The following is a 57,671-nucleotide window of genomic DNA, read 5'->3' on the forward strand; positions in this document are numbered from 1 at the left end:
CCAGGCCGACGGCCAGTTGTGCTTCGACCAGGCCTTGCTCGATGCCGCCGGGTTGCAACTGCCGGAGAAAACCTCCGGCAACGATGCGGCGACCTGTCAGGATTTCGTGGGCGCCTATGAGCAAACCCGGGTCAACCTGGACCCGCAAGCCGCTGAAGTGGCACTGGTCGTGCCGACCCAGGCCCTGAAGGCGCCGGAGCACCAGCAGGACTTGTCCGCTTACCATACCGGCGGCATGGCGGGCATCTTCAATTACGAGTTGCTGGGTTTGCGCAACCAGTTCGATGGGCAAAACAGTGACTATTGGTCGGCCAATACCGAAGCGGGCTTCAACGCCGGTGACTGGATCGTGCGCAGCCACCAGATTCATACCTCGGTCGATGGCGTTGGCCGCACCGAACATCTGGAAGCTTACGCACAGCGTACCTTTGCCGAACTGGGCACGGTGCTGCAGGCCGGGCAGATCGGCCTGGGCAACCCGGTGTTGGCCGGCGCCCGCATTACCGGCCTGCAATTGACCTCCGAGCAGGCGCTGATGGTGCCCACCCGTCGTGCGGCAATCGAAGGTATCGCCCATAGCCAGGCGCGAGTGGAAGTGCGCCAGGCCGGCGCCTTGATCTATTCGACAGTGGTACCGGCCGGGCCCTTCGCCTTGGCCAATCTGCCGCGCCTGGACCGGCGCACCGATCTGGAAGTCACGGTGATCGAGGCCGATGGCGAGCAGCGCAGTTTCACCGTGCCGGCCGCGATGGTGGCCCTGGACCTGCCGGCGCCCGGGTTTGTGCTGGGTGCAGGCCAGGTGCGCGATGGTGGCGGCGTAGCCCGTGAGCCTTGGGTGGTCAGTGGCGGCTGGACCCAGGCCATCAACGGAACCTCCACGCTGAGCACCGGCTTGATGGCGGCCGAGGACTACTATGCCGGCGGCCTCGGCATTGGCGTGCAACCTTGGGCAGACGCCCAGGCGCAGTGGTTGGTGCAATCATCGCAAGCGTCCCGCGAGGGTGTTCGTGGCGTACAGACCCAGCTGTCGCTCTCGCAGCGCCTGGGTGAGAGCTGGTCGGTCAACGCCGCTGCCGCCCGGCAAACCAGCGGCTACCGCGACCTTATCGATACCCAGCTGGACTTCGATCAGTCGACCCAGCGCGGACGCTACCGCGATCAGTACAGCGCCGGCGTGTCGTGGTCACAGCCTTGGCTGGGTAGTTTGAGCGCCGGCTATGCGCGCTCGGCGCTGTTTGACGGGCGCCAGACCAGCCGCTCCTATGCCTCGTGGGGGCAGCGTTTTGGCCAGGTGTCGGTTTCGGCCAGCGCCGAGTGGAACCTGGGAGGGGACGACGGTCTCGACAACGCAGTGTACCTGAGCGTGAGCGTGCCCTTGGGCGAGCGCCGTCGCTTGCGCACGTCGCTGCGCAACAGCGGCGGGGAGAACCGGGTCGGTGTTTCGCTGCAGGAGCAACTCAGCGATACGGCCAGCTACCGGTTGGGCGCCGAGCGCGACAGCCGTGATGGTGAAGTGGACTTGAATGCAGGTGTATCGCTGCTGCCGCGTTATGCCCAGCTTGAATTGGGCTATGCCGGCTACGGCAATGGCAATCGCGGCTACAGCGCGGGCCTGCGCGGCGGCATGGCCGTGCATGAGGGGGGCATTACCTTGTCACCTTATCCGGTGCAGGACACCTTTGCGGTGTTGTCCGTGGGTGAGGTTTCCGGGGTCAAGGTGTCGACGCCGGACGGTCCGGTCTGGACGGACGGCAACGGCCAGGCCGTGGTCGCGCAATTGTCGCCTTACGGCAACAGCCCGGTGGAAGTGCAGACCAGGACCTTGCCCCGCAACATCGACATCAACAATGGCGCAACAGTGGTCCAGGCCGGTCGCGGTGCGGTGGCGCGGGTCGACTTCGGCGTGGTCGCCACGCGCCGGGCGCTGCTGCAGGCGACCACCGTGGACGGCAGTGCATTGCCTGCTGGTGCGATGGTTACCGATGGCAGGGGCGAGTTCGTCACGCTGGTGCAGGAAGGCGGGCTGGTGTTTGCCCCCAATCTTGAACTCAGCCCACGGCTGTGGGTGAAGGCGCCGGACCAGCCGGCCTGTGAGTTGCAGTTCGCCCTGCCGGACGAGCCCGACCTGCGGGCCTATTACGAAACCACGTCGGCCGTGTGCCGGATGCCATGAGAGAAGCCCCAGTGACCTGTTTACCGTCTGTACCCCGTGCCCCTATGGCTGCTCTCGCTGCGGGCCTGGCGCTGGCCGCGTCGATCTTCGCACCCACTGTCCAGGCCATGGGGGAGGGCTGCGAAGTCTCGATCAGCCAGACGCAGATCGATTACGGTCTGTTCAATCGCACAACCCTCAAACCGCAGGGCGGCGAATTGCCATTGGGTGCGCGCAGCCTTCGGGTGAACGTGAATTGCGCGCAACCTGACGCCATGACGTTGTTCTATCGCGCCGTGCCGGCCGGTGCCGAACGTTTCCGTTTTGGCGAGCAGGGGAGCTATGCCCTGCGCCTGCGTGACGCACTGCTTGATGGCGAGCAAGTCGATCTGGCGCAAGTGGCCGCGGCCGGGCAGGCTGGCGCGGCAATCGCGTGGTTACCGGACAAGGGACTGACGCCCGTCAAAGCGGGCAACATCGCCCGGGGGCGATCCTTCAGTGCGCGCCTGGACGTCAGCGCCTGGGGCGATGAGGCCGCGTTGGGTCGTGGCGATGCCGTGACCTGGAACAACAGCGGGCTAGTGGAGGCAGGCGGTTCGCAACGCGAACTTGGGTTGCAAGTAAGCTTCGCACCGGCCGCCTGCACGCCGCGCTTGGCCAATGGTGGCGTGGTCGACTTCGGTCGTATCAATGCGCAGCAGCTGGCCCGCGACAGCGCCACGAAATTACAACGAACGCTGGCATTGAGCGTCCTGTGCGACGCGCCCACCCGCTTTGCCTTCACGGCCAGGGATAACCGGCCCAAAGCTGTGCGGGCGCCTTCGGTCGAGGTCGACGCCGGCGCGCTGTTCGGCATCGGCAAGACCCGCGCCGGCCAGACGCTGGGCAGCTACGTCACCTGGATAGACCGCAACGCCAGCGGCGACGGTAACGCACTGAACGCCATGCATGGCCAACCCGGCGGCCAGGGTTGGCTGGCGACAACCGCTGCCGCGTTTCTGTACACCGATGGTCGATTGCTGGGGTTCGGCATGCCCGCCGACATGGCCGCGGGGCCAACGGCTATTACCCAATTGAGCGGCACCCTGGGCGTGGATTTGTATCTGGCCCCGGCCAGCACCCTGACGCTGACCGAAGAGGCCGTCATCGATGGCGCAGCGACGATCGAGATCATTTACCTGTAAGGCATGGAGGCTTCTGGATTGCAGGGTACGGGCACTCACAAGAAAAGGAAGGAGGCGCAGCAGATGAAATATCACACTGGTTTCAAGGGAGGGGTGCTTGCCTTGTTGCTCGCACCCATGGTGCAGGCTCAATCCACTACGGAGCTGATCGTGCAGGGCAACATCACCCCTGCATCCTGTACGCCGGCACTCTCGGGTGGCGGGGTGGTCAACTTCGGCAGGATTTCCGTGCAAGACCTCAGCAAGACCAACCGTACCCGGCTCAAGGCGCGGCCCATAGGCCTGACGCTCACCTGTGAAGCGGCTACGCGCTATGCGCTGCGCATGAAGGACAATCGTGACGGCACGGCATTGGTCAACGCCGGTATCTACTATGGTCTGGGGCTCGACAAAAGCGGGAACAAGATCGGCCTGTATGAAGTGCAGTTCGATCCGATGCGCACGCAAGCCGACGGCATCGCGCAAATCTACAACACCGATTCGACCTCCGGTGGGCAAGGCTGGGACACTGCCGATCTCAAGGTCGATCGTATCGGTTCGAACGCGCTGCTGGGGTTTTCCGATACCCTGGGCAGTGATGCTGGCCCGGTGCCGATTCGCGATCTGACCGCGACATTGATGGTTGAAGTGGTGCTGGCACCTACCCAGGAACTGGATACCAGCGATGAAATCGAGTTCGACGGGGAGGGCACACTTGAGGTGGTGTATCTCTAACGGGCGGTAGCTTCTTGCGCTCAAACAAAAATACCCGAATCTTTCGATTCGGGTATTTTTTTGCTGCCTGGAAATGTTTAGCCAGCGGTTGCAGGTGCTGGCGCATCCACAGGTTTTGGCAACGACGACAACAACGCCATGATCAGCGCCGCCAGGTATGGCAGCGACTGCACCAGCAGCATGGCCACCCAGAAGCGAACGTCCGCGCTCGGCATGCCCTGGACCAGGCAAATACCCGCGGCAGCGCCCCACAACAGCAGCATGATGAACAACTCTTCACGCGCCTCCGACAAGGCCACCAGTACGCCGTGGCTGTCGGCGTTCTTCGGAGTGCGGAAGAACGGAATGCTGGTGGTGAAGAAGCCGTACAGCACTGCTTTTGCGATGGTATGCGACAACGCCAGGCCCGCCAGCGCGGCAGCGAAGGCGTCCTTGAGGTTGACCCCCACGGCGCGGCGATAGAGGAAGATGATCTTGCCGACCTTGAACACGAACAACGCCAAAGGCGGAATGGCGAAGATCAGCAGCGGCGGGTCGACCCGGTGCGGCACGATGATCATCGCCGCCGACCAGAGCAGCGCGCCGATGGTGAAGAAGATATTCATGCCATCGGCCACCCACGGCAGCCAGCCGGCGAGGAAGTGATAGCGCTGGCCACGGGTCAGCTCGGTGTCCGTGCCGCGCAGCAGGCTGGCGGCGTGACGCTTGATGATCTGGATCGCACCATAGGCCCAGCGGAAGCGCTGCTTCTTGAAGTCGATGAAGGTGTCGGGCATCAGGCCCTTGCCATAGCTGTTGTGCGCATAGGCGGCCGAGTAACCCTTCTCGAACACGCGCAGGCCCAGTTCGGCGTCTTCGCAGATGCACCAGTCGGCCCAGCCCAGCTCTTCGAGCACCGAGCGCCGGGTCATGGTCATGGTGCCGTGCTGGATGATCGCATCACGGTCGTTGCGGGTGACCATGCCGATATGGAAGAAGCCCTTGTATTCTGAATAGCAGAGCTTCTTGAAGGTGCTTTCGTTCTGGTCGCGATAATCCTGCGGCGACTGCACCACGGCAATCTTCGGGTCGGCGAAGTGCGGCACCATGTGCTTGAGCCAGTTGCGGTCCACGCAGTAGTCCGAGTCGATCACGGCGATCACTTCGGCGTCGGGCGCGGTATGCGGAATCAGGTAGTTCAGTGCGCCGCCCTTGAAACCGGCCAGGGGCGAGACGTGGAAGAACTTGAAGCGCTCGCCGAGCATCTCGCAGTGCGCCTTGATCGGCTCCCAGACGGCCGGGTCCTTGGTGTTGTTGTCGATGATCAGGACTTCGAAGTCCGGGTAATCGAGGTTGGCCAGGGCGTTGAGGGTCTGTTTGACCATCTCCGGCGGCTCGTTGTAGCAGGGCACGTGCACCGAGACTTTCGGCCGGTAGGCTGTGTCCGTCTGCACCGGCAGGAACTCGCGGCGCCGCTTGTGAATCCACACCGCTTCGGCCAGTTCATGGGCTTCGGTGAGCAGTACGATGAACACCCCGAGCGCACCGAGGGCGAGCAAAAAGCCCACGGTCAGGCTGAACCAGGTGCTGTATTGCTGGCTGTAGTCGTAACCGATCCAGACCAGTACCGAACCGCACAGGAAGGCGATGAAGGTCAGGAACGTCCGCCCGCGCTGGCGCAGGGCCGAGCCGTCGATCAGCAGCAGCGTCAGCGAAAGCATCGCCAGCACCACTGAACCCACGGCCAGCACGCGCCATTGCGGAATGGCCACGACCGGGCCTTCGAAGTTGAATTTCTGCTGTCGGGCAGCGTTGAACACGCCCCAGTAGGCGCCCACCGAGCCTTCGTCACTGACTTTCCAGGGCTGGTCGTAGGCTTCGATGACGAAGTAGTTGTAGCCCTGGCGGTTGAGTTTGTTGACCAGGGTGCGCAGGTAGATGGCCTGGTCGGCCTGGGTGGCCTCGGCACCACCGCGCATGCGGCCGTTGCTCGGCCAGCCGACCTCGGACAGCAGCAGGGGTTTGCGCGGGAACAGGTGTTTGAGATCGCGGGCACGGTCGAGCACGAACTGGCCAGCGTCCTTCATCGGGATGAATTCCCAGTACGGCAGGATATGCGCCGCCACCAGGTCGACGTGCTTGGCCAGCTCCGGGTTTTCCTTCCAGATGTGCCACTGTTCGCTGGTGGTGACCGGAACCTTGACCGCTGCGCGCACCCGATCCAGGTACTGGATCAGGGCTTCGGGAGTGATTTCCTTGCGGAACAGCGCTTCGTTGCCGACCATGACCCGCACGACGCTGCGCGAAGTGTTGGCCAGTTCGATGGCTTTCTGGATTTCCCGTTCATTACGCTCCAGATCCGGGCTGATCCACACGCCAAGGGTCACCCGCAGGCCGAACTCTTCGGCCAGGCGGGGGATTTCCGCCTGGGTGCCTTCGACGGTGTAGATCCGGATGCTGTCGGTCAGCTTGCTCAGCTGTTCGAGGTCTTCGCGCAGTTCGTCCTCGCTGGGGTACTGGGCCTTCTGCGGGGTTTGCCCGAGACGGAACGGCGAATAGGAGAAGCCGGAAATCTGCTCCGGCCAGTCAGGGGCGGAAACCGGGCGGTTGATCAGCGCCCAGAACCCAGTGAATAGCGCGGCAATGGCCATGACTATCACCAGATTGATACCAAATTTACGCGATGACATAGATAGTTCGGGTTCCGAAGGGTGGAACGGGCATGGTTGGCAAACACCGCAAGGGGCGCGCATCCTACTTTTTGCCGGACATGACTGTGTAAGACAACGTGCCGGCATGATGTTGGATGTTCTTCAGGCTACGAAGTTCTGTTGCCCGTGCTTTTGTCGTCCAGGACTGGGGAATAGCCTGAACTATTAAAGCAGGAATACAGGTCGTATTGTTAATTGCCTACAAGAGGTGGGTATTTCTCAGCGCTCGGTCGGGATCTCAAGACCAGGGGTGCCCTGCAACCCCGTCCGGCCTATAATGCGCGCCGGTTTTTTCGGGTGTTGCTCATGAGTACAGAAGATCCACGTTTCGCCGGTGTCGCGCGCTTGTATGGCCTTGAGGGCATGCAACGCCTGCGTGATGCCCATGTGGCCATCGTCGGCATCGGTGGGGTCGGTTCCTGGGCGGCGGAAGCCATTGCCCGCTGCGGGGTCGGCGAGATCTCGCTGTTCGACCTGGACGATGTTTGCGTCAGCAACACCAATCGTCAGTTGCATGCCCTGGACGGCAACGTCGGGCGGGCCAAGGTCGAGGTCATGGCCGAGCGCCTGCGGGGCATCAACCAGGACTGCAAGGTGCAGGCGGTGGCCGATTTCGTCACTCGCGAAACCATGGCCGAGTACATCACCCCGGATATCGATTGCGTGATCGACTGCATCGACAGCGTCAACGCCAAGGCGGCGCTGATCGCCTGGTGCAAGCGGCGCAAGATCCAGATCATCACCACCGGTGGCGCGGGCGGGCAGATCGACCCGACCCTGATCCAGGTTTGCGACCTGAACCGCACCTTCAATGATCCGCTGGCCTCCAAGGTGCGTTCGACGTTGCGCCGCGACTACGGTTTTTCCCGCACTGTGACCCGCCATTACAGCGTGCCTTGCGTGTTCTCGACTGAGCAACTGCGCTATCCCAAGCCCGATGGCAGCATCTGCCTGCAGAAGAGTTTTGTCGGCGAGGGGGTCAAGCTCGACTGTGCCGGCGGTTTCGGCGCGGTGATGATGGTGACGGCGACTTTCGGTATGGTCGCTGCGACCAAGGCGGTGGACAAGATCGTCGCCGGCATGCGCCGCCCTTCGGACCGGCAAAAGCCCGCTCAGGCGCCCGTAGCCAACTGACGCATGCGCTGCAGCACGGCATTGAGGCCGTTGCTGCGCGAGGGCGAGAGCTGGCGGCCCAGCCCCAGTTGATTGAACCAGTCGGGCAGGTCCAGGTGCTCGAGTTCGTCGCCGGCCACGCCGTTGACGCGCACCAGCAAGAGTGCCAGCAGGCCTCGCAGCAAGCGTGCATCGCTGCTGGCGGCAAATTGCCAGTGACCGTCCTGTTTGCGGGCCGTGAGCCAGACCTGGCTTTCACAGCCGTGTACCAGGTTGTCGGCAGTTTTCTCGGCTTCGCTCAGGGGCGCCAGTCGTTCTCCCATTTGCATCAGCAGGCGTGCGCGCTGTTCCCAGCCTGCGGCCTGTTGGAAGGCCTCCAGTGCGCTCTGGGCTTCGACGGACAGGCTCATCGCAGCAGCTCCAACGACTGGTCTAGGGCGGTGAAGAAGTGCTGCAGGTCGTCGCTGTCGTTGTACAGCCCCAAGGAGACACGGATCGCGCCGGCCAGACCGAGGCTTTTCATCAACGGCATTGCACAGTGATGCCCGGCACGGACCGCGATGCCTTGCTCGGTCAACAAGTGCGCCAGATCCGCGTTATGTACGCCTTCAACGGTGAAACTGGCCAGCGCCAGCTCGGGCCTGCCCAGCAGGCGCACGCCTTCGCGATCATTCAAGCCGCGCAGCAGATGGCCATGCAGCGCCGCCTCGTGGGCTTGTATCGCTACCTGATCCAGGCTGCCCAGGTAGTCCAGCGTTGCGCCCAGCCCGATCACACTGGCGATCGGTGGCGTGCCGGCTTCGAAACCCAGCGGTGCCGGGCGGAAGGTCGCCGTCTGATAGTCGGCCACCTGGACCATCTCGCCACCGAACTGCCAGTGAGCAAGGAGGGCCAAGGCTTCGCTGCGGCCATAGAGAACGCCGAGGCCGTCCGGGCCGTAGAGCTTGTGGCTGGAGAAGACATAGAAGTCGCAATCCAGTTGCTGGACGTCATGGCGCCCGTGAACCACGCCCTGGGCGCCATCGACCACAGTCAGGGCGCCCTGGGCCTTGGCCAGGGCGATCAAGGGCTGCAGCGGTTGCCAGGCCCCCAGCACGTTGGACAGCTGGCTCACCGCCAGCAGGCGCGTGCGTGGGCCGATCAGTTGGCTGGCGGCGTCAAGATCGATCAGGCCATGCGGGTCCAGTGGCAGCACCACCAGCTTGAGGCCCTGGCGCAGGGCCAGTTGTTGCCAGGGCAGCAGGTTGGCGTGGTGTTCCAGGGCGCTGATGACGATTTCATCGCCCGTTTTGAACTGTGCTTGCAGGCCATTGGCCAGAAGGTTCAGCGCGGAGGTTGCACCATGGGTGAAGACGATCTGGCTGGGGCTGGCTGCGTTGAGCCAATGGGCGACTTTACCCCGGCTGTTTTCGAAGGCCTGGGTAGCCAGCGCGCCGGGCAAGTGTTGGGCACGGTGCACATTGGCGGCGCCGTGGCTGTAATAGTGGGTCAAGGCATCAAGCAACGCTTGAGGCTTCTGCGTCGTGGCAGCGCTGTCCAGGTAGGTCTGGTGCTGTCGTTGCAGGGCGGCGATCGCGGGAAAGTCCGCACGCCAGGGGGAAGGCTGGAACATGATATTGAGGCTCTGGGCATCAGGCCCGGACGCATCCGGGCCTGACTACGCCACTTAGTTGTGAGCGTGCAGTGCTTCGTTCAGCTCGATGGCCGACTTGTGGGTCTTGCATTCCACAGCGCCGGTGACCGAGTTGCGGCGGAACAGCAGGTCGGTCTGGCCGGCCAGATCACGGGCCTTGACCACCTTGACCAGCTGGTTCTGTTCATCGAGCAGGGCCACTTTGGTCCCGGCGGTGATGTACAGGCCGGCTTCGATGGTGTTGCGGTCGCCCAGCGGAATGCCGATACCGGCGTTGGCACCGATCAGGCAGCCTTCGCCGACCTTGATGACGATGTTGCCGCCACCGGACAGGGTGCCCATGGTCGAGCAGCCGCCGCCCAGGTCCGAACCCTTGCCGACGAACACGCCCGCCGAGACGCGACCTTCGATCATGCCCGGGCCTTCGGTGCCGGCGTTAAAGTTGACGAAGCCTTCGTGCATGATGGTGGTGCCTTCGCCGATGTAGGCGCCCAGGCGCACACGGGCGCTGTCGGCGATACGCACGCCGCTCGGTACCACGTAGTCGGTCATTTTCGGGAACTTGTCCACCGAGAACACTTCCAGCAGCTCGCCCTTGAGGCGTGCTTCAAGCTGGAACTCGGCAAGTTCGGCCAGGTCGACCGCGCCCTGGCTGGTCCAGGCCACGTTTGGCAGCAGCGGGAAAATGCCGGTCAGGTTCAGGCCGTGTGGCTTGGCCAGGCGGTGCGACAGCAGGTGCAGCTTGAGGTAGGCCTCAGGCGTGGAAGTCAGCGGCGCGTCTTCGGCCAGCAGGGTGGCGACCAGCGGCTTCTGGCTTTCGGCCAGGCGGGTCAGCAGCGCGGCCTGTGCGGCATCGATGCCCTTGACGGCTTCGGCCAACTGAGCAGCCACGCTGGTGTTGAAAGCGATGGCCTGGTTGCCGTCGGTGTAACCCAGCACTGGCGCGATGGCGGCTACCAGCTCGGCCGAAGGAAAGACCTGCGGTTGTGCATAGAAAACTTCCAACCAGGTGCCTTGACGGTTCTGGGTGCCGACGCCGAAGGCCAGGCTGAACAGGGTAGTGGACATGCAGTTACCTCTTGCGAAATGAGTGGGGCCAGGAATGCCAGACGTTACTGGACGGCCGCCGCATAAATATCGGGTTTGAAGCCAATCACGGTCTTGTCGCCAAGCTCGAGCACCGGACGCTTGATCATCGATGGCTGCGCGAGCATCAGCTCGATCGCCTTGGCCTGGTCGAGATCGGCCTTCTGGTCATCTTCGAGCTTGCGGAACGTGGTGCCTGCACGATTGAGGACAACCTGCCAACCATGCTCGTCGCACCAGCGGGTCAGATGCTCACGGTCGATGCCGAGCGTCTTGTAGTCATGGAAGCGGTAGTCGATGGCCTTTTCATCCAGCCAGGTACGCGCTTTCTTCATGGTATCGCACGCCTTGATCCCATAAAGGTGCAACGAATTGCTGTTATCAGTCACGGATGCCCCCTTGGAAAAAACGGTGACGAATTATGCCATGACTGAGGCGTTCCGGCTGTGGCGGGTTAGGGTCTTTGTTGCATTGTGTTACAGGTTAGCCCGGATTCTGCGACTTTTATGCAACGTTCCGCCAGCAGGGTAAACCGTGAATATGTCGCTTCAGGTATTGGGCGAGCTGGATTTGAGTGAAGCGAACCTGGGGCAGGTCAAATGAAGCTGCGTGATCTGCTTTGAGATGTAGCGCCAGTCCTCATGACGCAAGGCGCCATGAGGACTGCTGAAGGTCAAGCCTTGAGGAAATCGCGAATCCGCTCGGCGGCTTCGACGCATTCGGCCAACGGCGCGACCAGTGCCATGCGCACGCGATTGGCGCCCGGGTTGAGGCCATCGACCTCGCGCGACAGGTAGGAGCCAGGCACTACGGTGACGTGCTGCTGCTCGAACAGATCACGGCAGAATTGCGCGTCATCCATCGGCACTTTCGGCCACAGGTAGAAGCCGCCGTCCGGTTTTTGCACGTCCAGCACCGGCGCGAGAATCTCCAGCACGGCATCGAACTTCTCGCGGTACAGGGCGCGGTTGGCGCGCACGTGCACTTCGTCGTTCCAGGCGGCGATGCTGGCCAGTTGGGTCTGAACCGGCATGGCGCAGCCGTGGTAGGTGCGATAGAGCAGGAAGGCCTTGAGAATGTCGGCGTCGCCGGCCACAAAGCCTGAGCGCAGGCCCGGCAGGTTGGAGCGCTTGGACAGGCTGTGGAACACCACGCAACGCTTGAAGTCGCTGCGGCCCAGGGCGGCGCAGGCGCTGAGCAGGCCGGCTGGCGGGGTTTGCTCGTCGAAGTAGAGCTCGCTGTAGCATTCGTCCGCGGCAATCACGAAGTCATGCTCGTCGGCCAGGGCGATCAGCTTCTTCAGGGTTTCCAGCGGGATCAAAGCGCCCGTCGGGTTGCCGGGCGAGCACAGGAAGAGGATCTGGCAGCGTTGCCAGATCTCTGCCGGCACGGCATCGAAGTCCGGGTTGAAGCCGTTTTCGTCCAGGCATGGCAGGTAATGCGGCTGCGCTCCGGCAAGGAACGCGGCGCCTTCATAGATCTGGTAGAAAGGGTTGGGGCTGACCACCAGGGCATCGTCGCTGCGATTAACCACCGCCTGGGTGAAGGAGAACAGCGCTTCGCGGGTGCCGTTGACCGGCAGCACATGGCGCGCAGGGTCCAGCCAGCCTGCCGGCACGCCGAAGCGGCGCTCGCACCAGTGGGCGATGGCTTCTCGCAAGGCCGGGATGCCCAGGGTGGTCGGGTAGACCGCCATCTGGTCGAGATTGGTCGACAGCGCCTCGGCGACAAAGCTTGGCGAACGGTGCTTCGGCTCGCCGATCGACAGGGCGATGGCGCGCTTTTCGGCGTTCGGTTTGACGCTGCCAAGCAAGGCGCGGAGTTTCTCGAACGGGTAGGGCTGGAGCTGGTTCAAAGCTTTGTTCATGGAGGGCGGGTCTCGAACTAGATGGTCAGGCGCGTCATTTCGATGCCGGGCGCCTGATTGGCGCTCAGTTGTTCGACGATGGCGTCCTGCAGCCGACTGCACAGCTGTGGGTCGGAGAGCGGTTGATTATTGGCGTCGGTGATGAAGAACACGTCCTCCACCCGTTCGCCCAGGGTGGCGATCTTGGCATTTTGCAGCGACAGGTCGAATTCCAGGAAGATCTTGCCGATCCTCGCCAGCAGGCCGGGGCGATCCGGGGCGCTGAGCTCGAGAATGGTCACCGGGCGCTGCGCATCGTTGTGGATGGTCACCTGCGGCGCGAAGGTGAAGTGCTTGAGCTGGCGCGGGACCCGACGCTGGATGATGGTCGGGTAATCGTCCGGATTGCGCAGGGCTTCGGTCAGGCCCTGGCGAATCTCCTTGACCCGCTGCGGGTTGTCGCCGATCGAGCCGCCGTCGTTGTCGAGCACGATGTAGGTGTCGAGGGTGAACTGGCTGCTGGAGGTGATAACCCGGGCGTCGTGAATGTTCAGGTTGAGCTGGTCCATCGCCGCTACCGTCACGGCAAAGAAGTCATGCTGGTCGGGGGCGTAGATGAAGATCTGGGTGCCGCCTTCGAATTCGCGCTGGGTGGTTTCCTTGATCAACACCAGCGGGCCGCCGTCGGCCGGCTGCTGGAGGATCGCGTCGCTGTGCCAGGCAACATCGCCGGCGGTATGGCGCAGGAAATAGTCGTCACCCAGTTGCGCCCAGAGTTGTTCGACGTCGTCCGGGTCGGTGCCGCTGCGCACCAGGATGTCGAGGGCGGCGCTTTGGGTCTGGCGGATCTGTTCTTCGCGGTCGAGCGGGTTCTCCAGGCCGCGGCGCAGGGCGCGCTTGGTCTCGGTGTAGAGCTGGCGCAGCAGGCTGGCACGCCAGGAGTTCCACAGGCTCGGGTTGGTGGCGTTGATGTCGGCCACGGTCAGCACATAGAGATAATCCAGGTGGATCTGGTCGCCGACCCGGTGGGCGAAATCATGGATGACCTGCGGGTCGGAGAGGTCTTTGCGTTGTGCGGTGGTCGACATTACCAGATGGTTCTGCACCAGCCAGACGACCAGGCGACTGTCCCAGATCGGCAGGTGATGACGCCTGCAGAACGCTTCGGCATCGACGGCGCCGAGGTCCGAATGGTCGCCCTGGCGACCCTTGCCGATGTCGTGATAGAGCCCGGCCAGGTAGATCAGTTCGGGCTTGGGCAGCTTGCCCATGAGCTTGCTGGCCAGCGGGAATTTCTCGGAAACCGGGGTGTACTGCAGCTTGCGCAGGTGCTTGATCAGGTTGAGGGTGTGCGCATCGACCGTGTAAATGTGGAACAGGTCATGCTGCATCTGCCCGATGATGTCGCCGAATTCGGGCAGGTAGCGACCGAGAATGCCGTAGCGGTTCATGCGGCGCAGGTTGCGGTGGATGCCGATTTCGCACTTGAACAGCTCGATGAACAGGCTGGTGTTGCGGATATCGTTGCGGAAATCGTCGTCGATCAGGTGGCGATGTTCGCGTAGCAGACGAATGGTGTCGGCACGCACGCCCTTGATTTCCGGGTGTTGCGCCATCAGCACGAAGATTTCCAGCATGGCGAACGGTGTGCGCTTGAACACGTTCGTGTGGGTTGCCTCGATGTAGCCGTCGTGCAGCTGAAATCGCGAATTGAGCGGCTGGGTGCTGCTGCTGGCATCGTCGGCGAGAATGACCTCTTCGAAATGCTGGATGATCAGGTCGCTGAGTTCAGCGATGCTCATGACCACCCGGTAGTACTTCTGCATGAACCGCTCGATGGCGCGTTTCGCATCGTCGTCCTTGAAGCCCAGCAGGCCGGCGATGGTGCGTTGGTGATCGAACAGCAGGCGGTCTTCGGCGCGCCCGGCGAGCATGTGCAGGGCATAGCGGACCTTCCACAGGAACTCCTGGGAGGAGGCCAGCAGGTTGTTTTCGCTCTCCAGCAAAAAGCCTTCGCCCGCCAACGCGTGCAAGTTCAGGGTGCCATATTGGCGGCGGGCCACCCAGAGGATGGTTTGAATGTCGCGCAGGCCGCCTGGCGAGCCCTTCACGTTGGGCTCCAGGTTGTATTCGGTATCGTTGTACTTGTGGTGCCGGGCCTTCTGCTCGGCACGCTTGCTCAGGAAAAATTCCTTGCTCGGCCACATCTGCTCGGTGCTGGTCACCTCGAGCATGCGCAGGCGCAGGCGCTCCGGGCCAGCAATGGTGCGGCTTTCCATCAGGTTGGTGATGATCGTGAGGTCGCCACGGGCCTGTTCGGCGCACTCTTTGATCGAGCGCACGCTCTGGCCGACCTCTAGCCCGATGTCCCACAGCAGGGTCAGAAAGCGCTCGATGGAGTCGCGGAAAATTTCGTGGTCGGCACTGTCGAGCAGTATCAACAGGTCGATGTCGGAATAGGGGTGCAGTTCGCCCCGTCCGTAGCCACCGACAGCCACCAGGGCGATGTCGGCGTCCTCGCTCCAGTCGAACTGGTTCCACGCCTGTTGCAGGATGTTATCGACGAACCAGGCGCGGTCTTCGATAAGGCGGCGGATCTCGCGCCCGCTGCGAAAGCGCGCGTCGAGCACTTCGCGGGCCTGGCGGATAGCTTTCTTGAAGGCGGCGATAGGGCTCGCTTTCAAGGCCAGTTCAGCCTGGAACTGGCCGCGGTCGAACAGCTCCGGGTCAACCTGGGGCATCGAGATTGCCTTCCTTAGTCAGGTTCATTCAGGCGGAAGTGCGCGTTATGGTGTCATCGCTGCGCAGGGTGAAGATCTCGTAGCCTGTCGCGGTGACCACCAGTGTATGTTCCCATTGGGCCGAAAGCTTGCGGTCCTTGGTGATCGCGGTCCAGCCGTCACCCAGTACCTTGGTCTCGGCGCGGCCCTGGTTGATCATGGGCTCGATGGTGAAGGCCATGCCTTCCTTGAGCTCCATACCGGTACCGGCGCGGCCGTAGTGCAGGATTTGCGGCTCTTCGTGGAACACCTTGCCGATGCCGTGCCCGCAGAATTCGCGTACCACCGAGAATCCGTTCTTCTCGGCGTGCTTCTGGATCACCTCGCCGATGTCGCCCAGGCGGCAACCTGGCTTGACCAGTTGAATGGCCTTGTACATGCATTCCTGGGTGACCTGGGACAGACGCTCGGCCCAGACCGGCACGGTGCCGACGTGGAACATGCGGCTGGTGTCGCCGTGGTAGCCGTCCTTGATCACGGTGACGTCGATATTCAGGGTGTCGCCATCCTTCAACGGTTTTTCGTTGGGGATACCGTGGCAGACCACATGGTTGATCGAGGTGCAGATGGACTTGGGAAAGCCCTTGTAGTTCAGCGGCGCAGGGATGGCCTTCTGCTCGTTGACGATATAATCATGGCAGATGCGGTCCAGCTCTTCGGTGGTGACGCCGGGCTTGACATATTCACCGATCATTTCCAGCACCTCGGCAGCCAGACGGCCGGCGATGCGCATCTTCTCGATGTCTTCGGGGGTTTTGATGGTGACAGTCATACAGGCTCTCTCGGCGCTCGCTGGCGCATGGAAACACGGGTAAGTCGCAATTCTAACAGACGTGCGGTCGTTGCATGCGCAGTCCGCGATTGCATCTCTATATAGAGGTCATGCGGGCCATTGTTGCGCGAATCAAGTCCGTGCGCAAAAGTCGTTGTTCGGTAAAGTGATTTCGGGTTTCTCTGTGCCCGATTTTGTGATATAAAATGCGCCGCTTTACGGGGATAGCCCCCGAAAGCCTAAACCCACACACGTGTCGACACGATGACCTGGGTGCCCGGAGCTCGAAGCTGCTGGTTGGTCATTGGGATACGTGGAGGCCTAACCCGACTTATCAAGGAACTATCATGTCCCAAGTCAATATGCGCGATATGCTGAAGGCCGGTGTGCACTTCGGTCACCAAACCCGTTACTGGAATCCGAAAATGGGCAAGTACATTTTCGGCGCGCGTAACAAGATTCACATCATCAACCTTGAAAAAACCCTGCCGATGTTCAACGAAGCCCTGACTTTCGTTGAGCGCCTGGCCCAGGGCAAAAACAAGATCCTGTTCGTCGGCACCAAGCGTTCCGCTGGCAAGATCGTCGCTGAAGAAGCAGCACGTTGCGGCTCGCCGTACGTCGATCACCGCTGGTTGGGCGGCATGCTGACCAACTTCAAAACCATCCGTGCTTCGATCAAGCGTCTGCGCGACCTGGAAACCCAGGCCGAAGATGGCACCTTCGCCAAGCTGACCAAGAAAGAAGCCCTGATGCGCACCCGTGATCTGGAAAAACTGGATCGCAGCCTGGGTGGTATCAAGGACATGGGCGGTCTGCCTGACGCGCTGTTCGTGATCGACGTTGACCACGAGCGCATCGCAATCACCGAAGCCAACAAGCTGGGCATCCCGGTCATCGGCGTTGTCGATACCAACAGCAGCCCGGAAGGCGTTGACTACATCATCCCAGGCAACGATGACGCAATCCGCGCTATCCAGCTGTACATGGGTTCGATGGCTGACGCTGTTATCCGTGGCCGCAACTACGTCGCTGGCGGTACCGAAGAGTACATCCAGGACGCTCCAGCTGCAGCGGTAGAAGGCTGAGTCATTAACGCCTGGCGTTGACTCAGTACGCAAAAAGGGGGCTTTGCCCCCTTTTTGCCACCTCGAAATCCCTTTACCGGCGTAGTCATTGCATTCTTGTTTTTGCGCAGTAACTGGTAACGGGTTTCAAGAATTGATCGCCCGTAAGCATCGGGTGGAATGGTTAAAAACCTATCCAAGAGGAATTTGAAATGGCAGAAATTACTGCAGCTTTGGTCAAGGAACTGCGCGAGCGTACTGGCGAAGGCATGATGGACTGCAAAAAGGCCCTCACCAAGGCCGGCGGCGACATCGAAAAAGCCATTGATGACATGCGTGCCTCGGGCGCCATCAAAGCCGCCAAGAAAGCAGGCAACGTTGCGGCTGAAGGCGCTATCGCCCTTAAAGTCGCTGAAGACGGCAAATCTGCCGTGATCCTGGAAATCAACTCGCAGACCGACTTCCTGGCTCTGCAGGACGACTTCAAGAACTTCGTTGCTGCCAGCATCGAAAAAGCCTTCGCTGACAAGCTGACCGACGCAGCTCCGCTGATCGCCGCTCAAGAACCTGCTCGTGAAGCGCTGGTTGCCAAGGTTGGTGAGAACGTCAACATTCGTCGTCTGACTCGCGTTGAAGGCGACGTGGTTGATGGCTACCTGCACGGTAACAAGATCGGTGTTGTCGTTGCCCTCAAAGGCGGCAACGCCGAGCTGGCCAAAGACATCGCCATGCACGTGGCTGCCAGCAACCCTGAGTTCCTGCTGCCTTCGGAAGTCTCGGCTGAAGCCATCGAACGCGAAAAAGGCGTGTTCCTGACCCTCAACGAAGACAAGATCAAGGGCAAGCCAGCCGACATCGTCGAGAAAATGGTTGCCGGTCGTATCAGCAAGTTCCTGGCTGAAGCCAGCCTGGTCGAGCAGGCGTTCGTCAAGAACCCTGAGATCAAGGTCGGTGAGCTGGCCAAGAAAGGCGGCGCTGAAATCGTTTCGTTCACCTACTTCAAAGTGGGTGAGGGCATCGAGAAGCCAGTCGACAACTTCGCAGAAGAAGTTGCCGCACAAGTGGCTGCTGCCAGCAAGCAATAAGACGGATTAATCTCTGTCGCCCCGAAGAGGCTGCCCGCTCACGCGCGCAGCCTCTTTGTCAAAGGGCAGGGGATCGAGGCTTACAAGGCCGGGACCCCATGGCGCAGTCGCTGCGCCACGCTAGAGTTAGCCCAGGCTGTAAACAGCCGGCTCAGAATTTTTTGAAAACGCCGCAGGAGAGAACTCGCAATGGCTCAGCAGGTTAGTGGTCGTCAACCTCGCTATAAACGCATTTTGCTCAAACTTAGCGGCGAGGCCCTGATGGGCTCGGAAGAGTTCGGGATCGACCCGAAAGTACTGGATCGCATGGCACTGGAAGTCGGTCAGTTGGTCGGCATCGGTGTCCAGGTAGGCCTGGTCATCGGCGGCGGCAACCTGTTCCGGGGTGCGGCCCTCAGCGCCGCAGGCATGGATCGCGTCACCGGCGACCATATGGGTATGCTGGCAACCGTAATGAACGCCTTGGCCATGCGCGACGCGCTGGAGCGTTCGAATATCCCGGCTATCGTCATGTCGGCGATTTCCATGGTCGGCGTTACCGATCACTATGATCGTCGCAAGGGTATTCGCCACCTCAATTCCGGCGATGTGGTGATTTTCGCCGCCGGTACCGGCAACCCCTTCTTTACCACCGACTCGGCCGCTTGCCTGCGCGCCATCGAGATCGATGCCGACGTGGTCCTGAAGGCGACCAAGGTCGATGGCGTGTACACTGCCGATCCGTTCAAGGATCCGCATGCTGAGAAATTTGACCGTCTGACGTACGATGAAGTGCTCGATCGCAAACTCGGCGTGATGGACCTGACCGCTATCTGCCTGTGCCGCGATCACAAGATGCCGTTGCGTGTGTTTAACATGAATAAGCCTGGTGCTCTGCTGAACATCGTAGTGGGCGGCGCTGAAGGAACTCTGATCGAGGAAGGCGAAGAATGATCAACGAAATCAAGAAAGACGCTCAAGAGCGCATGAGGAAGTCCCTGGAGTCCCTGGCGCATGCATTTGGCCGTATTCGTACCGGCCAGGCTCACCCAAGCATTCTTGAGGGTGTGATGGTGCCGTATTACGGCGCCGATACACCCATCAAGCAGGTGGCTAACATCTCGGTCAAAGACGCCCGTACCCTGCAAGTCGTGGCGTTCGAGCGCAACATGCTGGGGGCCGTCGACAAGGCTATCCAGAGCGCCGGCCTGAACCTGAACCCGACAAACCTGGGTGAGCTGCTGCTGATCAGCATGCCGGCCCTGACTGAAGAAACCCGCAAGGGCTTCACCAAGCAGGCCCGCGAAGCAGCCGAAGATGCTCGCGTAGCCGTGCGCAACATCCGTCGCGATGCGCTGGGTCAGTTCAAGGATCTGGTCAAAGAGAAAGAAGTCAGCGAAGACGAAGAGCGTCGCGCAGCTGACGACATTCAGAAGCTGACCGACAAGTTCGTGGCCGAGATCGAGGCTGCTGTGAAGCAGAAAGAAGCGGACTTGATGGTCGTATAAGGGTTTAGGCGCTTTCATGGAAAAGACTAAGCAGGCTGTGCCGTCTACGGTACCGCGCCACGTCGCGATCATCATGGATGGGAATAATCGCTGGGCGAAGAAGCGCCTGCTGCCCGGCGTAGCCGGGCACAAGGCCGGCGTGGATGCGGTGCGCGCGGTCATCGAGGTGTGCGCCGACGCCAAGGTTGAGGTGCTCACGCTGTTCGCCTTCTCGAGCGAGAACTGGCAGCGCCCGGCCGAAGAGGTCGGGGCCTTGATGGAGCTGTTCTTCTCGGCGCTGCGGCGTGAAGCCAAGCGCTTGAACGAGAACAATATCAGCCTGCGGATCATCGGTGATCGCTCGCGCTTCCATCCGGAATTGCAGACGGCCATGCGCGAGGCTGAAGCGCTGACGGCCGGCAACAAGGGCTTCATTCTGCAGATCGCCGCCAATTACGGCGGTCAGTGGGATATCGCCCAGGCTGCCCAGCGGCTCGCCCGGGAAGTGCAGGCCGGTCATCTGAGGCCGGAAGACATTACCCCGGAGCTGCTGCAGACCTGTCTGGCAACCGGTGATCTGCCGTTGCCCGATCTGTGTATCCGCACCGGTGGCGAGCATCGCATCAGCAACTTCCTGCTGTGGCAGCTGGCCTATGCCGAGTTGTACTTCAGTGATCTGTACTGGCCGGACTTCAAACACGAGGCCATGCGCAAGGCGCTGGCCGATTTCGCTTCGCGTCAGCGTCGTTTCGGTAAAACGAGCGAACAGGTCGAATCTGGAGCTCGTGCTTAATGCTTAAACAACGAATCATCACCGCGTTGATTCTGCTGCCGATCGCCCTGGGCGGTTTTTTCCTTCTGGAAGGCGCAGGGTTTGCCCTGTTCATTGGTCTGGTGGTGAGTCTTGGCGCCTGGGAATGGGCGCGTCTGGCCGGATTCGAAGCGCAGTCGTATCGAGTCGGTTATGCCGGGATCGTCGCGGTTTCGCTGTTGCTGCTCTATCTGGTGCCTGGTCTGGCCCCCTGGATATTGGGCGCTTCGGTTCTCTGGTGGCTGTTGGCGACCTTTCTGGTGCTGACCTATCCAAAAACCAGTGAAAACTGGTCCAGCGCGGCCTGCAAGCTGCTGTTCGGCTTCCTGATTCTGCTGCCGGCCTGGCAAGGGCTGGTGCTGCTCAAGCAATGGCCGCTGGGCAACTGGTTGATCCTGTCGGTGATGGTGCTGGTTTGGGCTGCCGATATTGGCGCCTATTTTTCCGGCAAGGCTTTCGGCAAGCGCAAGCTGGCGCCTCAGGTCAGCCCGGGCAAGAGCTGGGAAGGCCTGTATGGCGGGTTGCTGCTCAGCCTGATCATCACTACCGTGGTTGCCGTTTCCCGCGAGTGGACCGCTGGCGAGCTGATCCTGGGCTTGCTGGGTGCTGCCGTGGTTGTGTTGGTATCGGTGGTGGGTGATTTGACCGAAAGCATGTTCAAGCGCCGCTCGGGTATCAAGGACAGCAGCAATCTGCTGCCTGGCCATGGCGGGGTGCTTGATCGCATCGATAGTCTGACGGCTGCCATTCCGGTATTCGCGGTGTTGCTGTGGGCTGCGAACTGGGGTGTGATGTGAGCCGCCCTCAACAGATCACCGTACTGGGTGCCACCGGTTCCATTGGCCTGAGTACCCTGGACGTCATCGCCCGTCACCCCGATCGTTACCAGGTGTTCGCCCTGAGTGGCTACTCGCGCCTGAGCGAGCTGCTGGCGTTGTGCGTGCGCCATGCGCCGGCCTACGCCGTCGTGCCTCAAGCGGCTGCAGCGCAGGGTTTGCAGGCGGATTTGCGTGCGGCCGGTGTCCGCACTCAGGTGCTGGTGGGCGAAGAGGGGTTGTGTCAGGTCGCCGCTGCGCCCGAGGTCGACGCCGTGATGGCGGCGATCGTCGGTGCGGCGGGCTTGCGGCCAACCCTGGCGGCCGTTGAAGCCGGCAAGAAAGTATTGTTGGCCAACAAAGAGGCGCTGGTGATGTCCGGCGCTCTGTTCATGCAGGCGGTTCGCCGCAGCGGTGCGGTATTGCTGCCGATCGACAGCGAGCACAATGCGATTTTCCAGTGTCTGCCAGGGGATTTCTCGCGCGGGCTGGGCAAGGTCGGTGTTCGGCGTATTCTGCTCACAGCCTCCGGTGGCCCCTTTCGGGAGACGCCGCTGGCCGAGCTGGCGGACGTTACGCCGGAACAGGCATGTGCCCATCCGAACTGGTCCATGGGTCGCAAGATCTCGGTCGACTCGGCGAGCATGATGAACAAGGGGCTGGAGCTGATCGAGGCCTGTTGGCTGTTCGATGCCCGGCCGTCCCAGATCGAAGTGGTGGTACACCCGCAAAGCGTGATTCATTCGCTGGTCGATTACGTCGATGGCTCGGTGCTGGCGCAGTTGGGCAACCCTGATATGCGTACACCGATCGCCCATGCCCTGGCTTGGCCGGAACGGATCGACTCCGGCGTGGCTCCGCTGGATCTGTTCGCCATTGCCCGGCTGGATTTCCAGGCACCCGACGAGCAGCGTTTCCCGTGCCTGCGCCTGGCGCGCCAGGCAGCCGAGGCTGGCAACAATGCACCGGCAATGCTCAACGCCGCCAATGAGGTGGCCGTGTCGGCATTTCTCGAGCGGCGCATCCGCTATCCCGAGATCGCGAGTATTATCGAACACGTACTAAACCTTGAGCCGGTCGTCGCGGTCCAGGCGCTGGATGCGGTATTTGCCGCCGATGCGAAGGCGCGCCAATTGGCAGAACTCTGGTTGCGTGATCACGGTCGATAGGGGCGTGTATGCCAGCGTTGCAGGCCCCGGCCCGGTAGAAGTTATTCGGAGAAAGACATGAGTGCGCTCTACATGATTATCGGCACCCTGGTGGCATTGGGTGTGCTGGTCACCTTTCACGAATTCGGTCACTTTTGGGTGGCGCGCCGGTGCGGCGTCAAGGTCCTGCGTTTTTCCGTGGGCTTCGGCACGCCCTTGCTGCGCTGGCGTGACCGTCAGGGTACGGAATATGTCGTGGCGGCAATTCCCCTGGGCGGCTACGTCAAGATGCTCGACGAGCGTGAGGGCGAAGTGCCGGCCGATCAGCTCGACCAGTCGTTCAACCGCAAGTCGGTGCGCCAGCGCATTGCAATAGTGGCGGCCGGCCCTGTCGCCAACTTTCTGCTGGCCCTGGTGTTCTTCTGGGTGCTGGCCATGCTCGGCACTCAGCAGGTGCGTCCGGTCATCGGTGCGGTCGAAAGCGGCAGTATCGCGGCCGTTGCCGGGCTCAGTGCCGGTCAGGAAATTGTTTCGGTCGATGGCGAGCCGACGACGGGGTGGTCTGAGGTCAATCTGCAACTGATCCACCGTCTGGGCGAGAGTGGCTCGCTGCAAATTGTGGTTCGCGACGAGGGTTCGAGCGCAGAAGAGCCACGCGTGCTGGCCCTGAACAACTGGCTCAAGGGTGCTGACGAGCCGGATCCGATTCGCTCGCTGGGCATTCGCCCCTGGCGTCCGGCGCTGGCGCCGGTGCTTGCCGAACTGGATCCGAAAGGCCCGGCAAAGGCCGCCGGGCTCAAGACCGGCGATCGGTTGCTGACCCTCGACGGCGTGGCCTTGACCGACTGGCAACAGGTGGTAGATACGGTTCGCGCGCATCCGGGCGGCAAGGTTGCCTTCAAGGTCGAGCGTGACGGTGCGCCGTTCGATGTTTCGCTGACCCTCGCCAGCCGTGGCGAAGGCAAGGCGGCAAGTGGCTATCTCGGGGCCGGGGTAAAAGCTGTCGAATGGCCATCAACCATGCTCCGCGAAGTGAGTTACGGGCCTGTCGCGGCCATCGGCGAAGGGTTCGAGCGGACCTGGACCATGAGTGTCCTGACCCTCGACTCACTGAAGAAAATGCTCTTCGGCGAGCTCTCGGTAAAAAACTTGAGCGGACCGATAACCATTGCTAAAGTGGCGGGCGCTTCGGCCCAGTCCGGCGTGGGTGATTTTCTGAATTTCCTCGCCTACCTGAGCATTAGCCTGGGGGTTCTTAATTTGCTGCCCATTCCTGTATTGGATGGGGGGCATTTGCTGTTTTACCTGATCGAATGGGCGCGTGGTCGTCCCTTGTCGGATCGGGTGCAGGGTTGGGGGGTCCAGATCGGTATCAGTTTGGTAGTAGGGGTCATGCTGCTTGCCCTGATAAACGATTTGGGTCGACTGTAAAGCTTCGCTCAATTGCGAACCTGCCGCATTTTGCGGCAGTTTGTTTATTGCCAGTTGGAATAAGAAAGGACTTCATGAAACGTCTGCTGCTAACTGCGGTTCTCGCCGTACTGATGATCGCTGAAGTTCACGCTGAGTCCTTCACCATCTCCGATATTCGCGTCAATGGCCTGCAACGGGTATCCGCCGGCAGTGTCTTTGGCGCCTTGCCATTGAACGTCGGGGATGAAGCGGATGATCGACGCCTGGTGGATTCCACGCGTGCGTTGTTCAAAACCGGTTTCTTCCAGGATATCCAACTGAGTCGCGACGGCAACGTCCTGATCATTACTGTAGTCGAACGTCCTTCGGTCTCAAGTATTGAAATCGAAGGCAACAAGGCGATCACCACCGAAGACCTGATGAAAGGGCTGAAACAGTCCGGCCTGGCCGAAGGTGAAATCTTCCAGCGCGCCACCCTCGAAGGTGTTCGCAACGAGCTGCATCGCCAGTATGTCGCCCAGGGTCGCTACTCGGCCAGCGTGGATACCGAAGTGGTCCCGCAGCCGCGCAACCGTGTTGCGTTGAAGGTCAAGATCAACGAAGGCACCGTTGCGGCCATCCAGCACATCAACATTGTGGGCAACACCGTCTTCCCGGACGAAGACCTGATCGACCTGTTCGAACTCAAGACCAGCAACTGGCTGTCGTTCTTCAAGAACGACGACAAGTATGCGCGTGAAAAACTCTCCGGTGACCTGGAGCGTCTGCGTTCCTACTACCTGGACCGCGGCTATATCAACATGGATATCGCCTCCACCCAGGTATCGATCACGCCAGACAAGAAAAACGTCTATATCACGGTCAACGTCAACGAAGGCGAGAAGTACAGCGTTCGTGAAGTGAAGCTCTCCGGCGACCTGAAGGTCCCTGAAGACCAGATCCGCTCGCTGTTGCTGGTCCAGCCGGGCCAGGTATTCTCGCGCAAGGTCATGACCACCACCTCCGAGCTGATCACCCGTCGCCTGGGTAACGAAGGCTACACCTTCGCCAACGTCAACGGCGTGCCGCAGCCTCACGATGAAGACCACACCGTCGACATCACCTTCGTGGTCGATCCGGGCAAGCGCGCCTACGTGAACCGCATCAACTTCCGTGGCAACACCAAGACCGAAGACGAAGTGCTGCGTCGTGAAATGCGCCAGATGGAAGGTGGCTGGGCTTCGACCTACCTGATCGACCAGTCCAAGACCCGTCTGGAACGCCTGGGCTTCTTCAAGGAAGTGAACGTCGAGACCCCGGCCGTTCCGGGCACCGACGACCAGGTCGACGTGAACTACAGCGTTGAAGAGCAGGCATCGGGTTCGATTACCGCCAGCGTCGGTTTCGCCCAGAGCGCCGGCCTGATCCTGGGTGGTTCGATCAGCCAGAACAACTTCCTCGGTACCGGTAACAAGGTATCGGTCGGCCTGACCCGCAGTGAATACCAGAGCCGCTACAACTTCGGCTTCGTGGACCCCTACTGGACTGCCGACGGCGTGAGCCTGGGTTACAACGCCTTCTACCGCACCACCGACTACGATGACCTCGACGTCGATGTGGCGAGCTACTCGGTGGACAGCCTGGGTGCAGGTGTCAACGTCGGTTACCCGATCAGCGAAACCTCGCGCCTGACCTTTGGTCTGACTGCTCAGCAGGACGAAATCAAGACCGGTGTCTTCACTGTTGACGAGATTTTCGACTTCGTTGAGCAGGAAGGCGACAAATACCTGAACTTCAAGGCATCGGCCGGTTGGTCCGAGTCGACCCTGAACAAGGGCGTACTGGCAACCCGCGGTCACTCGCAAAGCCTGGTGCTGGAAAGCACCACGCCGGGTAGCGACCTGTCCTTCTTCAAGCTCGACTACCGTGGCCAGCTGTTCCAGCCATTGAGCGAAAAGTACACCATGCGCCTGCATACCCAGTTGGGCTATGGTGATGGTTACGGTTCGACCTCGGGCCTGCCATTCTACGAAAACTACTTTGCCGGTGGTTTCAACTCGGTACGTGGCTTCAAGGACAGCAGCCTTGGCCCGCGCAGTACGCCAAGTAAAGGCACCCGTCCGGGTACCCGGGAAGACCCGGACCAGGATCCGCTGCCGTTCGGTGGCAACGTGTTGATCCAAGGTGGTGCAGAGCTGTTGTTCCCGCTGCCGTTCGTCAAGGATCAGCGCTCGCTGCGTACCTCGGTATTCTGGGACGTGGGTAATGTATTCGACACCAACTGTGGCTCCAAGCCTTCGTGCGAAGACATCGGCGTGGGCGGCCTGGCAAGTTCCGTGGGTCTGGGCGTGACCTGGATCACGGCGCTGGGTCCATTGAGCTTCAGCCTGGCGATGCCGGTCAAGAAACCGGACGACGCCGATACCCAGGTGTTCCAATTCTCTCTCGGTCAGACCTTCTAAGCGTCTGACCCTAGCTAACGACAACGGATTCTGTAGGAGTGCATCGTGCGTAAGTTGACTCAACTGGTTCTTCTGACTGCGGCCCTGGTCGCGACTCCGGCCTTCGCGGAGATGAAAATTGCTGTTCTGAACTATCAAATGGCCCTGCTCGAATCGGACGCGGCGAAGAAGTACGCAGTGGATGCCGAGAAGAAGTTCGGCCCGCAACTGACCAAGCTCAAGTCGCTGGAAAGCAGCGCCAAGGGTATCCAGGATCGTCTGGTCAGCGGTGGCGACAAGATGGCTCAGCCTGAGCGCGAGCGTCTGGAGCTTGAATTCAAGCAAAAGGCGCGTGACTTCCAGTTCCAGTCCAAGGAACTGAACGAAGCCAAGGCCGTAGCTGACCGCGAAATGCTCAAGCAGCTCAAGCCGAAACTCGATGGCGCCGTGGAAGCAGTCATCAAGAAAGGTGGTTACGACCTGGTCTTCGAGCGCGGTGCAGTGATTGATGTCAAGCCTCAGTACGACATCACTCGCCAAGTCATCGAGCGCATGAACCAGTCGCGCTGATCATGACGGCGACCATGAAGCTCGGCCAGTTGGCCGAGTACCTCGGGGCCACGTTGCGTGGCCCGGTGGACAAGGACATCACTGGGCTGGCCACGCTTCAAGAGGCCGGCCCGACTCAGCTGAGCTTTCTGGCCAACCCCCAGTACCGCAAGTTCCTGGCTGACAGCAAGGCAGCGGCCGTGCTGCTCAAGGCGGCTGACGCCGAGGGTTTTGCCGGGGATGCGCTGATCGTTGCCGATCCCTACCTGGCCTATGCCCGCATTTCCCATCTGTTCGATCCCAAGCCCAGGGCTGTGGCGGGTATTCACCCCAGCGCCGTAGTGGCCCAGGACGCAGTGGTCGATGCCAGCGCCAGTATCGGCGCGTTTGCCGTGATCGAAAGCGCTGCGCAGATTGGCCCGGGTGTGACCGTGGGCGCGCATTGCTATGTCGGCGCGCGTAGCGTGATCGGTGAAGGCGGCTGGTTGGCGCCTCGGGTAACCCTGTACCACGATGTTCGCATCGGCAAGCGGGTGGTCATCCAGTCCGGTGCCGTGCTCGGCGGAGAAGGCTTCGGCTTTGCCAACGAGAAAGGCGTGTGGCAGAAGATTGCCCAGATTGGCGGCGTGACCGTCGGCGACGATGTCGAAATCGGCGTGAATACCGCTATTGATCGCGGCGCCCTGGCCGATACCGTGATTGGCAACGGCGTCAAACTGGATAACCAGATCCAGATCGCACATAACGTGCAGGTCGGGGATCACACCGCCATGGCGGCCTGTGTCGGTATTTCCGGCAGCACCCGCATCGGCAAGCATTGCACCATCGCCGGCGGCGTCGGCATGGTTGGTCATATCGATGTCTGTGATGGTGTATTCGTCACTGGCATGACCATGGTTACCCACTCGATTACCGAGCCGGGTGCCTATTCTTCCGGTACGGCCATGCAGCCAGCGGCACAATGGCGCAAGAGTGCGGCGAGGATTCGCAAGTTGGACGACATGTCGAAACGCCTGCAACAGCTGGAAAAGCGCGTCGAGGCCGTGACCCCAGGCGGTAAAGCTTCATCAGAAGGCTGATACCATTTTCCATATCAAGTGTGCTCAGCCGCTAAACTGCCTCCTTGATTTGCAATAGGAGTGCTGCGCGAAAGTGCGCGCTCCCTATCTTTACTACAGGCTTCCCCCCGAAATGATGGACATCAACGAGATTCGCGAATACCTGCCCCACCGTTATCCGTTCCTGCTGGTGGACCGGGTAGTGGAACTGGATGTCGAGGCGCAGCGTATTCGTGCCTATAAGAATGTCAGCATCAACGAGCCGTTCTTCAATGGCCATTTCCCTCAGCATCCGATCATGCCGGGCGTACTGATCATCGAAGCCATGGCCCAGGCCGCCGGTATCCTTGGTTTCAAGATGCTCGACGTCAAGCCTGCCGACGGTACGCTCTACTACTTCGTAGGCTCGGACAAGCTGCGCTTCCGTCAGCCCGTGACGCCCGGCGATCAGTTGATCCTCGAGGCCAGGTTCATCAGCAGCAAGCGCCAGATCTGGAAGTTCGAATGCCAGGCGTCGGTGGATGGCAAGCCGGTATGCTCGGCCGAAATCATCTGTGCGGAACGCAAGCTATGAGTTTGATTGACCCTCGCGCAATCATCGATCCGACGGCCGTGCTGGCCGCGGGCGTCGAGGTCGGCCCCTGGTCGATCGTTGGCGCGGGTGTGGAAATCGGCGAGGGTTCGGTCATCGGGCCACACGTAATACTCAAAGGCCCGACCCGGATCGGCAAGCACAACCGCATCTATCAGTTTTCCTCGATAGGTGAGGACACGCCTGACCTGAAGTACAAGGGTGAAGTCACCCGTTTGGTCGTCGGTGACCATAACGTCATCCGCGAAGGCGTGACCATTCACCGTGGCACCGTCCAGGACCGCTCGGAAACCACCCTTGGCGACCATAACCTGATCATGGCCTATGCCCATATCGGGCATGACAGCGTCATCGGCAACCATTGCATCCTGGTCAACAATACCGCCCTGGCCGGTCACGTCCACGTGGATGACTGGGCGATCCTGTCCGGCTATACCCTGGTGCACCAGTTCTGCCATATCGGCGCCCACAGCTTCTCCGGCATGGGCACCGCGATCGGCAAGGACGTGCCGGCCTTCGTCACCGTATTCGGCAACCCCGCCGAAGCGCGCAGCATGAACTTCGAGGGCATGCGCCGTCGTGGCTTCAGCGACGATGCCATCCATGCCCTGCGTCGCGCCTACAAGGTGGTCTATCGCCAGGGGCTCACGGTCGAGCAGGCGATCGCCGAGCTGGCAGAGCCGGCGACCCAGTTTCCGGAAGTCGACGTGTTTCTCAAGTCGATCCAGAACTCGACCCGCGGCATCACGCGCTGACCATGGCGGGTCTATGCGTAGCGCTGGTGGCGGGTGAGGCCAGCGGCGATATTCTCGGCGCGGGCTTGATGCGTGCGCTCAAGGATCGGCACCCGGATGTCGAGTTCATTGGAGTCGGCGGGCCGCTCATGCAGGCCCAGGGGCTGAGTTCCTACTTCCCGATGGAGCGCCTGGCGGTGATGGGCCTGGTCGAAGTATTGGGCCGGCTGCGCGAATTGCTCAAACGGCGCAAGCTGCTCGTCCAGACGCTGATCGAGCGCAAGCCCGATGTCTTTATCGGCATCGATGCCCCGGATTTCAACCTCAATATCGAACTCCAGCTGCGTCGGGCCGGCATCAAGACCGTGCACTACGTCAGCCCGTCGGTCTGGGCCTGGCGCCAGAAACGGGTGCTGAAGATCCGCGAAGGCTGCGACCTGATGCTGACGCTGTTTCCCTTCGAGGCTCGTTTTTACGAAGAGAAGGGTGTGCCGGTTCGCTTTGTCGGCCATCCGTTGGCCGATACCATCGCGCTGGATGCCGATCGCAGTGCAGCCCGTGCCGAACTGAACCTGCCGCAAGGCTCGCTAGTGGCATTGATGCCCGGAAGCCGGGGCGGTGAGGTCGGTCGCCTGGGTGGCCTGTTTCTCGATGCTGCCGAACGCCTGCGGGCGCTGGTGCCGGGCGTGCACTTTGTCGTGCCCTGCGCCAATGCCGAGCGCCGTGCTCAACTGGAACAGATGCTGCCCGGGCGCGACCTGCCGCTGACCCTGCTCGACGGTCGTTCGCACCAGGCCCTGGCGGCCTGTGATGCGGTGCTGATCGCTTCGGGGACAGCGACCCTGGAAGCCCTGCTGTTCAAGCGCCCCATGGTAGTGGCCTACCGGATGGCGCCTTTGACTTACTGGATTCTCAAGCGTCTGGTAAAAAGCCCTTACGTCTCCTTGCCAAACCTGTTGGCGCAAAGGTTGCTGGTGCCAGAATTATTGCAAGAGGCCGCCACGCCCGATGCCCTGGCCCAGACCCTGGCACCGTTGATCCGGGCGGGGGTGGAGCAGACCGAAGGGTTTGACCAGATACACCGTACCTTGCGTCGCGATGCCTCGAACCAGGCTGCCGAGGCGGTCCTGGCCCTAATACGTTGAGTAACCGATAGATGCAAATGGGATTGGACTTCAACCTGGTCGAGGACCTGGTCGCCGGTGTCGATGAAGTGGGCCGTGGCCCGCTCTGCGGTGCGGTAGTGACTGCTGCGGTGATTCTCGACCCGCGCCGGCCGATTCTCGGGCTGAACGACTCGAAAAAACTCACCGAGGCGCGGCGTGAGCTGCTGTTCGAGGAAATCTGTGAAAAGGCCCTGAGCTGGTGCATCGCCCGTGCCGAGGTCGAGGAAATCGACAAGCTCAATATCCTTCACGCGACCATGCTGGCCATGCAGCGTGCGGTGGAAGGCCTCGGCGTGACGCCGAAACTGGCGTTGATCGATGGCAACCGCTGCCCGAAGCTGGCGGTGCCGTCGGCGCCGGTGATCAAGGGCGACAGCCAGGTCCCGGCGATCGCTGCCGCTTCGATCCTGGCCAAGGTCAGTCGTGATCGTGAAATGGCTGCTTTCGAATTGATCTACCCGGGCTACGGGATCGGCGGGCACAAGGGTTATCCGACGCCCGTTCATCTGGAAGCCTTGGCCCGCCTGGGCCCGACGCCCATTCACCGGCGCTCGTTCGGCCCCGTCCGGGCAGCGTATGAGGCGCGCGAACAGTTGGATTCCGGATTCACGCTAGCCTGAGCTGGCTGATGTTTTTATCAAGGCCCGGTACAATCCGGGCCTTGTTGTTTTTGGCACCTATAGGATCACCATGTCGGCTTCTTTCGTTCATCTACGCCTGCACACCGAATATTCGCTGGTCGATGGTCTGGTGCGGATCAAGCCGCTGGTCAAGGCCCTGGCCGGGATGAACATGCCCGCCGTGGCGGTCACCGACCAGAACAACATGTGCTCGCTGGTCAAGTTCTACAAGACTGCCATGGGCGCCGGTATCAAGCCGATCTGCGGCGCCGACCTGTGGCTGGCCAATCGCGACCCCGAAGCGCCGTTGAGCCGTATCAGCTTCCTGGCGATGAACGCCCAGGGCTACCGCAACCTGACCGAGCTGATTTCCCGTGGTTTCATCGAAGGCCAGCGCAATGGCCAGGTGATCATCGACAAGGACTGGATCCCGCCTGCCAGCGAAGGTCTGATCGCGTTGTCCGCGGCCAAGGAGGGCGATATCGGCATGACCCTGCTGGGCGGCAACCCGGATGATGCCGAAGCGCTCTTGCGCGAATGGATGGCGATTTTTCCCGACCGTTTCTATGTCGAGGTCCAGCGCACCAACCGCACCAACGACGAAGAATACCTGCATGCGGCCGTGGCCCTGGCCAGCAAGGTCGGTGCGCCGCTGGTCGCCACCAACGATGTGCGTTTCATCAAGCAGGAAGACTTCGAGGCGCACGAAACGCGCGTCTGCATCGGTGAGGGCCGCGCCCTCGACGACCCGCGCCGGTCGAAGAACTACAGCGACCAGCAATACCTGAAAAGCCCGGCCGAGATGGCCGAGCTGTTCAGTGACCTGCCCGAGGCCCTGGAAAACACCGTCGAGATCGCCAAGCGCTGCAACATCGACGTCAAGCTGGGCAAGCACTTCCTGCCCGACTATCCGATTCCCGATGGCATGACCATTGATGAGTATTTCCGCAAGGTGTCTTTCGATGGCCTGGAAGAGCGCCTCAGCGTGCTGCTGCCCAGGGACACCACCGAAGACTACGAAGCCAAGCGCCAGGTGTACGTCGACCGGCTGAATTTCGAGCTGGATATCATCATCCAGATGGGCTTTCCCGGTTACTTCCTGATCGTTATGGACTTCATCCAGTGGGCGAAGAGCAACGGCGTGCCGGTCGGTCCGGGCCGGGGGTCGGGTGCCGGTTCCCTGGTGGCCTATGTGCAAAAGATCACCGACCTCGACCCGTTGGAGTACGACCTGCTGTTCGAGCGGTTCCTGAACCCGGAACGGGTCTCGATGCCCGACTTCGACGTCGACTTCTGCATGGACGGTCGCGACCGGGTCATCGACTATGTGGCCGAGAAGTACGGCCGCAATGCCGTGAGCCAGATCATCACCTTCGGTTCCATGGCGGCCAAGGCCGTGGTGCGCGACGTGGCGCGGGTCCAGGGCAAGTCCTACGGCCTGGCCGACCGTCTGTCGAAGATGATCCCTTTTGAAGTGGGCATGACCCTGGAAAAAGCCTACGAGCAAGAGGAGATCCTGCGCGATTTCCTCAAGGTCGATGAAGAGGCCGCGGAAATCTGGGAGATGGCGCGCAAGCTCGAAGGCATCACCCGTAACGTCGGCAAGCACGCCGGTGGCGTGGTGATCGCGCCGACCAAGCTGACAGACTTCTCGCCGATCTATTGCGACGAGGAGGGCGGCGGCCTGGTGACCCAGTTCGATAAGGACGACGTTGAGGCTGCAGGCCTGGTGAAGTTCGACTTCCTCGGCCTGCGTACCCTGACGATCATCGACTGGGCCTTGAAAACCATCAACCGCGACCGGGCCAAGGTCGGCGAAGAACCGCTGGATATCGCCTTCATCCCGTTGGACGACAAGCCGACCTATACCCTGCTGCAAAAAGCCGAAACCACGGCGGTGTTCCAGCTTGAATCGCGCGGCATGAAGGAGCTGATCAAAAAGCTCAAGCCCGACTGCCTGGAAGACTTGATCGCACTGGTGGCACTGTTCCGCCCCGGCCCGCTGCAATCGGGCATGGTGGACGACTTCATCAACCGCAAGCACGGGCGTGCGGAGCTGGCGTACCCGCACTCGGACTACCAGTACGAAGGCCTCAAGCCGGTTCTGGCGCCGACCTACGGCATCATCCTGTACCAGGAACAGGTGATGCAGATCGCCCAGGTCATGGCCGGCTACACCCTCGGTGGCGCGGACATGCTGCGCCGCGCCATGGGTAAGAAAAAGCCCGAGGAAATGGCCAAGCAGCGTGGCGGTTTCATCGAGGGTTGCGCGACCAACAATATCGACCCGGATCTTGCGGGCAACATTTTCGACCTGGTGGAAAAATTCGCCGGTTACGGCTTCAATAAATCCCACTCGGCCGCCTACGGCCTGGTTTCGTACCAGACCGCCTGGCTGAAAGCGCACTACCCGGCGCCGTTCATGGCTGCGGTACTGTCGGCCGATATGCACAACACCGACAAGGTCGTGACCTTGATCGAAGAAGTGCGCACCATGAAGTTGCGCCTCGATGCGCCAGACGTGAACACCTCCGAGTTCAAGTTCACGGTGAACGAGGAGGGCCGCATCGTTTATGGCCTTGGCGCGATCAAGGGGGTGGGCGAGGGGCCGGTCGAGGCGATCACCGAGGCCCGGCAGGCAGGTCCCTTCAAGGATCTGTTCGACTTCTGTGAGCGTGTCGACCTCAAGCGCATCAACAAGCGTACCCTCGATGGCTTGATTCGCAGCGGTGCCCTGGACCGCCTCGGGCCGCACTTCCATGATGAGCCCAAGGCCTACCAGGCCAACATCGACCAGAACCGGGCGGTATTACTGGCGGCGATGGAAGAGGCGATCAAGGCGGCGGAGCAGACCGCCCGCACCCACGACAGCGGCCACGACGACCTGTTCGGCGGCTTGTTCGTCGAAGCCGATGCCGATGTCTATGCCAGCCATCGCAAGGCCAAGGAGCTGACCCTCAAGGAGCGTCTGCGCGGCGAGAAGGAAACCCTGGGCCTGTACCTGACCGGACACCCGATCGACGAATACGAGGGCGAGATTCGCCGTTTCGCTCGTCAGCGCATCATCGACCTCAAGCCGGCCCGCGATACCCAGACCGTGGCGGGGATGATCATTGCCCTGCGGGTGATGAAGAACAAGAAGGGTGACAAGATGGGCTTCATCACCCTCGATGACCGCTCGGCAAGGATCGAGGCTTCGCTGTTCGCCGATGCATTCCACTCGGCGCAATCCTTGCTGCAAACCGATGCCATGGTGGTGGTCGAGGGTGAGGTCAGCAATGACGACTTCTCCGGTGGTCTGCGCCTGCGGGTCAAGCGCGTGATGAGCATGGAAGATGCCCGCACCAATCTGGCCGAGAGCTTGCGCCTGAAGGTACGTACCGAGGCGCTCAAGGGCGACCGGTTGTCCTGGCTGGGCGAATTGTTCAAGCGCCATCGGGGTGCCTGCCCGATTACCATGGAGTACACCGGCCCCGACGCCAAGGCGCTCTTGCAGTTCGGCGAGGGGTGGCGAATCGACCCGGCCGACAGCTTGATTCAAGCGCTGCGTGACCAGTTCGGCCGTGAGAACGTCTTTCTGCAATATCGTTGAGCCAGACCCCTGGCCAAAATGCCGTCGAAGACGGCTTTTACAGGGGTGGGGTCTTGACCCGGAATTTATTAATCTCGACCTGAATGCGCCTGATCCCTTAAGGTAGGGCGCCAAACGGATCAACCGGCCGGCCGCTTGGCCGTCGACCCAAGACGGATGCCTATGAACCCGAATTTTCTTGATTTCGAACAGCCGATTGCTGACCTGCAAGCCAAGATCGAAGAGCTGCGCCTGGTCGGTAACGATAACTCGCTGAACATTGGCGATGAGATCGCTCGTCTGCAAGACAAGAGCAGCACGCTGACCGAGAGTATTTTCGGCAGCCTGACCAGCTGGCAGATTGCGCGCCTGGCGCGTCATCCACGTCGTCCCTATACCCTGGACTACATCAGCCACATCTTCACCGAGTTCGATGAGCTGCACGGTGACCGGCACTTTTCCGATGATGCCGCCATCGTCGGTGGCGTCGCACGTCTGGACGACCAGCCGGTGATGGTGATCGGCCACCAGAAAGGCCGTGAAGTGCGCGAGAAGGTCCGTCGCAACTTCGGCATGCCGCGCCCTGAAGGCTACCGCAAGGCTTGCCGCCTGATGGAAATGGCCGAGCGCTTCAATATGCCGATCCTGACCTTCATCGACACCCCGGGCGCCTATCCCGGCATCGACGCCGAAGAGCGCAACCAGAGCGAGGCGATTGCCTGGAACCTGCGCGTCATGGCTCGCCTGAAAACCCCGATCATCGCGACCGTCATCGGTGAAGGCGGTTCCGGCGGTGCGCTGGCGATCGGCGTGTGCGATCAGTTGAACATGCTGCAATACTCCACCTATGCGGTGATCTCGCCGGAAGGCTGCGCGTCGATCCTGTGGAAAACCGCCGAGAAGGCCTCCGATGCGGCCGAAGCCATGGGCATCACGGCCGAGCGCCTGAAGCACCTGGGTATCGTCGACAAGGTCATCAACGAACCATTGGGTGGCGCACATCGCGATCCGGCAGCTGCGGCCGCTTCGATTCGTCAGGAGCTGACTTCCCAGCTGTCCATGCTCAAGAATTTCGATAGCGACGCACTGCTGGCGCGCCGTTACGAGCGCCTGATGAGCTATGGCCTCTGATTTGATGTATTAAGCGGAAGGTCCTACGGACCTTATCGCTGGCAAGCCAGCTCCCACAGGGGCCAGTGCAACCACAAAATGTGGTGCCGCCGCGGATTACTGTGGGAGCTGGCTTGCCAGCGATCGAGCGCAAAGCGCTCGCAACGAGTGCCAGTTCCATGAATACCCTCCAGAGTCGACTGCTAACCAATCTGGCCCCCTGGCGCAACGCCCCCGCCTGGCACATCGCCCTCTCGGGCGGCCTGGACTCCACCGTCCTGCTCCACCTCCTGGCCGACCTGGCCCAACAGCACGCCTTGCCCCCTTTGAGCGTCATCCATGTTCATCATGGTTTGCAGATCGCGGCCGATCCCTGGCCGGAACACTGCCGACGGCTCTGCAAGGCCCTGAATCTGCCCTTGCAGGTCATCGAGGTGCAGGTGCAGCCTGGAGCGAGTCTGGAGCAGCAAGCCCGTGAAGCGCGTTACACGGCCTTCGAGCAGGTGCTGCAGGCCGGTGAAGTGCTGTTGACGGCGCAACACCGTGAAGATCAGGCCGAAACCCTGCTGTTTCGCTTGTTGCGCGGTGCCGGGCTGCGTGGTCTGACGGCGATCCCCACGCACCGGCCCTTGGGCCTTGGTGAGCTGGTGCGGCCAATGCTCGAATGCTCGCGCAGTCAATTGCTGGCGTACGCCCAGGCGCATTCGCTGCAGTGGATCGAAGATCCTTCCAACACCGACAGTCGCTTCTCACGCAACTTTCTACGTCACCAGGTATTTCCTTCGCTTGCCCTGCGCTGGCCCCAAGCGGCTGCGAACATGGCCCGTAGCGCCGTACATCTGAGCGAAGCCCAGGGCCTGCTCGACGAAGTAGCCGAGCAGGACTTGAGTGCTGCCTCGGCGCCGAGTGATTTCGACTGGCTGGGCCTGCCGTCGCTGGTACTGGAGCCTCTGCGACGGCTGTCACCGGCGCGCCAGCGCAATGCATTGCAATATTGGCTGGTGGCCTGCACGCGCCTGCCCGACAGCCGGCACTGGGCCGGCTGGGACAGTTTGCGCGATGCCGGTGACGACGCCCGGCCGATCTGGCGCCTGACCGACGGCGAAATGCACAGGGCGGTCGGGCGCCTGTGGTGGTTGTCGGGTAGCTGGTTGCAGCCACCGGGAGAGTCGATTGCCTGGGACGATCCGGGCCGGGCCCTGGCGTTGCCGGGTAATGGCACCGTGCATCTGAGCGGCATCTTGCCGCAGGGTCGCTATGAAGTTCGCTATCGCCAGGGCGGCGAAGTGCTGGAGCAAATGCCGCGCGGGGCGCGCGATCTCAAGCGGCTGCTCAACGAGTGGGGCCTGCCCCTGTTCGCCCGCGGCCGATTGCCGCTGCTGTACCGCGATGGTCAGTTGCTGGCGGCGGCAAACCTGCCTGGAGCAGGGGCCCGGGGCTGGCAATTGCACTGGGTGCCACCGACGAACGCGCAACGTTTGAGATGAAAGGCCGTTTCCGGTAGACTACGCTCCCTTCTTGATACAACTTCTGTGGATTCTTCTGAATCGCAGCAGTTGCCGATTACCAAGCAGTCTTTGCTGGGCGATTCTAAAAATGTGTAGCGAGCGCCGTACCGGGTCGTTTTATCCCGGTCTGTACAAACGCAGCTGTTTTTCGACGTGCACCGTGAATAATGCAGGTGATCGGGGGCTTCGGCCTTCCTTCGCTTTCCCCGGCGGCTCTGACCGCTTTAACGCAGACTTCTAGGGTTTTTCATGACGCGCTACATCTTCGTCACGGGCGGTGTTGTTTCTTCATTGGGGAAAGGCATTGCATCGGCATCATTGGCGGCCATCCTGGAGGCGCGGGGACTTAAGGTCACCATGCTCAAGCTGGACCCGTACATCAACGTCGACCCGGGTACCATGAGCCCGTTCCAGCACGGTGAAGTGTTCGTCACCCATGACGGTGCTGAGACCGACCTGGACCTGGGCCACTACGAGCGGTTCATCCGCACGACCATGACCCAGAACAACAACTTCACCACGGGCCGTGTCTACGAGCACGTGTTGCGCAAGGAGCGCCGTGGTGACTACCTGGGCGCCACCATCCAGGTGATTCCGCACATCACCGACGAAATCAAGCGCCGCATCATCAAGGGTGCCGGCGACGCCGACGTGGCAATGGTCGAGATCGGTGGCACCGTGGGTGACATCGAGTCGCAACCGTTCCTCGAGGCGATCCGTCAGCTGCGTGTCGAAGTCGGCGCCAAGCGCGCGATGCTGATGCACCTGACGCTGGTTCCGTACATCGCCACCGCTGGCGAGACCAAGACCAAGCCGACGCAACACTCGGTCAAGGAGCTGCGCTCCATCGGTCTGCAGCCGGACGTGCTGATTTGCCGTTCCGACCATCCGGTCGACGTTTCCTCGCGCCGCAAGATCGCGCTGTTCACCAACGTTGAAGAGCGTGCGGTGATCTCCCTGGAAGACGTCGATACCATCTACAAGATCCCGGCCGTGCTGCACGCCCAGGGCCTGGACGACTTCGTCGTCGAGCGCTTCGGCCTGCAATGTGGCGGTGCTGACCTTTCCGAGTGGGAAAAAGTGGTCGACGCCAAGCTCAATCCCGAGCATGAAGTCACCATCGCCATGGTCGGCAAATACATGGAGCTGCTGGACGCTTACAAGTCGCTGATCGAAGCGATGAGCCACGCCGGCATCCAGAACCGCACCAAGGTCAACCTGCGCTATATCGATTCCGAAGACATCGAGAACCAGGGTACCGAGTTGCTCGAAGGCGTCGACGCCATTCTGGTACCGGGCGGCTTCGGTCTGCGTGGGGTCGAAGGCAAGATCACCGCGGTGCAGTACGCTCGTGAGAACAAGGTTCCGTACCTGGGCATCTGCCTGGGGATGCAGGTCGCCGTGATCGAGTTCGCCCGCAACGTCATGGGCTGGAAGGACGCCAACTCCACCGAGTTCGATCGCACCTGCGGTCACCCGGTCGTGGGCCTGATCACCGAGTGGGAAGATGCCACCGGCGCAGTCGAAACCCGTACCGAAGCCTCCGACCTGGGCGGCACCATGCGCCTGGGTGCCCAGGAGTGCCAGCTGGAAAACGGCACCAAGGTCCATGACTGCTATGCCAAGGACGTGATCGTCGAGCGTCATCGTCACCGCTATGAAGTGAACAACAAGCTGCTGCCTCAGTTGATGGAAGCCGGCCTGAAAATTTCCGGGCGTTCCGGTGATGGCGCGCTGGTCGAAGTGGTTGAAGCCAACGACCATCCATGGTTCGTCGCTTGCCAGTTCCACCCGGAATTCACATCGACCCCACGTGACGGCCACCCGCTGTTCAGTGGCTTCGTCAAGGCCGCTTTGGCTCAATATCAGAAGAAAGCCTGATCCGGGGACTGAAAAGCATGGCGCAGAAGATCATCCGCGTAGGCAACATCGAAATCGCCAACGACAAGCCCATGGTGCTGTTTGGCGGCATGAACGTGCTGGAAAGCCGCGACATGGCGATGCAGGTCTGTGAAGAGTACGTACGGGTCACCGAGAAACTCGGTATCCCTTACGTGTTCAAGGCCAGCTTCGACAAGGCCAATCGCTCGTCGATAAGCTCCTATCGTGGCCCGGGCCTGGAAGAGGGCATGCGGATTTTCGAAGAGGTCAAAAGCACCTTCGGCGTGCCGCTGATCACTGACGTTCATGAGCCGGAGCAGGCTGCCGTTGTCGCCGAAGTCTGCGACATCATCCAGTTGCCGGCCTTCCTGTCGCGCCAGACCGATCTGGTCGTGGCCATGGCCAAAACCGGTGCGGTCATCAACATCAAGAAGGCCCAGTTCCTCGCGCCTCAGGAAATGAAGCACATCCTGACCAAATGCGAAGAAGCCGGAAATGACCAGTTGATCCTCTGTGAGCGTGGTTCGAGCTTCGGTTACAACAACCTGGTCGTGGATATGCTCGGCTTCGGCATCATGAAGCAGTTCGAATACCCGGTGTTCTTCGACGTGACCCACTCCCTACAGATGCCGGGTGGTCGCGCCGATTCCGCCGGTGGTCGCCGTGCCCAGGTCACTGACCTGGCCAAGGCCGGCCTGAGCCAGGGTCTTGCCGGGCTGTTCCTCGAGGCGCATCCGGACCCGGATAACGCCAAGTGTGACGGTCCTTGTGCCTTGCGCCTGGACAAGCTCGAGCCGTTCCTGGCTCAGCTCAAGGCATTGGATGAACTTGTTAAAAGTTTTCCGACGGTAGAAACCGCGTAATCCTCGATTCTCCGGTAAAGTATCGCACGATTATTTCTCTGGCCCTCGGGCCAGAGCCTTGTCGTCTTCAGACCTGCCCGTTGGTCAGCGCCTGACGATGGCAACAGATTTCTCTCAGCTGCGTCGTTTTCGTCAATCTTGGAGTACTTACAACAATGGCTAAAATCGTCGACATCAAAGGTCGTGAAGTTCTCGACTCCCGTGGCAATCCCACTGTGGAAGCGGACGTGCTTCTCGACAACGGCATCATCGGCAGTGCCTGCGCGCCGTCCGGTGCTTCCACCGGCTCGCGTGAGGCACTTGAGCTGCGTGATGGCGACAAGAGCCGTTACATGGGCAAGGGCGTACTCAAGGCCGTGGCCAACATCAACGGCCCGATCCGCGCTGCGCTGCTGGGCAAGGACCCGCTTGACCAGAAAGCCCTCGACCGCACCATGATCGAGCTCGATGGCACCGAGAACAAGGGCAGCCTGGGCGCCAACGCGATCCTCGCCGTGTCCCTGGCCGCTGCAAAGGCTGCCGCCCACGACCAGGACCTGCCGCTGTACGCACACATCGCCAACCTCAACGGTACCCCGGGCGTGTACTCCATGCCGGTGCCGATGATGAACATCATCAACGGTGGCGAGCACGCCGATAACAACGTCGACATCCAGGAGTTCATGGTTCAGCCGGTTGGCGCCAAGACCTTCTCGGAAGGTCTGCGCATGGGCACCGAGATTTTCCATCACCTCAAGGCTGTGCTGAAGGCCCGTGGCCTGAACACCGCTGTCGGTGACGAAGGTGGTTTCGCCCCTAACCTGGCGTCCAACGAAGACGCGCTGTCGGCAATCGCCGAAGCCGTGGCCAATGCCGGTTACAAGCTGGGCACCGACGTGACCCTGGCCCTGGACTGCGCTGCCAGCGAATTCTACAAGGACGGCAAGTACGATCTGGCTGGCGAAGGCAAGGCGTTCGACGCTGCTGGTTTTGCCGACTACCTCAAAGGCCTGACCGAGCGTTACCCGATCATCTCCATCGAAGATGGCCTGGACGAGTCCGACTGGGCTGGCTGGAAAATCCTCACCGACAAGATCGGCGACAAGGTGCAGCTGGTCGGTGACGACCTGTTCGTAACCAACACCAAGATCCTGAAAGAAGGCATCGACAAGAAGATCGCCAACTCGATCCTGATCAAGTTCAACCAGATCGGCACCCTGACCGAAACCCTGGAAGCCATCCAGATGGCCAAGGCCGCCGGTTACACCGCGGTGATCTCCCACCGTTCGGGCGAAACCGAAGACTCGACCATTGCCGACCTGGCGGTGGGTACTGCTGCTGGCCAGATCAAGACCGGTTCGCTGTGCCGTTCCGACCGCGTTTCCAAGTACAACCAATTGCTGCGTATCGAAGAGCAACTGGGCGCCAAGGCGAAGTACAACGGCCGTGCCGAGTTTCGCGGCTAAGCAATAGATGGTAAAAAGACACTAGTTTGCGTCTGAAATGTCACGCAATGGTCCTTCAGATGCTTCCTACTGTGAGCGCTACACAGCACAAAGCCTGGCCGATGCCGGGCTTCGTGCCTTCAGTCGTTTCATGGATGCGGCTGTCTTTTTCCACTGGATACCTTGATGCGCAGTCCCTACTGGTTGTTCCTCGTCTTGCTTCTACTGCTCGGTGGCCTGCAGTATCGCCTCTGGGTGGGTAATGGAAGCCTGGCGCAGGTGGCCGACCTGAAGCAGCAAATCGCTGACCAGCACGCCGAGAACGAGCGTCTGCTGGAGCGCAACCGTGTCCTGGATGCGGAAGTGCTGGAGTTGAAAAAAGGCATGGAGACCGTTGAAGAACGTGCTCGCCATGAACTGGGCATGGTCAAGGAGGGTGAAACCCTCTACCAGTTGGCCCAATGATGTCGTCTCTGCCTGCCTTCTGGGCAGTGATTCCGGCCGCGGGCATCGGTGCCCGTATGGCTGCCGACCGTCCCAAGCAATACCTGCAACTGGGCGCGCGGACCATCCTCGAGCATAGCCTCGACTGTTTTCTCGACCACCCCTGCCTGAAGGGGCTGGTAGTCAGCCTGGCGGTTGACGATCCTTTCTGGCCGACGCTGCAAAGCGCCAGCGACCCGCGTATCCAGCGCGCCGCCGGGGGCCGCGAGCGGGCCGATTCCGTACTCAATGCCTTGTTGTTGTTGCATGCCCAGGGGGCTGCCGATGACGATTGGGTGTTGGTCCATGACGCCGCACGACCGAACCTGGCCCGTTCCGATCTGGACAAGCTGCTGGCAGAACTGGCCGATGACCCGGTCGGGGGCCTGCTGGCGGTGCCGGCGCGCGATACCCTCAAGCGGGCCGATGCCAACGGGCGGGTCAGTGCCACGGTTGACCGCAGCACGATCTGGCAGGCCTATACGCCGCAGATGTTTCGCCTGGGTGCGTTGCATCGGGCGCTGGCTGACAGCCTGGTGGCCGATGTGGCGATTACCGATGAGGCTTCGGCCATTGAATGGGCGGGGCAGGCGCCGCGGCTGATCGAAGGGCGTTCGGACAATATCAAGGTTACCCGGCCTGAAGACCTGGAGTGGTTGCGCCAGCGGTGGGCGATGCGTCGCTGATGGCCTCATCGCTGGCAAGCCAGCTCCCACAAGAGACTGGTGTCAGGCCAATATTTTGTGAACGACTTCAATCCCTGTGGGAGCTGGCTTGCCAGCGATGGGGCCTGAAAGCCTGTCCACTATGGCGCTGAGTACTCCGGCCTGCCAGCCAACCCCTCCCTTAAATAATCCACCAACTTGCGCACCTTGGGCGACAGATGCCGCTGCTGCGGGTACAGCGCCCAAACCGCCGTGTTCGGCGGCTGATGGGCTTCAAGCAAGGAAACCAGCGCACCACTGTGCAAATGCTCGAGCACATAGTAGTCAGGCAGCTGGCACAACCCCACCCCCCTAAGCGCCGCGTCGAGCACCGCCTGGCCACTGTTGCAGCGCCAGTTGCCCTGGACCCGCTGGGAAAACTCGCGCCCGTTCTGCTGCAATTGCCAGAGGTCCGAGCTGCCGATCAGGCAATTGTGCCGACCAAGCTCCGAAAGGCTGTGCGGGCGACCGTAACGTTCAAGGTAGGAGGGCGATGCGCACAAGTACATGCGCCGCGGAGCCAGGCGTGCCGCTACCAGTCGCGACTCCTGCAGGCGCCCCAGGCGTATCGCCAGGTCCAGGCCCTCGTGAACCAGGTCCAGGGTCCGGTTACTCAACTCGATGTCCACCCGCAACTGCGGGTAAAGCCCCATGAACTGAGTCACCAGCGGCACGATGAAGCGCTCGCCATAGGCCACCGCACAGGTCATGCGCAACAACCCCTTCGGTTCGCTGGTGAGATCGCCTACTGCGCGCAGGGCTTCCTCGCGCCCGTCCTGCAGGCGCTGACAATGCTGCAGGAACGTCTGGCCGGCTTCGGTCAGCGCCACCCGGCGCGTACTGCGGTAGAGAAGGCGCGTCTGCAATCGCTCTTCCAGGCGGGCGATCTGCCGGCTGATGTGCGAGGACGATACACCCAGCCGCTCGGCGGCCGCCGTGAATTGACTGCACTCGGCCACGGCGACGAACTCATCGATCCCTTCCCAGCGATTCTCGCTCATTGATTATCCCTGCATGGCAATAATGTTTTGCATTTGCCTGGATTATTCATCATTCGAGGCTCAATTACACTGGCAGACTACTGTCCCCCCTGCTGGAGAAGATGATGATCAAGTCCCGTGCTGCCGTAGCCTTCGAGGCCAAGAAACCGCTGGAGATCGTTGAAGTCGACGTGGCGATGCCCAAGGCCGGTGAAGTGCTGCTGCGCGTTGTCGCCTCCGGCGTCTGCCATACCGATGCATACACGTTGTCCGGCGCGGATCCGGAAGGCATCTTCCCGTCGATTCTCGGTCACGAAGGTGGCGCCATTGTCGAGGCCATCGGCGAGGGCGTGACCTCGGTGGCTATCGGTGATCACGTAATCCCGCTCTACACGCCTGAGTGTGGCAAGTGCAAATTCTGCCTGTCGGGCAAGACCAACCTGTGCCAGGCCATTCGCGCGACCCAGGGCAAGGGCCTGATGCCTGATGGCACCACGCGCTTTTCCTACAAGGGCCAGCAACTGTTCCACTACATGGGAACTTCGACTTTCTCCGAGTACACCGTGCTGCCGGAAATCTCCGTGGCCAAGATTCAAAAAGAAGCGCCGCTGGAAAAGGTCTGCCTGCTCGGTTGCGGCGTGACCACCGGCATTGGCGCGGTGCTCAACACGGCGAAGGTCAAGCCGGGCGATACCGTGGCTATTTTCGGTCTCGGCGGGATCGGCCTGTCGGCGGTCATCGGTGCGGTCAAGGCCAAGGCCAGCCGCATCATCGCCATCGACATCAACCCGGCCAAGTTTGAAATCGCCCGTCAACTGGGCGCCACCGATTGCGTCAACCCGAAAGACTACGATCGTCCGATCCAGGAAGTGATTGTCGACCTCACCGATGGTGGCGTCGACTTCTCCTTCGAGTGCATCGGTAACGTCCAGTTGATGCGTGCGGCGCTGGAATGCTGCCACAAGGGCTGGGGCGAGTCGGTGATCATCGGGGTGGCCGGTGCCGGCCAGGAAATCTCTACCCGTCCGTTCCAGCTGGTGACCGGTCGCGTCTGGCGCGGTTCGGCCTTTGGTGGCGTGCGTGGCCGCAGCGAGCTGCCGAGCTATGTGGAAATGGCCGAGAAGGGCGAAATCCCGCTGGACACCTTCATCACCCATACCATGGGCCTGGAAGACATCAACAAGGCTTTTGACCTGATGCATGAAGGCAAGAGCATTCGTAGCGTCATCCATTTCTGAGGTCCGCCATGAGCCTGGAAAACCTTTCCTGCCAGAAAAGCTTCGGCGGCTGGCACAAGCGTTACAAGCACCATTCCACGGTGCTGGGCTGTGACATGGTGTTTGCCGTGTACCTGCCGCCGCAGGCCGAGCAGGGCGGCAAGCTGCCCGTGCTGTACTGGCTGTCCGGCTTGACCTGCACCGACGAGAATTTCATGCAAAAGGCCGGGGCCCACAAGCTCGCGGCCGAGCTGGGGTTGATCATCGTGGCGCCCGATACCAGCCCGCGTGGCCCGCAGGTTCCGGGCGACCTGGACGGTGCCTGGGACTTTGGCCTGGGTGCCGGCTTCTATCTCAATGCCACCCAGCAACCCTGGGCCGAGCATTACCGCATGCACGATTATGTGGTGCAGGAGTTGCCGGAGCTGGTCGAGGCGCATTTCCCGGCCTCCGATCGTCGGGGCATAAGCGGCCACTCCATGGGTGGCCATGGTGCGCTGGTCTGTGCCTTGCGCAACCCCGGGCGCTATCGTTCGGTTTCGGCGTTTGCGCCGATCAGCAATCCGATCGACTGCCCGTGGGGGCAAAAGGCTTTCTCGCGTTACCTGGGCGAGGAGCGTTCGCGCTGGCGTGAGTGGGATGCAAGCGTACTGATCGCCGAGGCCGGGGAGAAACTGCCGTTGCTGGTCGATCAGGGTGATCGCGACGACTTCCTCGCCACCCAACTCAAGCCCGAGGCCCTGGTCCAGGCTGCGCGTGCGGTGGGGCACCGGCTGGAGCTGCGGATGCAGCCAGGTTATGACCATAGCTACTACTTTATCGCGAGCTTCATCGACGATCATTTGCACCACCATGCGCAGGCGTTGGCCTGACAGCCACTGTTGTGTAACGCGCAGGGACAAATCGAGCCCATTGTCGGACAAAGTAGGTAGAATCACGCCCTGACTCAATCGGGGCGTTTTTTATATGCGTATTGGCCACGGCTACGATGTGCACCGTTTCGCTGAAGGCGAATTCATAACCTTGGGAGGCGTGCGTATCGCGCACACATTCGGGCTGCTTGCGCACTCCGATGGCGACGTATTGCTGCACGCCCTGAGCGACGCCTTGCTCGGTGCCGCCGCACTGGGCGATATCGGCAAGCACTTTCCCGACACCGATCCGCAGTTCAAGGGCGCCGACAGCCGCGTGCTGCTTCGCCATGTGGTCGGCATTGTCCAGGCCAAGGGCTGGAAGGTCGGCAATGTCGACGCCACCATTGTCGCCCAGGCGCCGAAAATGGCGCCGCATATCGACGCCATGCGCGCGCTGATTGCCGCTGACCTGCAGGTCGAGCCCGACCAGGTGAACGTCAAGGCCACTACAACCGAGAAGCTCGGTTTCACTGGCCGCGAAGAAGGCATCGCGGTCCACGCCGTTGCCTTGTTGTTGCCAGCATGACGGAACTCGAACTACTCGGCCCGCGCACCTTCGGCGACGCACTGGGCAGCGCCGTTCTCAAGGCCACGGCAGAAGATTTCCAGGTCGACGAAGTACTGGACATTCCCCTGTCCGGCACTGGCGAGCACCTCTGGCTTTGGGTGGAGAAGCGCGGGCTCAATACCGAAGAAGCGGCGCGTCGCCTGGCCAAGGCTGCCGGCGTACCGCTGCGCACTGTCAGCTATGCCGGTCTGAAGGATCGCCAGGCGCTGACCCGGCAATGGTTCAGCCTGCATTTGCCGGGCAAGGCCGACCCGGATCTGACCGCCGCTGAAAACGACACCCTGCGTATCCTGAAAATCGCCCGGCACCAACGCAAGCTGCAGCGCGGTGCGCATTCGGCCAACGGTTTCACCCTGCGCCTGACCCAGCTCAGCGCCGACCCGGACGCCTTGCAAGTGCGCCTGGAGCAGATCAAGCAGCAAGGCGTACCGAACTATTTCGGCACCCAGCGCTTCGGTCATCAGGGCGGCAATCTGTTCGACGCCCGCCAGTGGGCCGAGCGCCAGGCCTTGCCGGAGCAGCGCAACGTGCGCTCGCGGCTGCTGTCTACGGCGCGCAGCTATGTGTTCAATCAGGTGCTCGCCGCCCGCGTGGCCGATGGCAGTTGGAACACAGCGCTGGTCGGTGACCTGCTGGCGTTCACCGACAGCCGCAGTTTTTTCCCGGCAGGCGTCGCTGAATGCAGCGACCCGCGCCTGGCCATTCTCGACCTGCACCCCACCGGCCCCCAATGGGGCGAGGGCGACTCACCGGCGACGGGCAGGGCTCATGAGCTCGAACAGGCCGTCGCCACGCGCGAGCACGCACTGTGCGCCTGGCTGGCCAAGGCGGGAATGTCACACGAACGTCGCATCCTGCGGCTGCCCATTGGCGGGTTGACGTGGCATTATCCCGAGCCTGATATTCTGCAATTGGAATTCGTCCTTCCGGCCGGATGCTTCGCTACCGTCGTGGTGCGCGAACTCGTCGATCTGGTGTCAGCAGGGCAGACGGACAGCTCATGCGCATTCTGATTTCTAACGATGATGGGGTAACTGCACCCGGCCTGGCCGCACTTCATGCTGCGCTGGCCGATTATGCCGAATGCGTGGTCATCGCCCCGGACCAGGACAAAAGCGGCGCCAGCAGCTCGCTGACGCTCGACCGGCCGTTGCACCCGCAAACCCTGGCCAATGGTTTCATCAGCCTGAACGGGACACCGACCGATTGCGTGCATCTCGGGCTCAACGGGCTGTTGCCCTACGAGCCTGACATGGTGGTCTCGGGGATCAACCTGGGGGCCAACCTGGGCGATGACGTGCTCTATTCCGGTACGGTTGCGGCCGCGCTGGAGGGGCGGTTCCTGGGCAATACCTCGTTCGCCTTCTCGCTGTTGTCGCGCCAGCCCGACAACCTGTCGACCGCCGCCTATTTCGCGCGCAAGCTCATCGAGTCGCACGCCACCCTCGAACTGCCGCCGCGTACCGTGCTCAACATCAACATTCCCAACCTGCCGCTCGATCATATCCGCGGTGTGCAGCTGACTCGCCTTGGCCATCGGGCGCGTGCTGCGGCGCCCACCAGGATGGTCGACCCGCGAGGCAAGGAAGGCTACTGGATCGCCGTGGCAGGCGATGCCGAAGACGGTGGCCCGGGCACTGACTTTCATGCGGTGATGCAGGGGTTTGTCTCGATTACCCCATTGCAGCTGGACCGCACGTTCAATAATGCCTTTGAGCGTATGGAAGACTGGCTGGAGGGACTGCGCTGATGCGTGGAAAAGACGATATGAACCGGCGTGGCATCGGCATGACCTCGCAACGTACGCGCGAGCGGCTGATCCAGCGCCTCCGCGAGGAAGGGGTGTCCAACGCCCGCGTGCTGGAAGTGATCCAGCGCACGCCACGGCACCTGTTCGTCGATGAAGCGCTGGCGCACCGCGCCTACGAAGACACTGCCCTGCCGATCGGTCACAACCAGACGATCTCCCAGCCTTACATAGTGGCTCACATGAGTGAGCTGCTGCTGGAGGCCGGCCCCCTGGACAAGGTTCTGGAAATCGGCACCGGCTCGGGTTACCAGACCGCCGTGCTGGCGCAACTGGTCGAGCGGGTGTTCTCGGTCGAGCGAATCAAGGTGCTGCAGGACCGGGCCAAGGAACGCCTGGTCGAACTCAACCTGCGCAACGTGGTGTTCCGCTGGGGCGATGGCTGCGAGGGCTGGCCGGCGCTGGCGCCGTACAACGCGATCATCGTCACCGCCGTGGCCGCCGAGGTGCCCCAGGCCTTGCTCGATCAACTGGCCCCGGGTGGACGAATGGTCATTCCGGTGGGCGCTGCCGGCGAAGTCCAGCATTTGATGCTGATCGTCCGTGAGGAGCATGGTTTCTCCCGGCGCGTTCTCGGCGCGGTGCGTTTCGTGCCCTTGCTCAACGGGCCACTGGCCTGACAAAAGCTTTTCGGGCCCCAGTGAATTCCGTTTGAACTTGCGGGTCTATCTGCGGTGCCCGAATAATCCCGGAACAGTATGTTGACTCATAGTTTGTCTCTGGACTGCCCGTAATAGGGTTGTGGTTGGTTATAATTGCGCGCTATTACATTTTTTATATTGGTCACCACTAAAGGGAGCGGCGGGTGAGTCTCACAATCATTCGGCAGCGTACGGGTCTATCGAGCTTAAAGCTTCTGGTGATTGGTTTTGCCTTCGGCACCGTATTGGCAGGGTGTTCCAGCACGAAATCGAGCAGCGTGGGGGTAGTGGAGCGCAACAACGCTGCTGCAAAGCGTCCAGTCGTGACCACGGGGCAGTACGTGGTCCGGCGCGGCGACACCCTGTTTTCGATCGCCTTTCGTTATGGCTGGGACTACAAGGCCCTGGCTGCCCGCAACAATATCCCGCCGCCCTACACAATTCGCCCGGGGCAAGCGATCCGCTTCGACGGCCGCTCCAGTTCCTCGGGCTCGACGGTGGTAGCCGGCCCGGTTGCCGCGCCTTCATCCTCCATTAAAACTACCGTCATCAAGCGCCCGGTCAACGGTGCTCCGGTGGTAGCGACCGCGCCGGTCACGCCTCCAATCGCCGCGCCCGTGGTCACGCCCGTGCCTGCGGGCGAGCGTGTGGCGGGTGGCTGGGCCTGGCCGGCCAACGGCGTGCTGATCGGCAAATTCTCTTCAAACGGCAGTTTGAATAAAGGCGTTGATATCGCCGGGGATTTGGGACAGCCTGTTTTTGCTGCGTCTGATGGTTCGGTTGTGTACGCCGGGAGTGGCTTGCGGGGCTACGGTGAATTAGTGATCATCAAACACAGTGACACCTACGTAAGTGCCTACGGTCACAACCGCAGGCTGTTGGTACGGGAGGGGCAGCAGGTCAAGGTAGGGCAGACAATTGCCGAAATGGGTTCCACGGGCACAGACCGGGTGAAGCTGCATTTTGAGATTCGCCGCCAGGGCAAGCCTGTAGATCCGTTGCAATTCTTGCCGCGTCGTTGATTGCACCCAGCCTGTTCTTTCACGTAGAGGGGACAGGCTTAAGCGTTGCCAAGGAGACAGGCGTCGCTTGAGCTTGAGGTCGAACTCAGCAAAGGACTATAACAATGGCTCTCAGTAAAGAAGCGCCGGAGTTTGACATTGACGATGAAGTACTCCTGATGGAGGCCATCATCGATCAGGAAATGGTGTCGAGCGAAAAACCTGCTGTACCTACGGTTCGCACCAAGGCCAAACACTCCAGTACGCTTAAACAACACAAGTACATCGATTACACCCGAGCACTCGATGCTACCCAGTTGTACCTCAATGAAATCGGTTTTTCGCCATTGCTCTCTCCGGAAGAAGAAGTCCACTTTGCGCGCCTGTCGCAAAAGGGTGACCCGGCCGGGCGCAAGCGCATGATCGAAAGCAATCTGCGCCTGGTGGTGAAAATCGCCCGCCGCTACGTCAACCGCGGGCTTTCGCTGCTGGACCTGATCGAAGAGGGTAACCTTGGGTTGATCAGGGCGGTCGAGAAGTTCGACCCTGAACGCGGATTCCGCTTCTCCACCTACGCCACGTGGTGGATTCGTCAGACCATCGAGCGCGCCATCATGAATCAGACCCGGACCATCCGGCTGCCGATTCATGTGGTCAAGGAGCTCAACGTCTACCTTCGCGCTGCACGCGAGCTGACCCAGAAACTCGATCACGAGCCCTCCCCGGAAGAAATTGCCAGCTTGCTGGAAAAACCGGTCGGCGAGGTCAAGCGCATGCTCGGCCTGAATGAACGAGTGTCTTCCGTCGACGTGTCGCTGGGGCCGGATTCGGACAAGACGTTGCTCGATACCTTGACCGATGACCGTCCTACCGACCCCTGTGAGCTGTTGCAGGACGATGATCTGTCGCAGAGTATCGATCAGTGGCTCAGCGAGCTTACCGACAAGCAGCGTGAAGTCGTGGTCCGGCGCTTTGGCTTGCGCGGCCATGAAAGCAGTACGCTGGAAGATGTCGGTCTTGAGATCGGCCTGACCCGTGAGCGGGTGCGTCAGATCCAGGTCGAAGGCCTGAAACGCTTGCGTGAAATCCTCGAGAAGAATGGTCTGTCCAGCGAGTCGCTGTTCCAGTAGGCGGCCTTGCGCACACACCGGTTGTTCTCTCAACGCCCCGATTGATTCGGGGCGTTTTCATTTGGGCGTACTGATTGTTATCGGGAACTTCTTGGTTTCAGTGTTTGATGTAGGAGATTACTCACGCGCGATGTAAGCAATCTTGAAAGGGCCCGCTGGAAGGTTGTCGTTTTTGATTTGGTATTAATCTATCTTGCTGAAACAAAAGGGTTTTTTCTTTTTTTCTCAACGGTAAGAGTCTTTTCTTGAAAGATTTTCCCGGTTGCTCCAAATACTGGACGCACTACTATCTGCACTGTGTCTACGGACGGACACAGGCTATCAAGGATGACGGCCAAGGACATCGCAGGATGCGATTCATCAGGATGATGAAAGGGATAACAGGGACTACGGAAAAATGTGGGCGGGTCAAACCGCCCCTTTTTTTGCCTGCTTGAAATGCGACTTTTGATGGGCACAAAAAAAGCCCACGAGGGGCTTTTTTGACAAGGCCGGCTAGCGCTTAGCGCTCCAGATCCTTGATCTTGCCTTTGACGCCGTCAAACTCTTCGGCATCTGGCAGTGCATCTTTCTTCTCAGTGATGTTGGGCCAGATTTCGGCCAGCTCCACATTCAACTGAATGAATTCTTGCATGTCCTCAGGTACTTCATCTTCCGAGAAAATGGCTTGCGCAGGGCATTCAGGCTCGCACAGTGCGCAATCGATGCACTCATCCGGGTGAATCACCAGGAAGTTCGGGCCTTCGTAGAAGCAGTCCACCGGACAGACTTCTACGCAGTCGGTGTACTTGCACTTGATGCAGTTGTCGGTGACGACGAAGGTCATTTCTAATTCTCTCCTCAGGCGGCGGCAGCAGAGCCCTTCCAGACAGGGCCGCTAGGTTCGGGCCAGGCAGCCGGCGGACCAGGCTAAGAGTCCGCGGCATTCCCAAACCGCGCGGGATTCTATCAGCTTGAGCGCGTCTGCGTTAGATCCGTGTCTTAAGTGTATAGAGCAATTCGAGTGCCTGACGCGGGGTCAGCCCATCGATATCAGTCCTCAATAGCTCTTCAATCACCGGATGCGGCAGGCTGGCGAACAGGTCACTTTGATGTGGTACAGATGCCTTGCCGGGTGTAGGACTCGATACTTCATGCGGTAGGCTGGATGTCTCCAGGCGGCTCAGGTGTTCACGCGCACGTTGAATCACCGCGCCGGGAACACCGGCCAGTTGTGCCACGGCCAGGCCATAACTCTGGCTGGCAGGCCCTGGCAGTACGTGATGCAGGAACACGATCCGCTCATTGTGCTCGGTGGCGTTGAGGTGCACGTTGGCGACCAGTGGTTCGCTTTCCGGCAGGACCGTCAGCTCGAAATAGTGCGTGGCGAACAACGTATAGGCGCGTAGCTGGGCCAGACGCTCGGCGGCAGCCCAGGCCAGCGACAGGCCGTCGAACGTACTGGTACCGCGACCGACTTCATCCATCAACACCAGGCTGCGCTCGGTGGCGTTGTGCAGGATATTGGCGGTCTCGCTCATTTCCACCATGAAGGTGGAACGGCCACCGGCCAGGTCATCGCTGGAGCCGATACGGGTGAAAATCCTGTCCACCAGTGACAATTGGCAGCTGGCTGCCGGGACGAAGCTGCCGATATGGGCCATCAGCACGATCAGTGCAGTCTGGCGCATATAGGTGGATTTACCGCCCATGTTCGGGCCGGTAATGACCAGCATGCGGGTGTTGTTGTCAAGAGACAGATCGTTGGCCACGAACGGTGTGGTCAGCACCTGTTCGACCACCGGGTGACGACCCTGGCTGATGCGCATGCACGGCTCTTCAACGAAGGTCGGGCAGTTAAGGTCCAGGTTCAGCGCGCGTTCGGCCAGGTTGCTCAATACATCCAGCTCGGCAAGGGCCGCTGCGGTGTCCTGCAAGGGCGGCAAGTGCCCGATCAGGTTCTCCAGCAAGGCTTCGTAGAGCAACTTCTCGCGAGCCAGGGCGCGGCTCTTGGCCGACAGGGCCTTGTCTTCAAAGGCCTTGAGTTCCGGCGTGATGAAACGTTCGGCGCCTTTGAGGGTCTGCCGGCGAATATAGTCGCCCGGCGCTTGTTCGGCCTGTTTGCTTGGCAATTCGATGAAATAGCCGTGGATACGATTATAGCCGACCTTGAGGTTGGCCAGGCCCGTACGGGCTTTTTCGCGGGCTTCGAGGTCGATCAGGAACTGGCCGGCGTTCTCGCTGAGCGACTGCAGGTCGTCGAGTTCACTGTCATAACCGGTTTTCAGCACGCCGCCATCGCGAATGACCGCAGGCGGATTGTCGATGATGGCCTTCTGTAACAGATTGGCCAGTTCCGGGTAGGTACCGGCGATCACCGCCAGGCGTGCAAGGTGCGGGGCCTCGAGCTCGGTCATGGCGTTCTGCAGCTCCGGCAACGCACCGAGCGCATCGCGCAGCCGTGCCAGGTCGCGTGGGCGGGCATTGCGCAGGCCGATCCGGGCGAGAATCCGCTCGATATCGCCGATTTCCTTGAGTTGCGGCTGCAGTTTCTCGAAGCGATAGCCTTCGAGCAGGCATTGGATCGAACCTTGCCGCGCCTGCAGGACCTTCAGGTCGCGCAGCGGGCGGTTCAACCAGCGGGTCAGCAGGCGGCTGCCCATGGCGGTCTGGCAGCGGTCGATCACCGATTGCAGGGTGTTGTCGCGCCCGCCGGCCAGGTTGGTGTCCAGTTCCAGATTGCGCCGGCTGGCGCCGTCGAGCACTACGGTGTCGTCCAGGCGCTCGTGCTTGAGGCTGCGCAGGTGGGGCAGGGCCGTGCGTTGGGTTTCCTTGGCGTAGCCGAGCAGGCAACCGGCGGCGCCGATGGCCAGGGTCAGTTTTTCGCAGCCAAAGCCTTTCAGGTCCTGGGTGGAAAACTGTTGGCACAGGCTCTTGTGCGCGGAGTCGCGCTCGAAGTCCCAGGGGGCGCGGCGGCGTGAACCCCGGCGTTTCTCCGCGGGCAGGCCCTGGGGCCAGTCATCGGGGATCAGCAGCTCGACCGGGTTGATGCGCTCCAGCTCAGCCAGCAGGTTTTCCCAGCCTTTGAGTTCGAGCACGGTGAAGTTGCCGCTGGTGATATCCAGCACGGCCAGGCCGAACAGGCGTTCATCCCCGAGCACGGCGGCGATCAGGTTATCGCGGCGCTCATCGAGCAGGGCTTCGTCACTGACAGTACCGGGGGTGATGATGCGCACCACCTGGCGGTCGACCGGGCCCTTGCTGGTGGCCGGGTCGCCGACCTGTTCACAGATCACGACCGATTCGCCCAGTTTCACCAGCTTGGCCAGGTAACCTTCGGCCGCGTGGTAGGGGATACCGCACATGGGGATCGACTGCCCGGCCGACTGCCCACGGGCGGTCAGGGTGATGTCGAGGAGTTTCGCGGCTTTCTTCGCATCTTCGTAGAAGATCTCGTAGAAATCGCCCATGCGGTAGAACATCAACTGGTCTGGATGCTGGTTTTTCAGCTTCCAGTACTGTTGCATCATCGGGGTGTGATTGGAGAAATCTGAAATTGCTTTGTTCATCAGGGAGATAGCGCGTTCTGTATGAATGGCTGAGGCAAATTTGGGGGCGTTCAGTCTTGGAGCGTGCGTTGGCAGTAACTGTCAAAGGCGGGAGGTTAGCACAAGGTCTGCTGCGACCGCGGATCTCAAGGAGCTTGCTGATCTGCGGTTTCGTTTGAGGCGAGAGGTATCAGGTCTCGCCAAGAAGGCTTTCGTAGGGGATTCGAAGGCCGGCATGAAGACGCCGAATCATCGCCAGGCTCAGGGAGCGCTTATGGTTCAGCACTTCTGAAACACGCCCGCTGGTACCGATATAAGGTTCCAGGTCCCGGGCGTTCAGCCCTTGTTGTTCCATCCTGAATTTGATCGCCTCGATAGGGTCCGATGGCGCAATCGGATAATGCTCATCTTCATATTTTTCGATCAGGATGGAGAGAACCTCGAGCTCGTCGCTTTCGAGTGATCCTGCTTCCGCCCCCCAAAGCTCTTCCATGCGAACAAAAGCGGCATTGAGCTCGTCTTCGCTTCGAATCGGTTTCAGGTTCATCACACGGTCTCCACGTCGATTTGATCGTACTGGGGGTGAGTGCCAATGAATTTGACCCACGCAATCTGCAGGTCGTATTTGATGGCCACCACCAGTCGATACTTGTTGCCGGCGATGTTAAAAACGACTCTGCCGCCTTTGATGATGCTTGCCGTGCCTATTTCGGCCTTCAGCTCCTGGGGCGTGGTCCAAATGGCTTTGAGCATCATGTTGTGCCATTCGGTGAGCGGTCGTTCGGCGTCGGTGCATCCTGGTCTTTCCCAAAACTCCTTGAGTGTCCGCTTCGCGATAACTCTCATGCCTTGTTGGCTCTCCCGTTTTGGGAGGATTATGCGATCGTGAGAGCCGGAGTGTCAATGCGGCAGCGCAGGGCGGATCCAGATGCTGGTTCTCGTTCCCAGGCCAACTTACCTGACATTCGGCCAAAAACGCTCCCCACCACCGGGCACTTCGTTCCAGGCCTCCAGCGAGCGCGTCGGCAAGTCGAAATAGTCGCGAGTACGGGCATAGCCATGCCCCCCCATGCGGCCAATGGCATCCAGGCCCAGCTGATCGATGTACAAGGTTTTCGGATCGATCAATTCATCGCGCACATGGGCCATGACCACCTCGCCGAGGATGATCTCGCGGGACTGTCCGATCGACAGCGCCATCATCCGCCGGCACTCCAGGGCCACCGGCGCTTCACCGATGCGTGGGCATTTGACCCGGGTGCCGGGAATGGCCGTCAGGCCTGCGGCAGTCAGTTCATCGAAACCCGGGGCGAACGGCACGGCGCAGACGTTCATGGCCTCCACCAGCGCATCGGAGACGATATTGACCGTGAATTCCTGGTTGAGCTGGATATTGCGCGTGGTGTCCTTGGGGCTTTGGTCACTGTAGTTTTCCACGCCCAGGGCAAGGATCGGCGGGTCGGCCGACAGTGCGTTGAAGAAACTGAAAGGCGCGGCATTGACCCGGCCCTCGGCATCCACCGTGGTCACCAGGGCAATAGGACGCGGCACCACACTGCCGATCAGAATCTTGTATTTCTCGCGTGGGCTCAGTTGGCTGAAGTCGAAGCTATGCATGGCAGTTTTCTCTAAAGGGGCGTTTCAATCACGTGGGCTGCTCACCGCGCTCAAGGGCATGGCGATGCTGTAGTCGTCGGCGAATGGGATGGCTGGCTTGAACAGGCTGCGCCAGTCCGGCTGGCCGAAGGCGCGTGCGGCATGGCTGCGCATCAGGGTATGGAATTGCTGCTGGGCCTGGCGTTGCAGGCTTGGGTAATCGACGCCAAGTACCTGGCCATCGCGCATTACGCAGCGGCCATCGATGTAGCTGGCGACGCAGTCGTCGCCGCGCCCGGCCAGCATCAGGTTTTTCAACGGATCGAACAGCGGCCCCAGATGCAGGCCGTCCAGGCTGAACACGGTAATGTCGGCCTTGGCACCCGGCGCCAGCCGACCGATATCGTCGCGGCCCAGGGCCCTGGCGCCACCCAGGGTCGCTGCGTTGTACATATCCAGAGCGCTGGTGTGCTCGGCGCTGCCGTCTTTGATACGAGCAATGTTCAGGCCTTGGCGCATGTTGTCCAGCAGGTCTGCCGGCCAGGTGTCGGTGCCCAGGGCGATGTTGATGCCTTTGGCGCGATAGCGGCCGAAGGAGTCCAGCGCTTCGCCGTCGCGGGCGAATACCACCGGGCAATGCACCAGGCTGGCACCGCCGTCGACCAGGCGTTGCAGGTCGTCGTCGCCACTCGTATAGATGCCGTGGGGCAGCAAACTGCGAGGGCCGAGCAGGTCCAGTCGTTCCAGCCAGGCGAGCGGCGAATACCCACGCAGCTCGCGCACCAGCGCCAATTCACTGGGGGACTGGCAGCAATGCAGGCGCATCGGCGCATCCAGTTCGCGACTGAGGGCTGCGGTGCGTTGCAGCAGCGCCGGGGTACAGGTCTGGATGCGGTCCGGCAACAAGGCGCCGCGGATCAGATCGCCGTGAGCGCCATTGAAGTCGGCAAAGAAGCGCTCGGCAGCCTCCAGGCCGGCCAGGCCACGCCCTTCGTCCCAGTGCTGGGCCAGGCTGCCGTCAGTGCGCCAGTAGCTCATGCCGCTCATGTAACAGGGGCCGAGGTAGGTGCGCAGGCCCAGCTCGGCGGCGACACTGGTCACTGCCGCGAACTCGTCGTAGGTCTCGGCCCACTCGCGGTAGTACATGGAGGTGATCGGCATGGCCGTGGTGATGCCATTGCGGATCAGCTGGGTGAAGGCATAGCGGTACTTGAAGACTTCCTCTTCGGCGCTGTAGCTCTCGCGTGGGCCGGCAGCCAGATACTCCTGCGACCACATCCGGCCCATGTCGCGTTCGTCGCCGTTGTCCAGGGTCAGCACGGTGGAGTCGAGATCGCCGAGCGCGTCCAGGTCAATGAAGCCCGGGCCGATCAGGGCATTGCCATGGTCGACCCACAGGTCCACCGGCCCGGCGAAGCCACGGCCGACAAAGAGGATACGCGAGCCCTCGAACACCACCTCGCCATCTCGCCATAGCACGTGCTGGCGGCCGTCGAAGCCGACCACGCAGCTGGCCCTGAGACCGATTCTCCGGACCCTGTTCACAGGCGGCTTTCCAGCAGGCGACCCTGTTCGGCGATCAGTTTGCCGGCGCGGTATACCTGGCGCTGCGGCCTGGCGACCACGGCTTCACCGAGTGTCTCGACCGGCAGCAAGAGGAAATCGGCGGGCTGGCCGAGGGCCAAGCCATAGTCGTCCAGGCCCAGGGCGCGTGCGCCATTGACCGTGGCGGCCGCGAAAGCCGCCGCCAATTGCTCGTCCTTGTTCAGGTCGAAGCGAAAGGCCAGCAGCATCGCGCGCTCGAGCATGTCGCCGTTGCCCATCGGTGACCA

At 61.2% G+C, this 57,671-nt stretch carries 51 protein-coding genes (2 of these 51 only partly in view); 35 read left to right on the forward strand and 16 right to left on the reverse strand.

Going from position 1 to position 57,671, the window contains the following annotated elements:
* The 3 genes from NVV94_RS06010 to NVV94_RS06020 all read left to right on the forward strand — a co-directional run.
* Positions 1–2,173, forward strand: the 3' portion of a protein-coding gene (locus NVV94_RS06010; protein ID WP_258446318.1) for a fimbria/pilus outer membrane usher protein. 281 nt of this gene lie to the left of the window's left edge; only the last 2,173 of its 2,454 coding nucleotides appear in the window; its start codon lies off the left edge, out of view; it ends in the stop codon at positions 2,171–2,173.
* 44 nt (positions 2,174–2,217) lie between these two features.
* Positions 2,218–3,336 (forward strand): DUF1120 domain-containing protein, encoded by a 1,119-nt coding sequence (locus tag NVV94_RS06015; RefSeq protein WP_258446319.1) that lies wholly within the window; start codon positions 2,218–2,220, stop codon positions 3,334–3,336.
* Positions 3,337–3,399: 63 nt separating this feature from the next.
* A complete protein-coding gene (locus NVV94_RS06020; protein ID WP_258446320.1) occupies positions 3,400–4,050 on the forward strand; it encodes a DUF1120 domain-containing protein in 651 nt (216 codons plus the stop codon).
* A 77-nt stretch (positions 4,051–4,127) separates the two neighbouring features.
* Here the strand turns inward: NVV94_RS06020 and NVV94_RS06025 are convergent, their stop codons facing one another.
* The gene (locus tag NVV94_RS06025; protein WP_258446321.1) at positions 4,128–6,719 is read right to left on the reverse strand and encodes a glycosyltransferase; all 2,592 of its coding nucleotides are present in this window, start codon (positions 6,717–6,719) and stop codon (positions 4,128–4,130) included.
* Between the two features lie 327 nt (positions 6,720–7,046).
* Between NVV94_RS06025 and tcdA the strand changes: the two genes are divergently transcribed.
* The gene (tcdA, locus tag NVV94_RS06030) at positions 7,047–7,874 is read left to right on the forward strand and encodes a tRNA cyclic N6-threonylcarbamoyladenosine(37) synthase TcdA (RefSeq protein ID WP_258446322.1); all 828 of its coding nucleotides are present in this window, start codon (positions 7,047–7,049) and stop codon (positions 7,872–7,874) included.
* Here tcdA and NVV94_RS06035 read toward each other — a convergent pair.
* From NVV94_RS06035 to map, 7 genes are all read right to left on the reverse strand, one after another.
* Positions 7,853–8,263 carry a SufE family protein gene (locus NVV94_RS06035; protein WP_258446323.1) on the reverse strand — a complete coding sequence of 137 codons (411 nt, stop codon included), beginning with the start codon at positions 8,261–8,263 and terminating at the stop codon, positions 7,853–7,855. The two genes, tcdA and NVV94_RS06035, sit on opposite strands and share 22 nt — an antisense overlap.
* Positions 8,260–9,465, reverse strand: coding sequence for an aminotransferase class V-fold PLP-dependent enzyme (locus NVV94_RS06040; RefSeq protein ID WP_258446324.1), 1,206 nt, complete (start codon positions 9,463–9,465; stop codon positions 8,260–8,262). Before NVV94_RS06040 ends, NVV94_RS06035 begins: the two co-directional genes overlap by 4 nt.
* Positions 9,466–9,519: 54 nt before the next feature.
* A complete protein-coding gene (gene dapD, locus NVV94_RS06045; RefSeq protein ID WP_258446325.1) occupies positions 9,520–10,554 on the reverse strand; it encodes a 2,3,4,5-tetrahydropyridine-2,6-dicarboxylate N-succinyltransferase in 1,035 nt (344 codons plus the stop codon).
* Between the two features lie 44 nt (positions 10,555–10,598).
* Positions 10,599–10,907 (reverse strand): arsenate reductase, encoded by a 309-nt coding sequence (locus tag NVV94_RS06050; RefSeq protein ID WP_258447628.1) that lies wholly within the window; start codon positions 10,905–10,907, stop codon positions 10,599–10,601.
* 338 nt (positions 10,908–11,245) lie between these two features.
* The gene (gene dapC, locus NVV94_RS06055; RefSeq protein WP_258446326.1) at positions 11,246–12,439 is read right to left on the reverse strand and encodes a succinyldiaminopimelate transaminase; all 1,194 of its coding nucleotides are present in this window, start codon (positions 12,437–12,439) and stop codon (positions 11,246–11,248) included.
* 17 nt (positions 12,440–12,456) lie between these two features.
* Complete coding sequence (locus tag NVV94_RS06060; RefSeq protein WP_258446327.1) at positions 12,457–15,159, reverse strand: [protein-PII] uridylyltransferase; 2,703 nt, start codon at positions 15,157–15,159, stop codon at positions 12,457–12,459.
* A 28-nt stretch (positions 15,160–15,187) separates the two neighbouring features.
* Positions 15,188–15,970 (reverse strand): type I methionyl aminopeptidase, encoded by a 783-nt coding sequence (gene map, locus NVV94_RS06065; RefSeq protein WP_258446328.1) that lies wholly within the window; start codon positions 15,968–15,970, stop codon positions 15,188–15,190.
* A gap of 347 nt (positions 15,971–16,317) precedes the next feature.
* Between map and rpsB the strand changes: the two genes are divergently transcribed.
* The 23 genes from rpsB to ispD all read left to right on the forward strand — a co-directional run bounded on the left by rpsB (position 16,318) and on the right by ispD (position 42,440).
* A complete protein-coding gene (gene rpsB / locus NVV94_RS06070; RefSeq protein WP_258446329.1) occupies positions 16,318–17,058 on the forward strand; it encodes a 30S ribosomal protein S2 in 741 nt (246 codons plus the stop codon).
* 191 nt (positions 17,059–17,249) lie between these two features.
* Positions 17,250–18,122, forward strand: a complete 873-nt coding sequence (tsf, locus tag NVV94_RS06075) for a translation elongation factor Ts (protein WP_258446330.1) — start codon at positions 17,250–17,252, stop codon at positions 18,120–18,122.
* Between the two features lie 189 nt (positions 18,123–18,311).
* Positions 18,312–19,055: a UMP kinase gene (pyrH, locus tag NVV94_RS06080; RefSeq protein WP_258446331.1), complete on the forward strand. Its 744-nt coding sequence runs from the start codon at positions 18,312–18,314 to the stop codon at positions 19,053–19,055.
* A complete protein-coding gene (gene frr, locus NVV94_RS06085) occupies positions 19,052–19,609 on the forward strand; it encodes a ribosome recycling factor (protein ID WP_258446332.1) in 558 nt (185 codons plus the stop codon). Before pyrH ends, frr begins: the two co-directional genes overlap by 4 nt.
* 16 nt (positions 19,610–19,625) lie before the next feature.
* Positions 19,626–20,381: an isoprenyl transferase gene (locus tag NVV94_RS06090; RefSeq protein ID WP_258446333.1), complete on the forward strand. Its 756-nt coding sequence runs from the start codon at positions 19,626–19,628 to the stop codon at positions 20,379–20,381.
* Positions 20,381–21,196 (forward strand): phosphatidate cytidylyltransferase, encoded by an 816-nt coding sequence (locus tag NVV94_RS06095; protein ID WP_258446334.1) that lies wholly within the window; start codon positions 20,381–20,383, stop codon positions 21,194–21,196. The genes NVV94_RS06090 and NVV94_RS06095 overlap by 1 nt, the downstream gene beginning before the upstream one ends.
* Entirely contained in the window at positions 21,193–22,383 is a 1,191-nt protein-coding gene (gene ispC / locus NVV94_RS06100) for a 1-deoxy-D-xylulose-5-phosphate reductoisomerase (RefSeq protein WP_258446335.1), read from the forward strand. Before NVV94_RS06095 ends, ispC begins: the two co-directional genes overlap by 4 nt.
* A 57-nt stretch (positions 22,384–22,440) precedes the next feature.
* Positions 22,441–23,793, forward strand: coding sequence for a sigma E protease regulator RseP (rseP, locus tag NVV94_RS06105; protein ID WP_258446336.1), 1,353 nt, complete (start codon positions 22,441–22,443; stop codon positions 23,791–23,793).
* A 74-nt stretch (positions 23,794–23,867) separates the two neighbouring features.
* On the forward strand, positions 23,868–26,216 hold the full coding sequence (gene bamA / locus NVV94_RS06110) for an outer membrane protein assembly factor BamA (RefSeq protein WP_258446337.1): 2,349 nt from the start codon (positions 23,868–23,870) through the stop codon (positions 26,214–26,216).
* A gap of 45 nt (positions 26,217–26,261) precedes the next feature.
* Positions 26,262–26,765, forward strand: a complete 504-nt coding sequence (locus tag NVV94_RS06115) for an OmpH family outer membrane protein (RefSeq protein ID WP_258446338.1) — start codon at positions 26,262–26,264, stop codon at positions 26,763–26,765.
* Positions 26,766–26,767: 2 nt separating this feature from the next.
* Positions 26,768–27,823 (forward strand): UDP-3-O-(3-hydroxymyristoyl)glucosamine N-acyltransferase, encoded by a 1,056-nt coding sequence (lpxD, locus tag NVV94_RS06120; RefSeq protein WP_408733450.1) that lies wholly within the window; start codon positions 26,768–26,770, stop codon positions 27,821–27,823.
* A 112-nt stretch (positions 27,824–27,935) separates the two neighbouring features.
* Positions 27,936–28,376: a 3-hydroxyacyl-ACP dehydratase FabZ gene (gene fabZ, locus NVV94_RS06125; protein WP_258446339.1), complete on the forward strand. Its 441-nt coding sequence runs from the start codon at positions 27,936–27,938 to the stop codon at positions 28,374–28,376.
* On the forward strand, positions 28,373–29,149 hold the full coding sequence (lpxA, locus tag NVV94_RS06130) for an acyl-ACP--UDP-N-acetylglucosamine O-acyltransferase (RefSeq protein ID WP_258446340.1): 777 nt from the start codon (positions 28,373–28,375) through the stop codon (positions 29,147–29,149). The genes fabZ and lpxA overlap by 4 nt, the downstream gene beginning before the upstream one ends.
* A gap of 2 nt (positions 29,150–29,151) precedes the next feature.
* Complete coding sequence (gene lpxB, locus NVV94_RS06135) at positions 29,152–30,273, forward strand: lipid-A-disaccharide synthase (RefSeq protein WP_258446341.1); 1,122 nt, start codon at positions 29,152–29,154, stop codon at positions 30,271–30,273.
* An 11-nt stretch (positions 30,274–30,284) separates the two neighbouring features.
* Positions 30,285–30,914: a ribonuclease HII gene (gene rnhB, locus NVV94_RS06140; RefSeq protein ID WP_258446342.1), complete on the forward strand. Its 630-nt coding sequence runs from the start codon at positions 30,285–30,287 to the stop codon at positions 30,912–30,914.
* A gap of 70 nt (positions 30,915–30,984) precedes the next feature.
* Positions 30,985–34,506 carry a DNA polymerase III subunit alpha gene (gene dnaE / locus NVV94_RS06145; RefSeq protein WP_258446343.1) on the forward strand — a complete coding sequence of 1,174 codons (3,522 nt, stop codon included), beginning with the start codon at positions 30,985–30,987 and terminating at the stop codon, positions 34,504–34,506.
* Between the two features lie 162 nt (positions 34,507–34,668).
* Positions 34,669–35,616: an acetyl-CoA carboxylase carboxyltransferase subunit alpha gene (locus NVV94_RS06150; RefSeq protein ID WP_258446344.1), complete on the forward strand. Its 948-nt coding sequence runs from the start codon at positions 34,669–34,671 to the stop codon at positions 35,614–35,616.
* 158 nt (positions 35,617–35,774) lie between these two features.
* Positions 35,775–37,082: a tRNA lysidine(34) synthetase TilS gene (gene tilS, locus NVV94_RS06155; protein WP_258446345.1), complete on the forward strand. Its 1,308-nt coding sequence runs from the start codon at positions 35,775–35,777 to the stop codon at positions 37,080–37,082.
* Positions 37,083–37,352: 270 nt separating this feature from the next.
* The gene (locus NVV94_RS06160) at positions 37,353–38,984 is read left to right on the forward strand and encodes a CTP synthase (RefSeq protein WP_258446346.1); all 1,632 of its coding nucleotides are present in this window, start codon (positions 37,353–37,355) and stop codon (positions 38,982–38,984) included.
* A gap of 17 nt (positions 38,985–39,001) precedes the next feature.
* A complete protein-coding gene (gene kdsA, locus NVV94_RS06165) occupies positions 39,002–39,847 on the forward strand; it encodes a 3-deoxy-8-phosphooctulonate synthase (protein ID WP_258446347.1) in 846 nt (281 codons plus the stop codon).
* Positions 39,848–40,002: 155 nt separating this feature from the next.
* On the forward strand, positions 40,003–41,292 hold the full coding sequence (eno, locus tag NVV94_RS06170) for a phosphopyruvate hydratase (protein WP_258446348.1): 1,290 nt from the start codon (positions 40,003–40,005) through the stop codon (positions 41,290–41,292).
* A 165-nt stretch (positions 41,293–41,457) separates the two neighbouring features.
* Positions 41,458–41,736 (forward strand): cell division protein FtsB, encoded by a 279-nt coding sequence (ftsB, locus tag NVV94_RS06175; protein ID WP_043863271.1) that lies wholly within the window; start codon positions 41,458–41,460, stop codon positions 41,734–41,736.
* Positions 41,733–42,440 (forward strand): 2-C-methyl-D-erythritol 4-phosphate cytidylyltransferase, encoded by a 708-nt coding sequence (gene ispD, locus NVV94_RS06180; protein ID WP_258446349.1) that lies wholly within the window; start codon positions 41,733–41,735, stop codon positions 42,438–42,440. Before ftsB ends, ispD begins: the two co-directional genes overlap by 4 nt.
* A gap of 119 nt (positions 42,441–42,559) precedes the next feature.
* On the opposite strand, the gene NVV94_RS06185 is transcribed toward ispD, so the two are convergent.
* Entirely contained in the window at positions 42,560–43,459 is a 900-nt protein-coding gene (locus NVV94_RS06185) for a LysR substrate-binding domain-containing protein (protein ID WP_258446350.1), read from the reverse strand.
* 104 nt (positions 43,460–43,563) lie between these two features.
* On the opposite strand from NVV94_RS06185, the gene NVV94_RS06190 reads away from it, so the two are divergent.
* From NVV94_RS06190 to rpoS, 8 genes are all read left to right on the forward strand, one after another.
* Entirely contained in the window at positions 43,564–44,676 is a 1,113-nt protein-coding gene (locus NVV94_RS06190) for an S-(hydroxymethyl)glutathione dehydrogenase/class III alcohol dehydrogenase (protein WP_258446351.1), read from the forward strand.
* 8 nt (positions 44,677–44,684) lie between these two features.
* Positions 44,685–45,527, forward strand: coding sequence for an S-formylglutathione hydrolase (gene fghA / locus NVV94_RS06195; protein WP_258446352.1), 843 nt, complete (start codon positions 44,685–44,687; stop codon positions 45,525–45,527).
* 94 nt (positions 45,528–45,621) lie between these two features.
* Positions 45,622–46,095, forward strand: coding sequence for a 2-C-methyl-D-erythritol 2,4-cyclodiphosphate synthase (gene ispF, locus NVV94_RS06200; protein ID WP_258446353.1), 474 nt, complete (start codon positions 45,622–45,624; stop codon positions 46,093–46,095).
* Positions 46,092–47,150 carry a tRNA pseudouridine(13) synthase TruD gene (gene truD / locus NVV94_RS06205; protein ID WP_258446354.1) on the forward strand — a complete coding sequence of 353 codons (1,059 nt, stop codon included), beginning with the start codon at positions 46,092–46,094 and terminating at the stop codon, positions 47,148–47,150. Before ispF ends, truD begins: the two co-directional genes overlap by 4 nt.
* Positions 47,138–47,887 (forward strand): 5'/3'-nucleotidase SurE, encoded by a 750-nt coding sequence (gene surE / locus NVV94_RS06210; RefSeq protein WP_258446355.1) that lies wholly within the window; start codon positions 47,138–47,140, stop codon positions 47,885–47,887. Before truD ends, surE begins: the two co-directional genes overlap by 13 nt.
* 38 nt (positions 47,888–47,925) lie before the next feature.
* Entirely contained in the window at positions 47,926–48,564 is a 639-nt protein-coding gene (locus NVV94_RS06215) for a protein-L-isoaspartate(D-aspartate) O-methyltransferase (protein ID WP_258447630.1), read from the forward strand.
* Between the two features lie 185 nt (positions 48,565–48,749).
* The gene (locus NVV94_RS06220) at positions 48,750–49,607 is read left to right on the forward strand and encodes a peptidoglycan DD-metalloendopeptidase family protein (protein ID WP_258446356.1); all 858 of its coding nucleotides are present in this window, start codon (positions 48,750–48,752) and stop codon (positions 49,605–49,607) included.
* A gap of 104 nt (positions 49,608–49,711) precedes the next feature.
* On the forward strand, positions 49,712–50,716 hold the full coding sequence (rpoS, locus tag NVV94_RS06225) for an RNA polymerase sigma factor RpoS (RefSeq protein WP_258446357.1): 1,005 nt from the start codon (positions 49,712–49,714) through the stop codon (positions 50,714–50,716).
* A gap of 502 nt (positions 50,717–51,218) precedes the next feature.
* Here rpoS and fdxA read toward each other — a convergent pair.
* From fdxA to NVV94_RS06260, 7 genes are all read right to left on the reverse strand, one after another.
* A complete protein-coding gene (gene fdxA / locus NVV94_RS06230) occupies positions 51,219–51,542 on the reverse strand; it encodes a ferredoxin FdxA (RefSeq protein ID WP_065760817.1) in 324 nt (107 codons plus the stop codon).
* A 142-nt stretch (positions 51,543–51,684) separates the two neighbouring features.
* On the reverse strand, positions 51,685–54,252 hold the full coding sequence (gene mutS / locus NVV94_RS06235) for a DNA mismatch repair protein MutS (RefSeq protein ID WP_258447631.1): 2,568 nt from the start codon (positions 54,250–54,252) through the stop codon (positions 51,685–51,687).
* A gap of 181 nt (positions 54,253–54,433) precedes the next feature.
* Positions 54,434–54,790: a type II toxin-antitoxin system HigA family antitoxin gene (locus NVV94_RS06240; protein ID WP_258446358.1), complete on the reverse strand. Its 357-nt coding sequence runs from the start codon at positions 54,788–54,790 to the stop codon at positions 54,434–54,436.
* The gene (locus tag NVV94_RS06245; RefSeq protein ID WP_258446359.1) at positions 54,790–55,089 is read right to left on the reverse strand and encodes a type II toxin-antitoxin system HigB family toxin; all 300 of its coding nucleotides are present in this window, start codon (positions 55,087–55,089) and stop codon (positions 54,790–54,792) included. The genes NVV94_RS06240 and NVV94_RS06245 overlap by 1 nt, the downstream gene beginning before the upstream one ends.
* Positions 55,090–55,197: 108 nt before the next feature.
* Positions 55,198–55,860, reverse strand: coding sequence for a flavin reductase family protein (locus tag NVV94_RS06250; protein ID WP_258446360.1), 663 nt, complete (start codon positions 55,858–55,860; stop codon positions 55,198–55,200).
* Between the two features lie 24 nt (positions 55,861–55,884).
* On the reverse strand, positions 55,885–57,384 hold the full coding sequence (locus NVV94_RS06255; protein ID WP_258446361.1) for an amidohydrolase family protein: 1,500 nt from the start codon (positions 57,382–57,384) through the stop codon (positions 55,885–55,887).
* On the reverse strand, positions 57,381–57,671 hold the end of the coding sequence (locus NVV94_RS06260; protein ID WP_258446362.1) for an amidohydrolase family protein. It continues 906 nt past the right edge of the window; only the last 291 of its 1,197 coding nucleotides appear in the window; the start codon falls outside the window, past its right edge; its stop codon occupies positions 57,381–57,383. The genes NVV94_RS06255 and NVV94_RS06260 overlap by 4 nt, the downstream gene beginning before the upstream one ends.

The sequence above is a fragment of the Pseudomonas sp. LS1212 genome, from assembly GCF_024741815.1.
Classification (GTDB): domain Bacteria; phylum Pseudomonadota; class Gammaproteobacteria; order Pseudomonadales; family Pseudomonadaceae; genus Aquipseudomonas.

Excerpts from the sequence above, each read along its gene's own strand:
- NVV94_RS06245 (WP_258446359.1), bottom strand. The coding sequence starts at position 55,089 with ATGAGAGTTATCGCGAAGCGGACACTCAAGGAGTTTTGGGAAAGACCA.
- NVV94_RS06040 (WP_258446324.1), bottom strand. The coding sequence starts at position 9,465 with ATGTTCCAGCCTTCCCCCTGGCGTGCGGACTTTCCCGCGATCGCCGCC.
- bamA (WP_258446337.1), top strand. The coding sequence starts at position 23,868 with ATGAAACGTCTGCTGCTAACTGCGGTTCTCGCCGTACTGATGATCGCT.
- NVV94_RS06185 (WP_258446350.1), bottom strand. The coding sequence starts at position 43,459 with ATGAGCGAGAATCGCTGGGAAGGGATCGATGAGTTCGTCGCCGTGGCC.
- rpsB (WP_258446329.1), top strand. The coding sequence starts at position 16,318 with ATGTCCCAAGTCAATATGCGCGATATGCTGAAGGCCGGTGTGCACTTC.
- NVV94_RS06095 (WP_258446334.1), top strand. The coding sequence starts at position 20,381 with ATGCTTAAACAACGAATCATCACCGCGTTGATTCTGCTGCCGATCGCC.
- kdsA (WP_258446347.1), top strand. The coding sequence starts at position 39,002 with ATGGCGCAGAAGATCATCCGCGTAGGCAACATCGAAATCGCCAACGAC.
- map (WP_258446328.1), bottom strand. The coding sequence starts at position 15,970 with ATGACTGTCACCATCAAAACCCCCGAAGACATCGAGAAGATGCGCATC.
- fdxA (WP_065760817.1), bottom strand. The coding sequence starts at position 51,542 with ATGACCTTCGTCGTCACCGACAACTGCATCAAGTGCAAGTACACCGAC.
- NVV94_RS06035 (WP_258446323.1), bottom strand. The coding sequence starts at position 8,263 with ATGAGCCTGTCCGTCGAAGCCCAGAGCGCACTGGAGGCCTTCCAACAG.
- lpxB (WP_258446341.1), top strand. The coding sequence starts at position 29,152 with ATGGCGGGTCTATGCGTAGCGCTGGTGGCGGGTGAGGCCAGCGGCGAT.
- pyrH (WP_258446331.1), top strand. The coding sequence starts at position 18,312 with ATGGCTCAGCAGGTTAGTGGTCGTCAACCTCGCTATAAACGCATTTTG.
- NVV94_RS06015 (WP_258446319.1), top strand. The coding sequence starts at position 2,218 with ATGGCTGCTCTCGCTGCGGGCCTGGCGCTGGCCGCGTCGATCTTCGCA.
- dnaE (WP_258446343.1), top strand. The coding sequence starts at position 30,985 with ATGTCGGCTTCTTTCGTTCATCTACGCCTGCACACCGAATATTCGCTG.
- ispF (WP_258446353.1), top strand. The coding sequence starts at position 45,622 with ATGCGTATTGGCCACGGCTACGATGTGCACCGTTTCGCTGAAGGCGAA.
- tcdA (WP_258446322.1), top strand. The coding sequence starts at position 7,047 with ATGAGTACAGAAGATCCACGTTTCGCCGGTGTCGCGCGCTTGTATGGC.
- NVV94_RS06190 (WP_258446351.1), top strand. The coding sequence starts at position 43,564 with ATGATCAAGTCCCGTGCTGCCGTAGCCTTCGAGGCCAAGAAACCGCTG.
- NVV94_RS06090 (WP_258446333.1), top strand. The coding sequence starts at position 19,626 with ATGGAAAAGACTAAGCAGGCTGTGCCGTCTACGGTACCGCGCCACGTC.
- NVV94_RS06240 (WP_258446358.1), bottom strand. The coding sequence starts at position 54,790 with ATGAACCTGAAACCGATTCGAAGCGAAGACGAGCTCAATGCCGCTTTT.
- dapD (WP_258446325.1), bottom strand. The coding sequence starts at position 10,554 with ATGTCCACTACCCTGTTCAGCCTGGCCTTCGGCGTCGGCACCCAGAAC.
- lpxD (WP_408733450.1), top strand. The coding sequence starts at position 26,768 with ATGACGGCGACCATGAAGCTCGGCCAGTTGGCCGAGTACCTCGGGGCC.
- rpoS (WP_258446357.1), top strand. The coding sequence starts at position 49,712 with ATGGCTCTCAGTAAAGAAGCGCCGGAGTTTGACATTGACGATGAAGTA.
- fabZ (WP_258446339.1), top strand. The coding sequence starts at position 27,936 with ATGATGGACATCAACGAGATTCGCGAATACCTGCCCCACCGTTATCCG.
- truD (WP_258446354.1), top strand. The coding sequence starts at position 46,092 with ATGACGGAACTCGAACTACTCGGCCCGCGCACCTTCGGCGACGCACTG.
- rnhB (WP_258446342.1), top strand. The coding sequence starts at position 30,285 with ATGCAAATGGGATTGGACTTCAACCTGGTCGAGGACCTGGTCGCCGGT.
- NVV94_RS06025 (WP_258446321.1), bottom strand. The coding sequence starts at position 6,719 with ATGTCATCGCGTAAATTTGGTATCAATCTGGTGATAGTCATGGCCATT.
- lpxA (WP_258446340.1), top strand. The coding sequence starts at position 28,373 with ATGAGTTTGATTGACCCTCGCGCAATCATCGATCCGACGGCCGTGCTG.
- NVV94_RS06060 (WP_258446327.1), bottom strand. The coding sequence starts at position 15,159 with ATGCCCCAGGTTGACCCGGAGCTGTTCGACCGCGGCCAGTTCCAGGCT.
- NVV94_RS06215 (WP_258447630.1), top strand. The coding sequence starts at position 47,926 with ATGACCTCGCAACGTACGCGCGAGCGGCTGATCCAGCGCCTCCGCGAG.
- tilS (WP_258446345.1), top strand. The coding sequence starts at position 35,775 with ATGAATACCCTCCAGAGTCGACTGCTAACCAATCTGGCCCCCTGGCGC.
- NVV94_RS06020 (WP_258446320.1), top strand. The coding sequence starts at position 3,400 with ATGAAATATCACACTGGTTTCAAGGGAGGGGTGCTTGCCTTGTTGCTC.
- fghA (WP_258446352.1), top strand. The coding sequence starts at position 44,685 with ATGAGCCTGGAAAACCTTTCCTGCCAGAAAAGCTTCGGCGGCTGGCAC.
- NVV94_RS06160 (WP_258446346.1), top strand. The coding sequence starts at position 37,353 with ATGACGCGCTACATCTTCGTCACGGGCGGTGTTGTTTCTTCATTGGGG.
- NVV94_RS06050 (WP_258447628.1), bottom strand. The coding sequence starts at position 10,907 with ATGAAGAAAGCGCGTACCTGGCTGGATGAAAAGGCCATCGACTACCGC.
- ftsB (WP_043863271.1), top strand. The coding sequence starts at position 41,458 with ATGCGCAGTCCCTACTGGTTGTTCCTCGTCTTGCTTCTACTGCTCGGT.
- dapC (WP_258446326.1), bottom strand. The coding sequence starts at position 12,439 with ATGAACAAAGCTTTGAACCAGCTCCAGCCCTACCCGTTCGAGAAACTC.
- frr (WP_258446332.1), top strand. The coding sequence starts at position 19,052 with ATGATCAACGAAATCAAGAAAGACGCTCAAGAGCGCATGAGGAAGTCC.
- rseP (WP_258446336.1), top strand. The coding sequence starts at position 22,441 with ATGAGTGCGCTCTACATGATTATCGGCACCCTGGTGGCATTGGGTGTG.
- NVV94_RS06150 (WP_258446344.1), top strand. The coding sequence starts at position 34,669 with ATGAACCCGAATTTTCTTGATTTCGAACAGCCGATTGCTGACCTGCAA.
- ispD (WP_258446349.1), top strand. The coding sequence starts at position 41,733 with ATGATGTCGTCTCTGCCTGCCTTCTGGGCAGTGATTCCGGCCGCGGGC.
- eno (WP_258446348.1), top strand. The coding sequence starts at position 40,003 with ATGGCTAAAATCGTCGACATCAAAGGTCGTGAAGTTCTCGACTCCCGT.
- tsf (WP_258446330.1), top strand. The coding sequence starts at position 17,250 with ATGGCAGAAATTACTGCAGCTTTGGTCAAGGAACTGCGCGAGCGTACT.
- NVV94_RS06250 (WP_258446360.1), bottom strand. The coding sequence starts at position 55,860 with ATGCATAGCTTCGACTTCAGCCAACTGAGCCCACGCGAGAAATACAAG.
- surE (WP_258446355.1), top strand. The coding sequence starts at position 47,138 with ATGCGCATTCTGATTTCTAACGATGATGGGGTAACTGCACCCGGCCTG.